Below are 44027 nucleotides of genomic sequence, written 5' to 3' on the forward strand. Positions count from 1 at the left end.
AAGCTGAAAATCACGTCTTCGGCGTTCAGGTCACGTGTCGGGGTGAAGTACTCGGTGCGATGGAATTTCACCTGCGGGTGCAACTTGAAGACGTAGGTCAGGCCGTCGGGGCTGACTTCCCAGCTGTCGGCGAGGCTGGCGACCACTTTGCCACTGGCCGTGTCGAAGTCCACCAGGCTGTTCATCAGCACATCGGCCGAGGCGTTGGTGGTGGTCAGCGAGTTGTACTGCACCACGTCGAACCCTTCAGGGCTGGCCTCGGTGCAGACGCTCAGGGCGGCGGCAAAGGCCTGTGGGCTCAGCAGAAGCGGGGCGAACAACAGCGGTAGGGCAGCAAGGCGCATGGTCGGCTTCCTTTTCAGGTCGAAGGCCCATCTGCAAGTGCAGTCTGGAAAAGGCTTACCCTAGTGGGCTCTTTTGCAAATGACTATCCCCTTTTTCATTTTAAGGGGACTATAGGCGACTGAATTTGCTGTGCCACGGCTGAGCAAACTCTCTGGTTGGCTCGGTTAGCGATACTCTGCGACGAGCGGTCGCCATCGACGATAGCCTTTGTCCAAGGCGCTCGGAGTCCGAAAAACGGGGTTTTTGTGAATTCAACGCACACCGAATGTTGTTGCTCTCCAGTCTTTCTGGTATAAAGCAGYGCTCTTTTCTAGGGGCCCGGTTCCTTCACTGTAGGTGTAGCCGGTAAGACCTCTAAAGAAACGCGGCGCCTGGCGCCAAATGACTGAGAGATTAAGCGGCCAACCCATGCCGGGTTGGGCATGTGGTTTTAGAGGGCTGAGGCATGTCTAGAGTATGTCAAGTTACCGGTAAGGGTCCGGTAACCGGGAATAACATTTCCCACGCAAACAACAAAACCCGTCGTCGTTTCCTGCCGAACCTGCAGCATCACCGCTTCTGGGTTGAAGAAGAGAAACGTTTTGTGCGTCTGCGCGTATCTGCCAAAGGCATGCGTATCATCGACAAGCGTGGCATCACTGTCGTGCTGGCCGAACTTCGCCGCGATGGCAAGGTTTAAGGGAGCTAATCATGCGTGAATTGATTCGTTTGATTTCGAGCGCCGGTACTGGTCACTTCTACACTACCGACAAGAACAAGCGTACTACCCCGGACAAAATCGAGATCAAGAAATATGATCCGGTTGTTCGCAAGCACGTGATCTACAAAGAAGGCAAAATCAAGTAATTGATTTTTCCCTCTTACAAAAAAGGCCCGTATCGCGAGATACGGGCCTTTTTTGTTGCCTGAGGGTTTTTGTGTCGGCTTTCAGGGGCTCTTCGCCGGCTCAAACACCTGAAATCTTCAAGCCTTCTGTTCAAACGCCACATAGATCTTGCGGCATGGCTCCAGCACTTCCCAGGTGCCTTTGAACCCGGCCGGAATGACGAAGCGGTCTCCGGCGCGCAAGGTCTTGGCGTTGCCGTCGCTGTCGCGCAGCACCGAAACACCCTGAACGATTTCGCAGTATTCGTGTTCGGTGAAGTTCACCGTCCACTGGCCGACGGCACCTTCCCACACACCGGCGTTCAACTGACCACAAGGGCTATTGTAGTGGTTGTAAACCGCTTGCTCCGGGTCGCCCTTGAGCACTTTGGTCGGGTCCGGACGGTAGCGTTCGGCGGCGGTGGTAGCCTGGCTGAAGTCGACGACGTTCTGGATGTTCATTGTTGTTATCCCTCCGTGATTACGGCGCGAGTGGTTGGTCAGCCCAAAGTCTATGTTTATTAAAATGAACATCGCAAGGCCATTTGCCGGCGTTATGTCAAATATATTGAAACTTTATGGGCGGCTGGTTTAGGGTGGTGGATGCCTTGGGCCGATAAGCAGGCTGGCCGGGCAGAATTCCTGACAGCGCCCGCGAAGAACGCGGGTGTCGTATCAATAAGAGGAGGACACTCGCATGACCACCCTGACCCGTGCCGACTGGGAACAACGTGCCCGCGACCTGAAAATCGAAGGCCGCGCCTATATCAATGGCGAATACACCGACGCCGTCTCCGGCGAGACTTTCGAGTGCATCAGCCCGGTCGATGGCCGTCTGCTGGGCAAGATTGCCAGCTGTGACGCCGCCGWCGCCCAGCGCGCCGTGGAAAACGCCCGCGCCACCTTCAATTCCGGTGTCTGGTCGCGCCTGGCGCCGACCAAGCGCAAATCCACCATGATCCGTTTCGCCGGCCTGCTCAAGCAGCACGCCGAAGAGCTGGCCCTGCTTGAAACCCTGGACATGGGCAAGCCGATCAGCGACTCCCTGTACATCGACGTTCCCGGCGCGGCGCAAGCCCTGAGCTGGAGCGGCGAAGCCATCGACAAGATCTACGACGAAGTCGCTGCAACCCCGCACGATCAACTGGGCCTGGTGACTCGTGAGCCCGTTGGCGTGGTCGGCGCCATCGTGCCGTGGAACTTCCCGCTGATGATGGCGTGCTGGAAACTGGGCCCGGCGCTGTCCACCGGTAACTCGGTGATCCTCAAGCCGTCGGAAAAATCGCCGCTGACGGCGATTCGCATCGCTGAGCTGGCTGTCGAAGCCGGCATCCCGAAAGGCGTTCTGAACGTGTTGCCGGGTTACGGTCACACCGTCGGCAAGGCCCTGGCCCTGCACAACGACGTCGACACCCTGGTGTTCACCGGTTCGACCAAGATCGCCAAGCAGCTGTTGATCTACTCCGGCGAGTCGAACATGAAGCGCGTCTGGCTCGAAGCAGGCGGCAAGAGCCCGAACATCGTGTTCGCCGATGCGCCGAACCTGCAAGACGCTGCCGAAGCGGCTGCCGGTGCCATCGCCTTTAACCAGGGCGAAGTTTGCACCGCCGGTTCGCGCCTGCTGGTGGAGCGTTCGATCAAGGATAAATTCCTGCCGCTGGTGATCGAAGCGCTGAAAACCTGGAAGCCGGGCAACCCGCTGGACCCGGCGACCAACGTTGGTGCGCTGGTTGATACCCAGCAGATGAACACCGTGCTGTCTTACATCGAGTCCGGTCATGCCGACGGCGCCAAGCTGGTGGCCGGTGGCAAGCGTACGCTCCAGGAAACGGGCGGCACTTACGTTGAGCCGACGATTTTCGACGGTGTGAGCAACGCGATGAAAATCGCCCAGGAAGAAATCTTCGGCCCGGTACTGTCGGTCATCGCATTCGACAGCGCAGAAGAAGCCATCGCCATTGCCAACGACACACCATATGGCCTGGCCGCTGCGGTCTGGACGGCCGACATTTCCAAGGCTCACCTCACCGCCCGCGCACTGCGTGCCGGTAGCGTGTGGGTCAACCAGTACGATGGCGGCGACATGACCGCTCCGTTCGGTGGCTTCAAGCAGTCCGGCAATGGTCGCGACAAGTCCCTGCACGCGTTCGACAAGTACACCGAGCTGAAGGCGACCTGGATCAAGTTGTAAGTCAGTGAGGGAGCTCGATGGTTAAGTCGGGCGTCCTGAGCGACGCAGATCCCCTGTGGGAGCGAGCTTGCTCGCGATAGCGGTGTAACAGTCGACTTCAATGTTGAATGTTGTACCGCTATCGCGAGCAAGCTCGCTCCCACAGTGTTTTGTGTTGTACATAAAAATATCCACAGGAGCGTGGAACATGCGTTGGGCGACGTATTTCGCCGTTTTGGCATCTGTCCTGAGTGTCGGCCTGGCCCTGGGGGTCAGCATGCCGCTGGTGTCGTTTCGCCTGGAAAGCTGGGGCTACGGCTCGTTTGCCATTGGTGTGATGGCGGCGATGCCGGCCATCGGTGTCCTGTTGGGGGCGAAAATCTCCAGCCATCTGGCGGCGCGTTTCGGCACGGCCAATCTGATGCGCCTGTGCCTGTGGGCCGGGGCGGTTTCGATCGGTTTGCTGGCGCTGTTGCCGAGCTATCCGATCTGGTTGGTGTTGCGCCTGATGATCGGGGTGATCCTGACCCTCGTATTCATCATCGGTGAAAGCTGGATCAACCAACTGGTGGTCGAGCAATGGCGCGGGCGGTTGGTGGCGCTGTATGGCAGCAGCTACGCACTGAGTCAGCTGGCCGGGCCGGTGTTGTTGGGCTTCCTTGGCACCGAGCACAATTATGGTTTTTGGGTCGGCGTCGGTTTGCTGATGGCGGCTCCATTTCTGTTGCTGGGGCGCAGTGGTGCGCCGAGCAGCGAGGCCAGCAGCGTGACCTTGCGTGATTTGCTTGAGTTCTGCCGTGGCCTGCCGGCGATTGCCTGGGCGGTGTCGCTGTTCGCCGCGTTCGAGGCGATGATTCTGACGCTGTTGCCGGTCTATTGCCTGCGCCAGGGCTTCACCACGGAGATCGCCCTGGCGATGGTCAGTACGGTGGTGGTCGGCGATGCAGTGCTGCAATTGCCGATTGGTGCGTTGGCCGATCGCTTGTCACGCCGTGCATTGTTTACCGGCTGCGCAGTCGTCTTGCTGCTGTCGAGTCTGGCGATTCCGATGCTGATCGACACGCTGCTGATCTGGCCACTGTGGGTGTTGTTCGGCGCCAGCGCTGGCGGGTTATTCACCTTGTCGTTGATCCTGATCGGCGAACGTTATCGCGACGATGCACTGGTGCGGGCTAACGCCCATATCGCCCAGCTGTGGGGGATTGGTTGTCTGATCGGGCCGCTGCTGGCGGGCGCCGGCAGCCAGTGGATCAGCGGTCATGCGTTGCCGTTGCTGATGGCGGTGGGGGCCTTGGGCGTATTGATCGTGGTGTCGCGGCAAGGGGCGTTTGGTACCGCGCAACCGGCATAGCTCAAAAGATCTTTTGAGGGTTCTACAACATCTTCTCCAGCCCAACCGTATTGCTCAGCCACGCATTGAATCGCCGCCACCAACTCCCTGGCTCCTTGGTCAGGGTGTGCATTTTTCCGTCGTCTTCGGTGGTCCAGACGATCTGACCGTTTTCCAGCTCCACCTGATAACTCAGGGCCGGCGCCATACCCTGCAGTGCCAGTTCGTGGACCCGTGCGGCCAACTCCGGACTGTCCACCAGCACGCCGACTTCGGTGTTCCACAGTACCGAGCGCGGATCGAAATTGAACGAGCCGATAAAGGACTTCTGCTGGTCGAAGATCATCGCCTTGCTGTGCAGGCTGGATTCAGAGCCGTGATAGGCGTTGCTGGAAAAAAGATACCGCCCGCTACCGCTGTCGCCTCCCTCGCCGGGTTGGCGACGCAATTCGTACAGCTTCACGCCGTGCTCCAGCAGTGCCCTGCGATAGGGCGCGTAACCACCGTGTACAGCGGGAACGTCCGTGGCTTCCAGTGAATTGGTCAGCAAGCTCACGGAAACGCCGGCATCGGCGCGCCCGGTCAGGTACACCAGTCCCGGCTGGCCGGGCACAAAGTAGGCCGAGATCATGATCAGCTCTTTGCTGACGTTATTGAGTTCAGGTGCGAGTTGCGTGGTCAGCAGCAACTGCGGATCGGGTTCGCCCTTGGCCAGTACCTTGCTCGGCGCATCCCACAATGCCTGGTTCCAGGCCCAGATCAGTTCGCGGCGCCAGATGTCCAGGCGTGGGTGGGTGGTGAAGGTCATCAGGTGTTTGTAGAGCGTGTGATTCTGTTTGCGCGTTTCCGCCAGGGACTCTTCCAGTCGGGCGCGAGTGTTTTCCAGGTCATGGGGTGTGGGTTTGCTCGACAGGAATTCGTCGATCGGTTTACTCAGGGCGCTGTTCCAGTACTGGTCGAAACTGTGCCCGAGTTGCTCGGCGACGGGGCCGACACCGAGCATGTCGATGTCAGTGAAATTCATGTTGGGCTTGGCATCGTAATACTCATCCCCCAGATTGCGTCCGCCGACGATGGCCATGCTGTTGTCCGCCAGCAACAGCTTGTTGTGCATGCGTCGATGTTGTTGCGACAGATTGAACAGCCGGCCCACGGTACGGGTCACGCCGGTGCTGCGGCCAAGATTCAGCGGATTGAACACGCGGATCTGGATTTTCGGATGCGCGGCGAGGGTGGCGATGACGCGGTCCAGGCCGTCGCTGGCGGTGTCGTCGAGCAGTACCCGCACCCGCACGCCCCGGTCGGCGGCCTTGAGCAACTCCTCGATCAACATGCGCGTGCTGATGCCGTCATGCACGATGTAGTACTGCAAGTCGAGGCTGCTTTGGGCGTTACGGATCAGTTCGGCGCGGGCGGTGAAGGCCTCGGTGCTGTCTGACAGCAGGCGAAAGCCCGATTGCCCCTTGTAAGGTGCAGCCTGTGCCTGGACCGAGCGACCGAATGCGGAGTCTGAAGCCGGCAACGCCTGGCTCGGCACACGCTGAGCGTCGAAGCTGGAGCAACCGCCCAGGAACGTGGCGAGCAGCAAAAGAGCAAGCAGGGGTTGTCTGGCTCTCACGTAGGATCGTTCCGTTTGGCGGCGCACATAGGCATATGGACGCTGATTCCCGAAGAAAAGTCAGTCACTGAGCTGATCGGTTTCCGCCAGCAGTTTGATCGCTGTCGCACCGACCTTGCGCACCGCGTCTTCGATCTGCGGTGTTGGTTTGGCAGCGTAGTTCATGCGCAGGCAATTGCGGTACTTGCCCGAGGCGGAAAAGATGCTGCCCACGGCAATCTGTACGCCCTGGTCGTGCAATGCACGATTCAGTTTCAGGGTGTCGAAGCTGTCCGGTAGCTCCACCCACAGCATGAAGCTGCCTTGCGGACGACTGGCACGGGTGCCGGCCGGGAAGTAGCGGCTTACCCAATCGATCATCAGGTCGCGATTGCGATGGTATTGCGTGCGCATCCGCCGCAAATGCGGTTCGAAATGGCCATCTTTAAGGAATTCGGCGATGGCGATCTGCGGTTGTGGGGCAGTGGAACCGGTGCTGATGTATTTCATGTGCAGCACCCGTTCCAGATAGCGGCCGGGCGCGACCCAACCGATGCGCAGGCCCGGGGCCAGGGTCTTGGAAAACGAACTGCACAACAGGACCCGACCGTCCTCGTCGAAGGACTTGATCGTGCGTGGACGCGGGTAGGTGTAGGCCAGTTCGCCATACACATCGTCCTCGATGATCGCCACGTCATAGCGCTGGGCAAGCGTCAGTAACGCGCGTTTACGCGACTCCGGCATGATGTAGCCCAACGGGTTGTTGCAGTTGGGGGTCAACTGTATGACCTTGATCGGCCACTGCTCCAGGGCCAGTTCCAGCGCTTCGAGACTGATGCCGGTCAGCGGATCGGTGGGGATTTCCAGGGCTTTCATGCCCAGGCCCTTGAGGGTCTGCATCGCGCCGTGAAAGCTCGGCGAGTCCACCGCGACAATGTCGCCGGGTTCGCAGATCGCCCGAATGCTGGTGGACAGCGCTTCGTGGCAACCCGTGGTGACCACCAGATCACTGGCGCTCAACTGGCAGCCGGAATCGAGCATCAGGCGAGCGATCTGTTCGCGCAGTTCGAGGTTGCCGTGGATGTTGTCGTAATACAGGCCAGGCATGTCCTGCCGCCGGCTGATTCGCGCCAGGTCGCGCAGCAGCGGTTTCATGGTCGGAGTGGTGATGTCCGGCATGCCGCGGCCCAGTTGCACCACGTCTTTGCGCGGCACGGCGCGGATCAATTCCAGCACCTGATCCCATTGAGAGATGTCCACCGGGCGCTGGGCCGGGCGACCGACCGCTGGCAAATCCGGCAATTCGCGACTGGCAGGAACGAAGTACCCGGACTTGGGCCGTGGCATGGCCAGCCCGCTGTCTTCCAGCACCCGGTAGGCCTGCTGCACCGTGCTCAGGCTGACGCCGTGCTCGACGCTCAGCGCCCGTACCGAGGGCAGCCGGTCACCGGGGCGATAGAAGCCCTGTTCGATACGTGTGCCGAGCAACTCGGCGAGGTTGACGTAAAGGGTCATGGTGCAGCCTCGATAGGGGTGATTTGGTTAACCAGCACAGATCGAGCGAAAAATCGGGATTCAGTGGTGGAATCGGCAAAACTGTATGGAGTTAATACAGCTGTTTTGAATCTGTAATGCTTTTGCGCGCCCACGCATCATGGAGCCTCTGGCTACCCAAGTAAACAGGAGCATCCAAGATGAACGGTTTGAGCGATGTGCGGCTGACGTTACACAGTCAGGAACTGGTGACCGGGCAGAACAACGGCACGCGGGAGGCGGGCATGCACAATGTGTTGTCCGACCAGAGTCGTTGGGATCAGTTCTGGCGTCGGCTGCACACGCGCAAGGCGTTGCTGGCCCTGACGGCTGACCAGCTCAAGGATATCGGGCTGACGCGGGAGCAGGCGCGGGAGGAGGGGCTGAAGCCTTTCTGGAGGATCTGAGTTTTGCAGTGTTCTTCAGGGCCTCATCGCGAGCAAGCTCGCTCCCACAAGGAGCGGTGTTGAACACAAATCTTGTGAACACCGCCAAACACTGTGGGAGCGAGCTTGCTCGCGATGGCGCCGGTACAGGCCCAGCAAAACCTTCAGACCAACTCTTTAAGCCGATGCCACAACATCCCCAGCGCTAACAACGGCGAACGCAAATGCTTGCCGCCGGGGAAGGTGATGTGTGGCACCTTGGCAAACAGATCGAAGCCGCCGCTGTGCTGGCCGCTGATAGCTTCGGCCAGCAGCTTGCCGGCCAGGTGCGTGGCATTCACGCCATGACCGGAATAGGCCTGGGCGTAGTACACGTTCGGCTGGTCCTTGAGTCGTCCGATCTGCGGCAGGCGATTGGCACCGATGCCGATCATGCCGCCCCATTGGTAATCGATCTTCACTGCGCTCAGTTGCGCAAAGACCTCCAGCATTTTCGGGCGCATATACGCGGCGATGTCTTTCGGGTCGCGGCCCGAGTAATGGCAGGCGCCGCCAAACAGCAGGCGCCGGTCCGCCGAGAGCCGGTAATAATCCAGCGCCACTCGCTGGTCACAGACCGCCATGTTCTGCGGCAGCAGGGCGTGGGCCAGTTCTTCGCTCAATGGTTCGGTGGCGATGATGTAACTGCCGGCGGGCAGGACTTTTCCGCTGAGTTCCGGATTGAGGTTGTTGAGGTAGGCGTTGCAGCCCAGCACCAGGGTTTTGGCGCGCACCGAGCCCTCGGCGGTATGGACCTTGACCTCGGGGCCATAGTCGATGCGGGTCACGGCCGAGTGCTCGAACAACTGGACCCCCAGATGTTGTGCCGCGGCTGCTTCGCCCAAGGCCAGGTTCAGTGGATGCAGGTGCCCCGAGCCCATGTCGATCAGGCCGCCGACGTAACGCGTGGAGCCGACCACGGTGTGCATCTCATTGGCTTGCAGCAATCGGGTCTCGTAGCGATAACCGAGGCTGCGCAATTCTTCGGCATCCTCGGCGAATCCTTCAAGGTCACGGGGCTTGTTGGCGAGGTCGCAGTAACCCCAGGTCAGGTCGCAGGGGATCTGGAAGCGCTCGACCCGTTGCCGGACGATTTCCACGGCTTCCAGGCCCATGAGTTTCATCTGCCGTACGCCTTCGACGCCGATGATGTTAGCGAATTGATCGAGGCCGTGGCCGACGCCGCGAATCAGCTGCCCGCCGTTGCGTCCACTGGCGCCCCAACCAATTTTATGGGCTTCAAGCAACACCACGCTGAGGCCACGCTCGGCCAGCTCAAGCGCCGTGTTCAACCCCGAAAACCCGCCGCCCACCACACAGACATCGGCCAGCACTTCGCCTTTGAGCGCCGCAAGTTCGGGCTGCGGCAGGCTGCTGGCGGCGTAGTAGGAAGCGGTGTGGTTCAGAGCAGGCTGTTGAGCACGGGCATTCATGTGCGTGATCCTGGTTCTTGCTTTTAGAAAACTTGACGGAGCATAAGCCGGACCTTTCCGGGCGGGCAACATTGGTCGGCTGGTACTGTCTGGATCGGAGCTTTTGCGTCAGAATCCCGCTCTATTCCGCTATTGGTCACCGCTGCAATGAGCTGCAACAGCCAGACAATCCGCACATTGCGACAACAGATTCCCTCGTTCGAGTGCGTTCCCGGCTGCCATGACTGCTGCGGGCCGGTGACCACCTCGCCGGAAGAAATGTCGCGCCTGCCGCGCAAGACCCGCGCCGAGCAGGATGCCGCCATGGAAGAACTCAACTGCGTGCATCTGGGGCCGAATGGTTGCACGGTGTATGACGAGCGGCCGCTGATCTGCCGGTTGTTCGGCACCACCAAGACCTTGCCGTGCCCGAATGGGCGCGGGCCGGTGGAGCTGATTCATCCGCGGGTGGAGACGCAGGTGTTTGAGTACATGGCCAACACTCGGCAGGTGTTGGTTTAAAAGATCGCAGCCTGCGGCAGCTCCTACAAAAAGCGTGTGTACACACGTAGGAGCTGCCGCAGGCTGCGATCTTTTGATCTTCAATCCGGAATCGGCAAGGTCAGGCTCTCCTTCACCTCTTCCATCACGATATAGCTCTTGGACTCGCGCACATGGGGCAACTTGAGCAGGATGTCGCCCAGCAACTTGCGGTACGACGCCATCTCGGAAATCCGCGCCTTCACCAGGTAGTCGAAATCCCCTGACACCAGATGACACTCCAGCACGTGGGGCAATTTCAGCACCGCACGTCGGAACTCTTCGAAAGTATCGCCGGATTTGTAGTCCAGGCTGATCTCGACGAACACCAGCAGACTACCCTTCAGGTGCTGCGGATTGAGCCTGGCGTTGTAGCCCATGATGATCCCTTCGCGCTCCAGACGCCGGACCCGCTCAGTACAGGGCGTGGTCGAGAGCCCGACCTTTTCTCCAAGCTCCGTAAAGGAAATCCGCCCGTCCGCTTGCAGGATCCGCAGGATGTTGCGGTCGATCTTGTCCAGCTCACGTTTGGTCTGAGTGTTGGTACGCATAGGGGATGCGCCTCCGTGAAAAGGGTTTTTGCCGAGAATTGTCGCCAAATATAGGCGCTTATATAGTGAAAAGCACTGGTAAATCTTTTTTACACTGCGCGCATCTGAAGCTCTGAATAACAAACGTCAGCGGTTATCCGCGATGAGGGATATGAAAATGCGCGTCATGGTCTTGGGTAGCGGCGTCATCGGTACCACCAGTGCTTATTATCTGGCCCGTGCCGGGTTCGAAGTGGTGGTGGTCGACCGGCAGCCGGCTGCTGCCATGGAGACCAGTTTCGCCAACGCCGGGCAGGTCTCGCCGGGTTATGCCTCGCCGTGGGCCGCGCCGGGCGTGCCGCTCAAGGCCATCAAGTGGCTGTTGCAGCGCCACGCGCCGCTGGCGATCAAGGCCACTGCCGACATCGACCAGTACCTGTGGATGGCACAGATGCTGCGCAACTGCACCGCCAGCCGTTACGCGGTGAACAAGGAGCGCATGGTCCGCCTGTCCGAGTACAGCCGTGACTGCCTCGACGAACTGCGTGCCGAAACCGGCATCGCCTACGAAGGCCGCAGCCTCGGTACTACCCAGTTGTTCCGCACCCAGGCCCAGCTCGACGGCGCGGCGAAAGACATCGCCGTGCTGAAAGAGTCCGGCGTGCCGTTCGAACTGCTCGACCGCGAAGGCATTGCCCGCGTTGAGCCGGCGCTGGCCAGCGTCACGGACATCCTCGCCGGTGCCCTGCGCCTGCCGAACGACCAGACTGGCGACTGCCAGATGTTCACCACCAAGCTTGCAGAAATGGCCGCAAACCTCGGTGTGCAATTCCGTTTCGGCCAGGACATTCAGCGCCTCGACTTCGCCGGTGACCGCATCAACGGTGTGTGGATTGACGGCAAGCTGGAAACCGCCGACCGCTACGTGCTGGCCCTCGGCAGCTATTCGCCGCAGCTGCTCAAGCCGCTGGGGATCAAGGCACCGGTGTATCCGCTCAAGGGCTACTCCCTGACCGTGCCGATCACCAACCCGGCGATGGCCCCGACTTCGACCATTCTCGATGAGACCTATAAGGTCGCGATCACCCGTTTCGACAACCGCATCCGCGTCGGCGGCATGGCTGAAATTGCCGGTTTTGACTTGTCGCTGAACCCGCGCCGGCGCGAAACCCTGGAGATGATCGTCAACGACCTTTATCCTCAGGGCGGCAATCTGGCCGAGGCCAGCTTCTGGACGGGCCTGCGTCCGACCACTCCGGACGGCACCCCGATTGTCGGCGGAACAAAGTTCAAGAACCTGTTCCTGAACACCGGTCACGGCACGCTCGGCTGGACCATGGCCTGTGGCTCCGGTCGCTTGCTGGCTGACCTGATGGCGAAGAAAAAGCCACAGATCAGCGCCGAAGGCCTCGATATTTCCCGTTATGACAACAAAACCCAGGAGCCTGCAAAGCATGTCAGTCCAGCGCCAGCTCACCAATGAGCGCATGAGTCAGATCGTCACCCATAACGGCACGGTTTACCTGGCCGGACAGGTCGGCGATGACATGAACGCCGGGATTGAGCAGCAGACCCGTGAAACCCTCACCAACATCGAGCGGTTGCTCGATCTGGCGGGCACCGACAAGCACAATCTGTTGTCGGTGACGATTTACCTGAAAGACATCGACGCGCATTTCGAAGGCATGAACGCGGTGTGGGACAAGTGGCTGCCAAAAGGCGTCGCCCCGGCCCGCGCCACGGTTGAATCGAAATTGTGCGAACCGCAAATCCTGGTCGAGCTGTCGGTTGTCGCCGCTCTGCCATAAGCTTTCAGACAGATCCCTCTCCCGGTGCTGCTGGCGGTTCACGCCGTCAGCCAGCGCCGGTTTTTCTTCCCGATAACCCGACCAGAAGTCTGCCGCCATGCGTCCTGCCCGTGCCCTGATCGACCTTCAAGCCCTGCGCAATAACTACCAAATCGCCCGTGAGCTCACGGGGGCCAAAGCCCTCGCGGTGATCAAGGCCGATGCCTATGGCCATGGCGCTGTGYGATGCGCACAAGCGCTGGAAGCCGAGGCGGACGGGTTTGCCGTGGCCTGCATCGAAGAGGCGTTGGAGCTGCGGGCGGCGGGTATTCGTGCGCCGATCCTGCTGCTGGAAGGTTTTTTCGAAGCCGACGAGCTGGCACTGATCGTCGAGCATGATTTCTGGTGCGTGGTGCATTCGCTGTGGCAACTCGAAGCCATCGAGAAAGCGGCGTTGAGCAAGCCGATCACGGTGTGGCTCAAGCTCGACTCGGGCATGCACCGGGTTGGCCTGCATCCGGCGGATTATCAGGCGGCCTACCAACGACTGCTGGCCAGCGGCAAGGCCGCGAAAGTGGTGCTGATGAGCCACTTTGCGCGCGCCGATGAGTTGCACGAACAGGCCAGCGCCGACCAGGTGGCGGTGTTTGAAGCGGCGCGTAAGGGTTTGTCCGCCGAAGTGAGTTTGCGTAACTCGCCGGCAGTGCTCGGTTGGCCACAGATTCCGAGCGATTGGGTGCGTCCGGGCATCATGCTCTATGGCGCCACGCCGTTCGAAGAAGCCAATGAAGTGGCTGCGCGCCTGCAACCGGTGATGACGCTGGAATCGAAAGTGATCAGTGTGCGTGAACTGCCGGCCGGCGAGCCTGTCGGTTACGGCGCCAGATTCATCACCTCCAAACCGATGCGCATTGGCGTCGTGGCCATGGGGTACGCCGATGGCTACCCGCGTTCGGCACCGACCGGCACGCCGGTGTTGGTGGCTGGTCAGCGTAGTCAGCTGATTGGCCGGGTATCGATGGACATGCTCTGCATCGACCTGACCGATGTGCCGCAGGCCGGCCTCGGTTCGACCGTCGAATTGTGGGGCAAAAACATCCTCGCCAGCGATGTCGCCATGGCTGCCGGCACGATTCCATACCAGATATTCTGCAACCTGCGCCGAGTGCCACTGCTCTATTCCGGGGCTTAGTGCCCGAAGCTCCAGACCGGAAGTCGCCTCGCTGAACAGGATTCAGGTCAAAGTGTTGTAAATACTGAACGCTGTCGCCATGATAACGCTCACTATTCCAACAATTTTGAATCCTGGAGGCGCAAGCTTTGGACGTCGGTGAACGACTGCAATCCATCCGTAGGCTCAAAGGCCTTTCCCAGCGTGAGCTCGCCAAACGGGCGGGGGTCACCAACAGCACGATTTCGATGATCGAAAAGAACAGCGTGAGCCCTTCGATCAGTTCGCTGCGCAAGGTGTTGGGCGGGATTCCCATGTCCATGGTCGAGTTCTTTTCCGAAGAAATCCTGCAGGAAAAACCGACTCAGATCGTCTACAAGGCCAACGAGCTGATCGATATTTCCGATGGCGCGGTGACCATGAAACTGGTCGGGCGTGCCCATCCGAGCCGGGCGATCGCATTCCTCAATGAAATCTATCCGCCAGGCGCCGACACCGGTGACGAGATGCTCACCCATGAGGGTGAGGAAACCGGCATCCTGGTCGAAGGAAAACTGGAACTGGTGGTCGGTCTCGAAACTTTTGTCCTCGAAGCCGGCGATAGCTACTACTTTGAAAGTACCAAGCCACACCGTTTCCGTAATCCGTTCGATGTACCGGCGCGACTAATCAGCGCAGCCACGCCGGCGAACTTCTAAGAAAAGAGGCGTCCTGCCAGCATCGCAGAGGCGCCCGGGCTGTGTTTCCGCCGCAGCCTATGACCCCTCCGACTTTGGGGTTGTTTCAGTGCGACGGGCTTACCGCTATACTTGCGCCCGCCTGCGAACCGTGGCCGTAGGCGTGACTAGCCACCATTGAGGGTGAACGCGTGAACCTAATTATGAAAATGCTGGCTGCACCAGCAACCGTATTGGCCCTATGGGCTGTCAGTGTCAGCGCTCAAGCTGTAACCAACGACGAAATCGCCAAACGCCTTGAGCCAGTCGGCCAGGTTTGTGTTCAGGGTAAAGAGTGCAAGGGCATGGAAGTGGCCGCTTCCGCTGGCGGCGGTGGCGGTGCAAAAACCCCGGATGAAGTGATTGCAAAACATTGCAACGCTTGCCACGGTTCAGGCCTGTTGGGCGCGCCGAAAATCGGTGATGCCGCCGCTTGGGGCGAGCGTGCCAAGAAAGAAGGTGGTGTTGACGGCCTGCTCGCCAAGGCGATCTCCGGCCTCAACTCGATGCCGCCAAAAGGCACCTGCGCCGATTGTGCAGACGCCGAGCTCAAAGGCGCCATCCAGAAGATGTCCGGCCTGAAATAAGCCTGAGTCTTGCTGCTGAAAAGCCGCTTTCGAGCGGCTTTTTTGTGCCTGTGATTTCGAAAAACGCCGCTGATCTCTGTAGGAGCGAGCTTGCTCGCGAAGCGTTCGAAGGCGCCGCAGGGTGTCAGGCTCGCCGCGTTATCGTTGACGACCATCGCGAGCGAGCTCGCTCCTACAAGGTTTTTGTGCTCGCGATTAGACCCTTAGCCTGTTCATTGCGGCAAAGACCCGGCAAGCTCGGAGCAACCCCAATCCATGGAACGTGAGGGAGGATCCGATGGTTCAGCTGTGCTCTATCGAACAGGCGGTCGATGACGTACTGGCGCGGTTGCCGGTCCACATTCACATGGGCCTGCCCCTGGGCCTGGGCAAACCCAACCATTTCGTCAACGCGTTGTATCGACGTATCGCGCAGTCTCCCGAGCGGCGGCTGACGATCTACACCGCGTTGTGTCTGGGGCGCCCGCCCTTGGGCGATGGTTTGCAAAAGCGTTTTCTCGAACCCTTTGTCGAAAGGGTCTTCGGCGATTATCCGGAGCTGGAATTTCTCGCCGACCTGCGTCGCGACCAACTGCCGGGCAACATCCACATCCAGCAATTCTTCATGCAGCCCGGCAGCCTGCTCAACAGTGCCACGGCGCAACAGGATTACGTCAGCAGCAACTACAGCCATGCGGCGCGGGACATCAACGCCGCCGGGTTGAACCTGGTGGCGCAATTGGTGGCCAGCGATGCCGAACATCCCGACCGCTTGAGCCTGAGCTGCAACCCGGACATCACCCTCGACCTGCTGCCGATGATTGCCAAGCGCCGCGCCGCCGGAGAAACCATCCTGATGGTCGGCCAGGTGCACAACGATCTGCCTTACATGCCTGGCGATGCGGAGCTCGGCATCGACACCTTCGACTTGCTGATCGACCAGAAGGACAACACCACGCTGTTCTCCACGCCGAACATGCCGGTGGGGTGTCAGGACCATTTCATCGGCCTGCACGCCAGCACCCTGGTGCGTGACGGCGGCACCTTGCAGATCGGCATCGGTTCCATGGGCGATGCGCTGACGGCGGCGCTGCTGGCGCGGCAAGCCGACAACGACGGATACAGCGCTTTGCTGGCAGACGTAAACCTCAGCCACTGGGCGCAACTGGTCGAGCGCGAGGGCGGTATCGAACCCTTCGCCAAAGGCCTGTATGGCTGCAGCGAAATGTTCGTCAACGGCTTGCTGGTGCTGGCCGATGCCGGGATCGTGCGGCGCAAGGTTTATCCCGATGTGGCGACCCAGCAGCAGGCGAATGCCGGCACCCTCGACGAGACTGCTCAAACCGATGGCATCTCGGTGCACGGCGGATTTTTCCTCGGTCCGCGCAGCTACTACGAGCGCTTACGCGAGTTGCCGCAAAGCAAGCGGCTTGCATTCAATATGACCCGCATCAGCTACATCAACGAGCTCTACGGCCAGGAAGAACTCAAGCGCTTGCAACGCCTGGATGCGCGGTTCATCAACACCGCGTTCACCGTGACCTTGCTCGGTGCGGCGGTGGCGGATCAGCTCGAAGACGGACGTGTGCTCAGCGGCGTAGGCGGGCAATACAACTTCGTGGTTCAGGGCCATGCGCTGGCAGGCGCGCGCTCGGTGTTGCTGCTGCGCAGCTGGCGCGAGTCCGGCGGCGACGTCAGCTCGAACATCGTCTGGGAGTATGGTCACTGCACGATTCCGCGGCATCTGCGGGACATCGTGGTCACCGAGTACGGCATCGCCGATCTTCGCGGCAAAACCGATGCGGCAGTGATTGAGGCCTTGCTCAATATCAGCGACTCGCGTTTTCAATCGGGATTGATCGAGCAGGCGCAGAAAGTCGGCAAACTGCCCAAGGACTTCCGTCTAGATCCGCGCTTTACCGATAACAGTCCGCAGCGTTTGCAGGCGATTCAGGCGCGGCATCCGCAGCTGTTTCCAGAGTATCCGCTGGGCTGTGATTTCACCGAGGTGGAGCAGGATCTATTGCGGGCGCTGAATTGGCTCAAGAGCAAGTTCAAGCTGAGCGAGGTGCTGGAGTTGGGCAAGGCAGCGCTGGATGCGCCGGAGGCGGCAGCATTTCCGGAACATCTGGAACGCATGCAACTGGCTAACCCGGAGGGGATGAAGGAGGATTTGTATCAGCGGTTGCTGCTCACAGGCCTCAAGGCCACCGCGCAGTAACCGACCACCGAAAACAACTGTGGGAGCGAGCTTGCTCGCGATAGCGGTGTATCAGTCAACGAAGATGTCGACTGACACTATGCAATCGCGAGCAAGCTCGCTCCCACAGGGTATTGCAGTGTTCGGGCGTTATTCGATGAAGGTCACAACACCATCGGCCAGCGACTTCACGCGGGCCAGCGACTCTACGCGATAACCCTGGGAGTCCAGTTCCGCACGGCCGCCTTGGAACGACTTCTCGATCACGATGCCCAGGCCCGCCACGGTGGCGCCGGCCTGTTTGATGATCGAAATCAGCGCCTGGGACGCCTTACCGTTGGCCAGGAAGTCATCGATGATCAGCACACGGTCGCTGCTGGTCAGGTGGCGCGGGGAGATCGCGACGGTGCTTTCGGTCTGCTTGGTGAACGAGTACACGGTCGCCGACAGCAGGTTTTCGGTCAGGGTCAGGGACTGGTGCTTGCGGGCGAAAATCACCGGCACGCCGAGGTTCAGGCCGGTCATGATCGCCGGGGCGATGCCCGAGGCTTCGATGGTGACGATCTTGGTGATGCCCGAATCCTTGAACAGCGTGGCGAATTCGTCGCCGATCAGCTTCATCAGGGCCGGGTCGATCTGGTGGTTCAGAAAGGCGTCGACTTTCAGGACCTGGTCGGAAAGCACGATGCCTTCTTCGCGAATTTTCTTGTGCAGGGCTTCCATGAAGCTGTCCTCTTTTGGCGCCTGTGCGCCGAAGGTCATGTAAAAGTGGTCAATTCTAGCGCTTTAACATCGCGCGTATATCCGCCAATGCGTTGTTGCCTCGCACGGCTTTGACTTCGGTCGGTGTGTCGTCGTTACCTTCCCAGGCCAGATCGTCCGGCGGCAGCTCATCGAGGAAACGGCTCGGCGCGCAATCGATGATCTCGCCGTACTGCTTGCGCTTGGCGGCGAAGGTGAAGGCCAGGGTCTGGCGCGCGCGGGTAATGCCCACGTAGGCCAGGCGACGTTCTTCTTCGATGGTGTCGGCTTCGATGCTGGAGCGGTGCGGGAGGATTTCCTCTTCCATGCCCATGATGAACACGTAGGGGAATTCCAGGCCCTTGGAGGCATGCAAGGTCATCATCTGCACGCCTTCGGCGCCGTCTTCCTCTTCCTGCTGACGCTCCAGCATGTCGCGCAGCACGAGTTTGCCGATGGCGTCCTCGACGGTCATCTCGCCTTCTTCGTCTTTCTCCAGGGTGTTCTTCAGCGCCTCGATCAGGAACCAGACGTTACCCATGCGGTAGTCGGCGGCCTTGTCGCTGGAGCTGTTGGTGCGCAGCCAGTTCTCATAGTCGATGTCCATGACCATGCTGCGCAGGGCCGAGATCGGGTCTTCGCCGGCGCACTGCTCGCGCACCCTGTCCATGAAGCGCTTGAAGCGCGACAGGCGATCGGTGAAGCGGCTGTCCAGATGCTCGCCCAAACCCATCTCGTCGGTGGCGGCGTACATCGAGATCTTGCGCTCGGTCGCATAGTTGCCCAGCTTCTCCAGCGTGGTCGAGCCGATCTCGCGGCGCGGCACGTTGATCACCCGCAGGAAGGCGTTATCGTCATCCGGGTTCACGATCAGGCGGAAGTAGGCCATCAGGTCCTTCACTTCCTGACGTCCGAAAAAGCTGTTGCCGCCAGACAGGCGATACGGCACCTGGTGATGCTGCAACTTCAGCTCGATCAGCTTGGCCTGGTAGTTGCCGCGATAGAGGATCGCGAAATCACTGTATGGGCGGTCGGTGCGCAAGTGCAGGCTGAGGATTTCCATGGCCACGCGCTCGGCCTCGGCGTCCTCGTTGCGGCAGCGGATCACGCGGATCTCGTCGCCGTGGCCCATTTCACTCCACAGCTGCTTTTCGAATTCGTGGGGGTTGTTCGAGATCAGCACGTTGGCGCAACGCAGGATGCGGCTGGTGGAGCGGTAATTCTGCTCCAGCATCACCACTTTCAAGGACGGGTAGTCTTCCTTGAGCAGCATCAGGTTTTCCGGGCGGGCACCACGCCAGGCATAGATCGACTGGTCGTCGTCACCTACCACGGTGAACTGGTTGCGTTTGCCGATGAGCATTTTTACCAGCAGGTACTGGCTGGCGTTGGTGTCCTGGTATTCATCGACCAGCAGGTAGCGCACCTTGTTCTGCCACTTTTCCAGGATGTCGGCGTGCTCTTCGAACAGCTTCACCGGCAGCAGGATCAGGTCGTCGAAGTCCACCGCGTTGAACGCCTTGAGCGTGCGCTGATAGTGGGTGTAGACGATGGCGGCAGTCTGTTCCTTGGGGTTGCGCGCGTTTTCCAGGGCCTGGGCCGGCAGGATCAGGTCGTTTTTCCAGGCGCCAATCATGTTCTTGATCTCGTCGACGCCGTCGTCGCCCGAGTATTCCTTCTGCATGATGTCGGTCATCAGGGCTTTGACGTCAGTCTCGTCGAAGATCGAGAAGCCCGGTTTGTAGCCCAGCCGCACGTGTTCCTTGCGGATGATGTTCAGGCCCAGGTTGTGGAACGTGCAGACCGTCAGCCCACGACCTTCACCGGCACGCAGCAGAGTGCCAACCCGTTCCTTCATCTCGCGGGCGGCCTTGTTGGTAAAGGTCATGGCGACGATGTACTGGGCGCGAATGCCGCAGTTCTGGATCAGGTGCGCGATTTTGCGCGTGATCACGCTGGTCTTGCCGGAGCCGGCGCCGGCGAGCACCAAAAGAGGGCCGCCGACGTAGCTCACGGCTTCTTGCTGCCGGGGATTGAGTCGGGACATAGGTAAATTCAGGAGTCAGTCACAAAATGGGCCGGCATTTTAACAGGCTCAGCGAATTGTGCTGCTCTGTCCGACTTGTGACGTACCACGCTATCTGTAATTGCCGGTTTTGTTACTTTCACGCAGGATGCGCAATGAATTTGCGGCTAATGTTCGTAATTCCAGATGCAAAGGGCTCGATTTGATAACTGATGTCATTGTCATTAGTTATCGGAACGGCATAATGCCCGTCGCCTACATCTTTGCAGAGTCTAGGGAGCTAGCTTGTCTACGCCTGTCGAACCCTTGCGTTTGCTGCTACTGGCCGAAGAGCCAGCGTGGGCAGCGTTGTTGCGCGAGTGTCTGGTTCCTATGGGGAGCTCGGCCGTTCTCATCAGCGCGCCGAGTTGGGAGTCGGTCAGCAGCCTGTTCGATGACAACCGCAGCGCGGTGTTATTGACCATCCCGCAACTTCAACCGGCGCCGGGCCGTTGCGGCCTGCCGACGGTGTTGCTGCTCGACCATGAGCCGCTGACCCCGCCCGACGGTGTGAGTGACTGGCTGGTGCGCGATCTGCTCGATACCGGCATGTTGCGCCGCTGCCTGCGTCATGTGCGCGAGCGTGGCGTCCTGGAAAACACTCTGCAACGCCTGGCCGAGCAAGATCCGCTCACTGGCATCGCCAATCGCCAGGGCTTCCAGACCCTGCTGACCGCGCGGCTGGCGGAAAACGACGGGCGCGGCCTGGCCCTCGGTCATCTCGACCTCGACAACTTTCGTTATGCCAACGATGCCCTTGGCCATCAGGCCGGTGACCRTTTGATCCTGCAAGTGGTGGCGCGGCTCAAGAGCCAGCTCGAGACCGGCGATCAACTGGCACGCCTGGGCAGCGATGAATTCGCTTTGCTGATCGACACCCGTCGCGCTCCCCAGCGTGCCGAGTGGATGGCCGAACGCATCAGCGAAGCATTGGCCGAGCCTTATTGGGTCGACGGCGAAAGCCTGCTGATCGGTTCCAGCCTGGGCATCGCCTACGCCCGGGCCCAGACCGATGCGGATCCGCTGATGTGGCATGCACATATCGCCATGCAGCAGGCCAAAAGCACCCAGGGCTGCACCTTTCACATTTTCAACGAACGCATCAACCGCAATGCCCGCAGCATCGCCGACCTCGAAACCGAGCTGCGCCGGGCGCTGCGCCGCGATGAGCTGGAGCTGCACTACCAGCCACGGCTGAACCTCGCAGACGGGCAAATCGTCGGCCTCGAAGCCCTGGTGCGCTGGCGCCATGCCGAGCGCGGCTTGTTGCCGCCGAGTGAGTTCGTGCCGCTGGCTGAGCAAAGCGGTCTGATCGTGCCGCTGGGCTACTGGGTGATTTCCCGGGCCTTGCGCGACATGCAGGCGCTGCTTGAGCTGGGTTTGCCACCGTTGCACATGGCAATCAACCTGTCGTTCCGGCAATTCCAGGACAGTCAGTTGCTTTCGACCTTGAGTCGCCTGATTGCCGAGCGTGGCGTCGAGGCGCAGTGGCTGGAATTCGAGCTGACCGAAACCGCCGTGATGCGCCGCAGCGATCTGGTCAAGCAGACCATGGACGCTCTCGGGCGTCTCGGTGTGCGCTTCTCCCTCGACGACTTCGGCACCGGTTTCTCGTCCTTCGTGCACCTCAACAGTCTGCCGATCACCTTGCTGAAGATCGACAAGAGCTTTGTCGGCGGCATGGAACAGCGTGAGGAAAACCGCAAGCTGGTCCACGCGATGATCAACCTGGCGCACAACCTCAACCTTGAGGTGGTCGCAGAAGGTGTGGAAACGCCGGAGCAACTGGATCTGCTGCGCGGATTTGAATGCGATCAGGTGCAGGGATATTTGATCAGCAAGCCTTTGCCGTTGGCTGAGCTGGTGGAGTATCTGATGTTTGGCAGCAATCAGCAGTCGATGCTGGAAATCGTGAATTAAAAACCCCACGACCCCCTGTAGGAGTGAGCCTGCTCGCGATGAGGCCAGGTCAGTCAACATTCATGTCGGCTGATAGTTCGCTATCGCGAGCAGGCTCACTCCTACAAGGGATATCAGTCTGTCTGAGCGACCTCGAAGCGCTGCTCTGACGTCGTGTCCCGCTTGATCATCCGTTTCATCTTCCATTCAAATCCCAGCGTCAGGCTCACCGCCGCGCACGCCAGCCCCAGCGCCAGGCCCCACCAGACACCCGTTGGCCCCCACTGCAAATGGAACGCCATCCACCACGCCGCCGGTGCGCCGATCAGCCAATAGCAACCCAGGCCGACGAGGAAAGTGGTCTTGGCATCCTTGAGTCCGCGAATGCAGCCCATGGCAATGGTTTGCACGCCGTCGAACAGCTCGAACCAGGCCGCCACCGCCAACAGGCTCACGGCAAGGTTGATGACATCGCGAAACGCCGGGTCATTGTGGTCGAGAAACAAACCGACCAACTGGTTTGGCAGCAACCAGAAGACCATGGCGAAACACAGCATCGCCGCCGCCCCGAATGCAATACCGACCCGCCCGGCCAGCCGTGCATCCAACAGTTGCCCGGCACCGTAGTGCTGACCGATACGCATGGTGATCGCGTAGGAAATACCCGCCGGGACCATGAATGCCACCGAGACGATTTGCAGGGCGATCTGGTGCGCGCCCAGTTGTGTGCTGCCCATGGTGCCCATGCACAGCGCAGCGAAGGCAAACAGCCCGACCTCCACGGCATAGGTACCGCCAATCGGCAGGCCCAGACGCCACAGCTCCTTCAGGTACTGGCGGTTCAGCCGAGACAGGCCCTGACGCAGCGGATAGGCCTCATAAGCCGGATGCCGCCGAATGTGCCACGCCAGTGCGAGTGCCATCAGGTTGGCGACAATCGCCGTGACCAGCCCGATGCCCATCAATCCCGGTTTCGGCAGGCCGAACATCCCGGTAATCAGCGCATAGTTGAGCAGGAAATTGGCCACGGTTCCGCCCAGGCTGATGACCATCACCGGTGTCGCACGGCCAATGGCACTGGTGAACCCGCGCAGGGCCATGAAGCTCAGGTAGCCGGGCAGGGCGAACGGCAGGAAGATCAAAAACTGCCCGGCCATCTGGACGTTGCTTTCGGTCTGGCCGAATAACAACAGTACCGGTTTGAGGTTCCAAAGCAGCAAACCGGCGGCCAGCGCCATCAGCCATGCCAGCCACAACCCGGCCTGGGTCAGCCGGGTAGCCCCGACAATATCGCCGGCACCCTGACGGATCGCCACCAGTGTGCCGACCGCCGCGATCACGCCGATGCAGAAAATCGACACGAACGAATAGGTCGCTGCACCGAGCCCGCCACCGGCCAGTGCTTCGGGACTCAGGCGCGCCATCATCAGGGTGTCGGTGAGGACCATCAGCATGTGCGCCAACTGCGAGGCAATCAGCGGCCCCGCCAGCCGCAGGATGGCCCGGAGTTCAGTACGTGCTGGATGCTGCATGATCATCACGCTCGATTGTCAGAGAAAACAGGAAGCGTCGATTCTCGGCGCTCTGCGGGGTTTGCACAAAGGGATAAAAAGGATGGGTGGCATGATTAAAACTCATGTGAGAGAGTTTCCGATAAGTTGAAGCAATCGTGCTGTAGGAGCTTTCCTGATGTCCCGTCGTCTTCCTCCCTTGTATGCCCTTCGAGCATTCGAAGCGGCGGCGCGGCATAGCTCGTTTACTCGCGCCGCCGAAGAACTGTCGATTACCCAGAGTGCGGTCAGCCGACATATTCGTACGCTCGAAGAGCATTTTGCCTGCCGCTTGTTTCACCGCAGTGGCCGCAACCTGCAACTGACCGAGTCGGCCCGTTTGCTGTTGCCGGGCATCCGCGAAGGCTTCACCGCCCTGGAGCGCGCCTGCAATACCTTGCGCGCCGAGGACGACATCCTGCGCATGAAAGCCCCGTCGACCTTGACCATGCGTTGGCTGTTGGCGCGGCTCAGTCGTTTCCGGCACCTGCGACCGGGGAACGAAGTGCAATTGACCAGCGCCTGGATGGACATCGATACGGTGGACTTCAACCACGAACCCTTTGACTGCGCTGTCATCCTCAGCAACGGGCATTTTCCCCCGGACTGGGAGGCGACTTTCCTGTTCCCCGAAGAGCTGATTCCGGTGGGCGCGCCGAATCTTCTGAAGGATCAACCGTGGGACGTTACGCGTCTGGCCAGTACCGAGCTGCTGCATCCGACACCGGACCGCCGTGACTGGCGCAACTGGCTGGAGCGCATGGGCCTGACCGATCGAATCTCGCTCAAGGGCGGGCAAGTGTTCGATACGCTGGAGCTGGGCATGATCGCTGCCGCTCGAGGTTACGGCGTATCCATGGGCGATTTGCTGATGGTGGCGGAGGATGTTGCGCAGGGACGTCTGAGTTTGCCGTGGCCGACCGCCGTCGCCAGTGGTGAGAATTATTACCTGGTCTGGCCGAAAACCCGGCCCGGTGGCGAGCGTTTGCGTCGCCTCAGCGATTTCCTGCAAGGCGAGGTCCGGGCCATGGAGTTACCGGATGTCGAGCGCCTGGACTGAATCGATGGCATCGACTCAATTTCCGTTTGTCGCACATCTGCGGATCAATTGTCTTTCTTGGCATTTGCTACCGATGTCTCCACTTTTATGCTTGCTGAAACGTTTCTTCAGGTCTATAAAAATGGCACAACTCCAAGAAAGGCTATTGCCATGACCCCACTCAAACTCTTCGTTGCCCTCAGCGCACTGTCCGCTGCCTCCCAAGCCCTAGCCTGGGATTACGTCCTGCTCGACACCGACAAAGCCGCCCAGAACTGGCAAATCACCAGCCAGCAACTCGGCGTAAAAACCGACAAACCTTTCAGCGTGACCCTGCGCACCTTGCACGGCGGTCGGCAGGAAGGCGTCAGCATCGTCGACATCGATAACGGCACGATGAAACTTTCGGTAGTTCCAACTCGCGGCATGAACGTCCTGCAGGCCTCGGTCGGTAACGTGCGCATGGGTTGGGATTCGCCAGTCAAGGAAGTGGTCAATCCGTCCTTCATCGAGCTCAACGGCCGTGGTGGCCTGGGCTGGCTGGAAGGCTTCAATGAATTGGTCACCCGCTGCGGCTACGAATGGGTCGGCCACCCCGGCATCGACAACGGCGAACTGCTGACCCTGCACGGTCGCGCTGCCAATATCCCGGCCAACAAAGTCACTCTGCACATCGATGAAAAACCGCCGTACGCCATCAGCCTGCGCGGCGAGCTGAAAGAACAGGCTTTCAAGAAAGTCGACTTCTCGGTCGCGACCGAACTGGTCACCGAGCCCGGCAGCGTAGCGTTCGCCCTCAACGACACCCTGACCAACAACGGCGACTATCCGAAGGAATACCAGGCGCTGTATCACAGCAACTTCAGCACCCCATTCCTGGAGCAGGGCGCCCGCTTCGCCGCGCCGGTGAAACAGGTGTCGCCGTTCAACGATAAAGCCAAAAGCGATTTGCCGGACTGGCAAACCTATCGTGCACCGACCAAGGACTACGACGAAACGGTTTACAACGTAGTGCCGTACGCCGATGCCAAGGGCGATACATTGACCGTCCTGCATAACAAGGCCGGCAGCCTGGGCGTCTCGGTCGGTTTCAACACTCAAACACTGCCCGTGTTCTCCCTGTGGAAAAACACCGATACCCAAGGGCAGGGCTATGTCACGGGGCTGGAGCCAGGCACAAGTTTTTCCTACAACCGCCGGTATCAGCGGCCACTGAACCTGGTGCCAATGATTGGGCCGAAGGAGCAGAAGCAGTTCCGCATCAGCTACGGCTTGCTCGCGGATAAGACCGCTGTGGATAAGGCGCTGAAGCAGGTGAGCGAGATTCAGGGTGGGCGGGAGACTGAGGTGCGGCAGACGCCGTTGGTTGATCTCAGCAAGGGGTGATGCTGACTAGAGTGTTGTTGGCCGATATTGCAGCGCTTCGGCCAAGTGCTCGCGTCTGATCTCATCGACTTGTTCAAGGTCCGCCAGAGTGCGCGCTACTTTGAGCAGTCGATGGGCCGCTCGCAGCGACAAGGTCAGCCGTTCACACGCCGTTTCCAGCCAGGTTTCGTCGACTGTGGATAACTTGCAGTGTCTGCGCAGGCCCGGCAAATCGAGAAATGCATTGGCACAGCCCTGGCGTTTTTGTTGCCGTTCTCGTGCATTGGCAACCAACTCGGCGGCGGTGGCAGTGTCGTCACCGGGTTTTAACGCAGGATTTAACGCCGTGGCTTCGCGTGCGACGGTTAGATGCAGATCAATGCGGTCCAGCAGCGGCCCCGACAGTTTGTTGCGATAGCGCTGCACCATGTCCGGCGTACAGGAACAGCGGCCGCTCGGTTCGCCAAGATATCCACAGGGGCAGGGATTCATCGCAGCGACCAGTTGAAAGCGAGCCGGGAAGCGCACGCGGTCCTTGGCGCGGGAAATCACGATGTGGCCGGATTCCAGCGGTTCTCTCAGTACCTCCAGTACCTTGCGATCAAATTCCGGGAGTTCATCAAGGAACAGCACACCGTGGTGGGCGAGGGTGATTTCGCCGGGTTGCGGTTTCGAGCCGCCACCGACCAGTGCAGGACCTGATGCAGAGTGATGTGGCTGGCGAAACGGTCGCTGCGGCCAGTGGCTCAGCGGCACACAGCTGGCGACTGACTGAATCGCCGCGACCTCCAGTGCTTCGTTTTCGGCCAAGGGTGGCAACAGCCCTGGTAATCGGCTCGCCAGAAGTGTCTTGCCCGTACCTGGTGGCCCGCTGAACAGCAGGTTATGCGCACCCGCTGCCGCAATCAGCAGCGCGCGTTTGGCTGCCATTTGCCCCTGAACTTCATTCAAGTCGGGATAGGGTTTACTGGCGTAGAGCAAACCATTGGAAACGTAAGGCTCGATGGGCGTGTGCCCATTGAAATGTGCCACTGCCTGCAGCAGATGGTCCACTGCAATGACCTTCAACCCCGACGCCAGGCAAGCCTCCTCGGCATTCGCCTGCGGCACCATCAACCAGCGCCCGGCCTTGCGCGCCGCCAATGCCGCCGGCAGCACCCCACGGACGGGCCGCACTGCACCGGAAAGCGCCAGCTCCCCCAGGCACTCCACGTCATCCAGTGTCAGCGTCGGCACCTGCACGCTGGCCGAGAGAATCCCCAGGGCAATCGCCAGATCGAACCGCCCGCCATCCTTGGGCAAATCCGCGGGCGCCAGATTCAACGTGATCCGTCGCGCCGGAAATTGCAGCCCCGAATTGATGATCGCGCTGCGCACCCGATCCTTGCTTTCCTTCACCGCCGCCTCGGGCAGGCCGACCATGGTCAGCGACGGCAAACCATTGGCCAGATGGACTTCAACAGTAACGGCTGGCGCCTCCACGCCGACCTGGGCGCGGCTGTGGACGATGGAGAGGGACATGGTCGTTCCTTGAGCTAAACGGGGGCCGCTTCCTGCGGGTTGTTCAAGGGTAGTCAGAAGATGGGAATTTTGCGTGGCGGGAGGGAAGGTGAACTTTCGCAGGATGTTGCCAGCCATCGTCGGATGATTGGCAGACAAAAAAACCGCCAGTCAGGCGGTTTTTTTGGGGGGCAGATTCAAGCTCTTTTACCGGCAAGCAGGCCTGGAGGTTCAAGTTCTCTGCCGTGCGCGATGGCAACTTCAATAAAGCGTTGTTGATTGGCTGATAAACTTCCAGCCAAGCGAAGCGCTTCCGCGTGCAACTCAGCAATTTGTAGCAGCTTCGCCTTTCGCTTTTTGGGGCTCATACACACCTCGTGCGATTGGATGTTTGTTTTGATGTTATTGGTCGCTCAAGTAGATGACAAGGCGGTTGGTCTGGTCAAAGTCGAACCCGAGCTCTCGATAGTAAAAAACAACGTTCGGATCAGGATCCTGGATTTCGATCTCTCTGCACCCAAGCATACGCGCATAGAAATCTGCGGCCAGTAATGCGATTGGAGCAATCAAGCCACGAAGCGGATGGGATTTATCTGGATTCCCCTGCAAAAGAACCACCTTCAAACAAATAGTGCTCCTTCGCGGGGTTGCATAGCACAAGCCACAAAGACTCTGCTCACACCAAATTGCCAAATCCAAACCCTTGGCATCTTTGCGCTTCCAGTCTGGGATGTAATCCCACGGGTAGATTGCTACTCCTTCCCAAAAATGACTTTTTTCTATCGCTGCTGCAGTAATGGGCTCAAACCTGACAGCGGATACGTCAATTTTTAATGCACGAGGCGCGATTTTCTTAATGAATGTTTTGTAGGCGAGCTTCCGCGCGTTTGATTTAAGAGTTTGGTTACGAAGGTCCGTGCCTTTCCCTTTTCTTCTCATTGCTTACGTCTATCGAATATCAAGGCGAAAAGCGTAAACGAACGGGTGCGGAGTGATAAATCAGGCCGGAGAGCTGGTTTTTGTAGGACCGTGCCTAGAAAGATGAAGGACGTCGGTGAAAGAGCGTGGATGGTCTTGCCTGAGGAAGGTTGCTGCTTATGATCTCGCTGAATGCAACCGTAGGAGGCGTGAATGAACAAGAATGGAATGCGGCCGATTCATCCTGGTGAAGTTCTAAGTGAGGAGTTTCTGAAGCGTCTGGGCATTACAACCAATGCTCTGGCTCGCTCGCTGAACGAACCAGGGGCGGAAATAAGCGATGTTGTGAATCAGCGGAGCGGTGTCAGTGTTGGTCTGGCGCAAAAGCTATCCATCCACCTGAATACCACACCCGATTTCTGGCTGAATCTGCAATCGACCTACGAACTGCGCTCAGCCTGGATCGAGCGTGGTTGAACGTTAAATATTCAAAGCGACTGCAAGACCCGTGAAGCCCGCTTCCACCACGGTTTTACCGGGCGTCTTGCCTGCTCCCGCTCTGTCATCATCTGCGGCACATCCTGCAGCCGAATCCACGGCTGGTTGTTCCAGTGCAGCAAGCTCAACGACATTTCCGGCCAATTGAGCAGGCTCAGTTGTGGGCGCTCGATTGCAGCAGGGTGTTGGGCGTCTCGCAGGGCGGGAACGACTTCGTGGGTGAGCCATTCGCGTAAGGCTCGGTATTCGGGGCAGTAGTGATAGACCAGTAATGCGTAAACGCCGGATTCGCTGATCAGAAGGGTGTTTTCGATGCTGCCGTGGATGAGCATTTTTACGGTTTGACGCTGGTCGGGATCGAGTTTCCGGACGGCGCGTTCGTCGAGGTAGAGGCGCAGGAGGCGGCCGAGGTCGCGGGCGCTGAACCAGGGTTGGTTTTGCAGGAGAAGTGCATGGAGGTGGAGTTTGTGGCGGGTGAAGACGTGAGGGATCAGGTAAGCGTCATCGCTATTCATTGATACAGCTCCTTTTGCTTAAGGGCTGCCAGTAATTGTCGCCAAACAATTGGGTGGCAGTTGTACGCGGGTTGGCGAACCGGAGCAAAAGGAACCCGGCAGATCCGAAGATCTCCCACGCACAACCGCCATGACTCGATGTGGCGGAGTATTTCCCGCCTTCGGATGGTCGTCGTGCGCCTTAAGCTTCCAGGTCGCCAAACCCAGTGCTGAATGTTCAGCCGGGATGAGCTTAGGAATCGGCGCTTAGCGACGCAATCGGACGGCGGTGTGATGTTTGTAGGACGTTGCCGGGATTTTTGCGGGGCTTAGGATCAAAAGATCGCAGCCTTCGGCAGCTCCTACAGGGGCTGTATTTCAAATCAGGATTGATGAGTTACTCGGTCGGCGGACTCAGCTTCGCTTCCAACTCCGCCACCTTCGCCTCTAGGCTTTCCAACCGTGCCCGGGTGCGTGCCAATACAACCATCTGGCTATCGAATTCTTCCCGGCTCACCAGATCCAGTTTGCTGAAGCCGCTCTGCAGCAACATTTTGAATTGGCTTTCGATTTCTGCTTTCGGCAGAGGCGTGTCGCCGCTGAAGAGGCGGGAGGCGGTGCCGGTGAGGGCGTCGAGGAAGTCTTTGGGCGCGAGCATGGGCAATGTCCTGGAAACAATGGCGGGCAGTGTATCACGCAGTGTCTATAGTTCTTTGCGCAGGCGAAGGGCGCACACTTTTCGCGCATGGGGACGGACGGCGTCGCACCGTTATTGTGCGTAACCCGGCGAGTGTTGTTGCGATATGGCGGACATCTGCCGGCAAAAGATTGAAAACTATGAGTTTTGTGGAGATGGCAAGGTTTCTGCTTAGATGCTGGTGACCCATGCACTGATGCAGTCGCTGTGACGAATGCAGTGCGCCAAGCGAAACACGGGGGAGTGCTTCGTGAGGAGCGGTTAGCTGGCGTCGAACGGGCAGGTAAGGCCGACGATGCGTTACAAAGCCAGGCACTGCGCTTAGACTTGAGACGGGTTTGTTTTCCTGGGGCAAGTTCACCAATTCGGGAGAGAGTTTTCATGAAGCTAGTCACTGCCATCATCAAGCCGTTCAAGCTGGACGACGTACGCGAGTCGCTGTCCGAGATCGGCGTGCAGGGCATTACCGTCACTGAAGTCAAAGGCTTTGGTCGGCAGAAGGGTCACACCGAGCTGTATCGCGGCGCGGAATACGTGGTCGATTTCCTGCCCAAGGTGAAGATCGACGTCGCCATCGACGACAAGGATCTGGACCGGGTAATCGAGGCCATCACCAAGGCTGCCAACACCGGCAAGATCGGTGACGGCAAGATCTTCGTGGTCAATCTGGAACAGGCGATTCGCATCCGTACCGGCGAAACCGATACCGACGCTATCTAAGCCGCCACAAACCCAACGCCCCAGGAGAAAACAATATGACTCTGCGTAAATTCGCAGGGCTAGGAGCCCTGTTGTCCATCGTAATGCCCAGCCTTGCCTTGGCGGCAGACGAAGTGGCGGCACCCGTCCTCAACTCCGGCGATACCGCCTGGATGATGACCTCTACAGCCTTGGTGCTGTTCATGACCATTCCCGGCCTTGCGCTGTTCTACGGCGGTATGGTCCGGTCGAAAAACATTCTTTCCGTGATGATGCAGTGCTTCGCCATTACTGGTCTGATCAGCGTCCTGTGGGTCATTTATGGCTACAGCATCGCGTTCGACACCACGGGCATGGAGCAGGGCGTCATCAACTTCAACTCGTTCTTCGGCGGCATGGGCAAGGCATTCCTCGCCGGCATCACGCCTGCCAGCCTGACCGGTCCTGCGGCGCTGTTCCCCGAGGCGGTGTTCGTCACCTTCCAGATGACCTTCGCGATCATCACCCCGGCGTTGATCGTCGGCGCCTTCGCCGAGCGGATGAAGTTCTCCGCGATGCTGGTTTTCATGGGCGTGTGGTTCACCCTGGTTTACGCGCCGATTGCGCACATGGTCTGGTCCGGTAACGGCGGCCTGTTGTGGGACTGGGGTGTTCTGGACTTCGCCGGTGGCACGGTGGTGCACATCAACGCCGGTGTGGCCGGTCTGGTTGCCTGCCTGGTGCTGGGCAAGCGTAAGGGCTTCCCGACCACGCCGATGGCGCCGCACAACCTCGGTTACACCTTGATGGGCGCGGCCATGCTGTGGGTCGGCTGGTTCGGTTTCAACGCCGGTTCCGCCGCTGCGGCCAACGGCACCGCCGGTATGGCGATGCTGGTGACGCAAATCGCTACCGCCGCTGCGGCGCTGGGCTGGATGTTTGCCGAGTGGATCACCCATGGCAAACCTAGCGCACTGGGTATCGCTTCGGGCGTGGTTGCCGGTCTGGTGGCAATCACCCCGGCTGCCGGCACCGTTGGCCCGATGGGCGCGCTGGTAATCGGTCTGGCGGCTGGTGTGGTGTGCTTCTTCTGCGCCACCACCCTGAAGCGCAAGCTTGGCTATGACGACTCCCTGGACGCCTTCGGCGTGCACGGTATCGGCGGTATCCTCGGCGCAATCCTGACCGGTGTGTTCGCAGCGCCGTCCCTGGGTGGCTTCGGCACCGTCACCGACATCGCCGCACAAGTGTGGATTCAGTGCAAAGGCGTGGGCTTCACGGTGATCTACACCGCGATCGCCACATTCATCATCCTCAAGGTGCTGGATGCGGTCATGGGCCTGCGCATTAACGAAGAAGAAGAAGCGGTCGRCATCGATCTGGCGCTTCACAACGAACGCGGCTACAACTTGTAAGCACGCGCATAAAAAACTTGCCCGGCTTGCCGGGCATTTTTTTGTCTGAAATTTGTCGTTGGAGGAACAGCTGAATGGTTTTTTCCTACAGGTTTTGCGATGTTTGCGCCGGGTGTTTTTGTGCGGTCGAAGGCTTACAGGATTGAAGGAATATTAGGGCCTTTGTTTTTTCCCAGAGCGCGCTAGAATGCGCCCCGAACGTGCGGAGAACTGTATGTGGCAACAGACTCTGATTACCTTGCGGGCGAGGCCTCGGGGCTTTCATCTGGTAACGGACGAGTTACTCGCCGGCCTGCCTGAACTCAAGGCGTGTCGGGTCGGTCTGTTGCATTTGTGGCTGCAGCATACCTCGGCGTCGTTGACCATCAACGAGAACGCCGATCCGGCGGTACGTCGCGACTTCGAACGATTTTTCAATCGTCTGATCCCACAAGGAACAGACGGCTATGAGCATAACGACGAAGGCCTGGACGACCTCCCGGCGCACTTCAAGGCCAGCGTGCTTGGCTGTCAGCTCAGTTTGCCGATTTCGGCAGGCCGGCTGGCGTTGGGGACCTGGCAAGGCGTTTACCTGGGCGAGCACCGTGATCATGGCGGTGCCCGCAAAGTCCTCGCCACCGTGCACGGTGAAGAGGCATAACCGCTGGTCAGCAGCGGCTGTTGATTTTTTTCCGGCAGCCTTCGACAGAGGGCAAAGCTGGGCTATAACTAATCTGCTTTTCGCAAGTCATGAGGTAGAACATGAGCGACGATGATCTGGAAAACGACGACCTCGAAGTAGGCGACGACGAAACTGAAGAAGGTCTGGAAGCAGCGGCGGAAGACGTCGCTGAAGACGACGGCGGTGATGCGCCGGTTCCGACCGCCAAAGGCAAGGCCAAGGCAGCGGTATCGGTCGATGAGCTGCCGAGTGTCGAAGCCAAGAACAAGGAACGCGATGCTCTCGCGCGGGCCATGGAGGAGTTTTTGGCCAAGGGTGGCAAGGTGCAGGAAGTGGAGGCCAATGTGGTCGCCGATCCGCCCAAGAAGCCGGACAACAAGTACGGCAGCCGGCCTATCTGAGCCTGCTACCCGCTTGCTGAAAAAGCCCGCCGTCGCTGCGGGCTTTTTCGTGCCTCATGGAAAAGCAAAAGATCGCAGCCTTCGGCAGCTCCTACAGGTATACGCAAATTTCTGTAGGAGCTGCCGAAGGCTGCGATCTTTGTGAAATCACCCTCGAAACTAAACGGTATTCCACCGCGCCAGCAACGCCGGCAGCTCGGTCAGGCTGCGAATCTCCGCATCCGGCAGTCGTTCTGCTTCCCAGACCTTGCCTGCCGGGTTGAACCAGATTGCCCGCAACCCGGCCTGTTGCGCCCCGGCAATGTCATCACCCGGATGATCGCCGATGTGCACCGCCGTTTGAGCGGTCGCACCACCCCGTTGCAACGCCTCATGAAACAGTCGCGCATCGGGTTTGGCGATGCCGATGTCTTCGGCACACAACGCAAACTTGAAGTAGTCCGCCAGCCCCAGCCGACGCACATCGGCATTGCCATTGGTGACCACGCCGAGGGCGTAATGATTGGCGAGGATTTCCAGGGTCGGTTCGACCTCCGGAAACACATCGATCTGATGGCGAGCGTGCAGAAACACTTCAAAACTCTTGTCCGCCAGATCCGACGCCTCGTGATGTCCGTAACCGGACTCTTCCAGCGCATGGAACAGCACTCGCCGACGCAGGGCGCTGATGCGGTGCTTGAGGCTTGGCTCGTTGCTCAATACACGCTCGCGAATAGCCCACAGGTGCTCCACCGGCACTGCCCCAAGGTTGGGCGCGTGCTCGGTCAGCCATTCACGCAAAACGGCTTCGGCGCTGACGATCACGGGGGCGGTGTCCCACAGGGTGTCGTCGAGGTCGAAGGTGATCAACTGAATACTCATGAATCGTCGCCTTTCATGCGTTTGGCCCGTGGGTGGGCGCTGTCGTAGACCGCTGCCAGATGCTGGAAGTCCAGGTGGGTGTAGATCTGCGTGGTCTTGATGTCCGAGTGGCCGAGCAGTTCCTGCACCGCGCGCAGGTCCTGGGAGGACTCCAGCAAATGGCTGGCGAAGGAGTGCCGCAGCATGTGCGGGTGCAGGTTCTGCCCCAGTTCGCGCTCACCCGCAGCCTTGACCCGCACCTGGATCGCCCGCGGGCCGAGACGCCGGCCTTGCTGGCTGACAAACACCGCATCGTCTGCCGGGTTGGTCATGGCCCGCAGAGGCAGCCACTGTTCCAGCGCCTCGCGGGCCTTTTTGCCTACCGGCAGCAGGCGAGTCTTGCTGCCTTTGCCAAGCACCTGGACCATGCCGTCGGCCAGGTCGAGCTGATCGAGATTGAGCCCCGTCAACTCCGACAGCCGCAGGCCGGAGGAATAGAACAGCTCGAGAATCGCCTGGTCCCGACGCGCCAGAAAGTCATCTTCAATCCCGCCTTCAAGCAGTTGCAGAGCGCGGTCGGTGTCGAGAGTTTTCGGCAGGCGGCGTTCGCCTTTCGGCGGCGCAAGGCCATTGGCCGGATCGTGGTCGCACAGACCTTCGCGGTTCAGGTAGTGATAGAGCCCGCGAACGGCCGACAGCAATCGCGCCAGGCTGCGGGACGATTGGCCCTGGGCGTGCAAACGGGCAATCAGGCTGCGCAGGCGCTGGATGTCCAGCGCCGCCCAACTGCCGATGCTCTGTTTGACGCACCAGCCCAGCACTTTATCGAGGTCGCGGCGGTAGGCCGACAGCGTGTGCGGCGACACTTGCCGCTCACTGCGCAGGTGTTCGCAGTAAGCGTCCAGTTGCCGTTCCATGTTCAGCGTACCGAGCGCAGGGAGTTGTTGACCCGTGGCAGCACGCGACCCATGACTTCAGCGATGTAGCTCAGGAACAGGGTGCCCACCGAGCTTTTGTAGTGCTGCGGATCACGGCTGGCGATGGCCAGGATGCCGTGGATGCCTTGGTGGCTGATGACAACGACCGCGGTGGAGCCAATCTGCTTGCGCTGTTCTTCACCGAACAGGAAGTCCAGTTCGTGCTCGCGCAGGCTGCCGCTGACGCTTTTGTCTTCCGAGAGCAAGCCGCCGATGGCCACTTGTGCTTCGGCGTGAGTGGCCCAGCGGCCGACCGGCATGGCGTTGTCGCCGAGCAGGATGAGGCTGACGAAGGGCACCTGGAACTCTTGGCGCAGACTGTCTTCGACGCACATCACCACGTCTTCCAGGCTGGCGGCATCCATCAACGCCAGGATCAGGCGACGGGTCTTGTCGAACAGTCGGTCGTTGTCCCGGGCCACGTCCATCAAATGCGAAAGGCGATGACGCAGTTCAATGTTGCGGTCGCGCAGGATCGTCATCTGTCGTTCCACCAGCGACACGGTATCGCCGCGTCGATGGGGAATACGCAGGGACGGGAGCAGTTCTTCGTGCTCGACGAAGAAGTCCGGATGAGCCTCCAGGTAGGCGGCAACAGCCGCCGCCTCCAGGCTTTCGGACGGTGATTCGTCAGCTTGTCGTGCGGGTACCTGAGGCTTGTCGGTCATGGATTTCGCTCACTCAAAGACGCACTTGTCCTTCATATACGCGCACTGCCGGGCCGGTCATCATCACCGGTTGGCCAGGGCCTGCCCATTCGATGGACAGACGCCCGCCTGGCAGGTCGATCAATAGCGGCGAATCCATCCACCCCTGGCTGATCGCGGCCACTGCGGCGGCACAGGCGCCGGTTCCGCAGGCCTGGGTTTCCCCGGCTCCACGCTCCCAGACGCGCAACTGCGCGCGGCTCCGGTCGATGACCTGGAGAAAACCGACATTGACCCGTGCCGGGAAGCGCGGGTGATGTTCGATTTTCGGCCCCAGTTCATGCACCGGCGCATTGTTGATATCGCTGACCCGCAGCACGGCATGGGGGTTGCCCATGGACACGGCAGCCAGATCGACCGGGGTGCCGTCGACGTCGACCTGATAACTCTTGGCCTGCTCCGGCGCCTGGAACGGAATATCCGCAGGCACCAGACGCGGGGCGCCCATGTTGACGCCGATCTGGCCGTCGTTTCGCACGTCCAGTTCGATGACGCCGCTTTTGGTCTCGACGCGGATCTGCCGTTTTGCGGTCAGGCGCTTGTCCAGTACGAAGCGGGCGAAGCAGCGCGCACCGTTACCGCACTGTTCCACTTCGGAACCGTCGGAGTTGAAGATCCGATAGCGGAAGTCCACGTCCGGGTTACTCGGCGCCTCGACGATCAGCAACTGGTCGAAACCGATGCCGGTGTGCCGGTCACCCCATTGCTTGGCGTGCTTGGGCAGAATATGTGCGTGCTGGCTGACCAGGTCGAGGACCATGAAGTCATTGCCCAGGCCGTGCATCTTGGTAAAACGCAGCAGCATGTTTTTACTCCGGCAGCAGGCTTTCGCCAGCAAACAACTCGGCTACCGTCTCACGGCGACGCACTTCAAATGCCTGATCACCGTCCACCAACACTTCAGCGGTACGGCCGCGGGTGTTGTAGTTGGAGCTCATGACAAACCCATAGGCACCGGCCGAATGCACGGCCAGCAGGTCGCCTTCTTCCAGTGCCAACTGACGATCCTTGGCCAGGAAGTCGCCGGTTTCGCAGATCGGGCCGACGATGTCGTAGGCGCGAGCAGCGGTATTGCGCGGGCGCACGGCAGTGACGTCCATCCAGGCTTGATACAGCGCCGGGCGGATCAGGTCGTTCATCGCGGCGTCGACGATGGCGAAGTCTTTGTGCTCGGTGTGCTTGAGGTACTCGACCTGGGTCAGCAATACACCGGCATTGGCCACGATGAAGCGGCCCGGCTCGAACACCAGCGCCAGGTCGCGGCCGTCGAGGCGTTCACGCACGGCTTTGATGTAGTCGGCAGCCAGTGGCGGCTCCTCGTCCTTGTATCGCACGCCCAGGCCACCACCGAGATCGATGTGGCGCAGGTAGATGCCACAATCGCCGAGGCGGTCGACCAGGCCCAGCAGGCGGTCGAGAGCGTCGATGAACGGCGGCAGGGTGGTCAGTTGCGAGCCGATGTGGCAATCGACGCCGACCACTTCCAGGTTCGGCAGCTGCGCGGCACGCACGTACACGTCTTCGGCGTCGGCGATGGCGATGCCGAACTTGTTCTCTTTGAGACCGGTGGAAATGTACGGGTGGGTGCCGGCATCGACATCCGGGTTCACGCGCAGCGAAATCGGCGCGCTAACGCCCAGTTCGGCGGCGACCACTTGCAGGCGTTCCAGCTCGTCGGTGGATTCGACATTGAAGCAATGCACGCCGACTTCCAGGGCGCGACGCATGTCGTCACGGGTCTTGCCGACGCCGGAAAACACAATCTTGTCGGCGCTGCCGCCAGCGGCCAGTACGCGTTCCAGTTCGCCACGGGAGACGATGTCGAAACCGGCGCCCAAACGCGCCAGGACATTCAGGACACCCAGGTTGGAGTTGGCCTTGACCGCGAAGCACACCAGGTGCGGCGTGCCGGCCAGTGCATCGGCGTAAGCCAGGTATTGGGCTTCGATGTGTGCACGGGAGTAAACGTAAGTCGGTGTGCCAAAGCGCTCGGCGATTGCAGAGAGGGCAACACCTTCCGCGAACAGTTCACCGTCACGGTAGTTAAAAGCGTCCATGAGGTTCCCTTATTGGTAGACGTCGTGCTTGTGTGCTTTGGAGGCAGGCTGCTGCTGTGACGATTTGGCCTGCTCGGCAGGGTCCTGATTTTCGTCAGGCAGGTACAGCGGGCCTTTTTGACCGCAGGCAGACAGCAGGCAGGCAACCGCGAGGAGCGCAGCAAGGGAGGAGATCAGGCGCTTCATGGCGAAATCCTTGAAAATGCATTAATTGCGCCGGAGTATACCGGCCACCCGGCAGCTTGCCTATGCAGCGGACCGCCCGTCTGGCGGGGCTTGGCCGCAAGCACATCGAACCCTGTGGGAGCGGGCTTGCCCGCGATGAGGCCATAACAGGCGCATTGATGTTGAATGTGAGGCCGCCATCGCGAGCAAGCTCGCTCCCACAGTTAGGCAACTGGGCGTTATCCTTTGCAATCGACGGGGCTCGGTCGTATCTTGCGGCGCTTGAGCCTGATCAGACACTTTTTGAGGTTGCCGTAATGAGTTTGTCCGAAGCGCGTTTCCATGACCTGGTCGATGCCACCCAGCAAACCCTGGAGGACATCTTTGACGACAGCGATCTGGATATCGATCTGGAGAGCTCGGCCGGTGTGCTGACCGTCAAGTTCGAGAACGGCAGCCAGTTGATCTTCAGTCGCCAGGAGCCGCTGCGTCAGCTGTGGCTGGCAGCGGTTTCCGGCGGTTTCCACTTCGACTACGACGAAGAAAGCGAGCGCTGGATGTGCGACAAGAGCGAAGAGCAGTTGGGTGAAATGCTCGAGCGTATCGTCCAGCAACAGGCTGGCGTCGAGCTCGATTTCGAAGGCCTGTGAGATCGTGACTCAGCCTGCGCCTGTCCGTGCGCCCAAGCCGCTCTACAGCAATGTCAGCCTGGCGGTGCCGTCGCCCTGCAGCGGTGTCTGTCGGCTGGACGAACAGAAAGTCTGCCTGGGGTGCTTTCGTCATGTCGAAGATATTCGTGAGTGGCGTTCGGCCGATGACGAACGTCGGCGGGTGATTTGCGCGCAGGCTTCGAATCGCAAGGCTGGCGCTCTGTAGGAGCTGCCGAAGGCTGCGATCTTTTGGCAGCTCTGAAGATTGCCGAAGAACAAGATCAAAAGATCGCAGCCTGCGGCAGCTCCTACGCCGCCGCGTGGCGGCTTGTATATTTTTTGAGCTGTGATAGTGTCCGGAAACGCCTCAACCCACCGAGGCTTATGAAAACCCCGCCTTTTTCTGGCGGGGTTTTGCTTTTTTCGTGCAGAAGAAAGGAGTCTGCCCAGATCATGACCGCACCTTCCATCACCCTTACCCGTCTGGACGTCCAGCGTCTGGAGCGTCTGATCGACAGCCTGGACGAGACGCTGCCGGGCGTTATTGCGCTGCAAACCGAACTGGATCGCGCTGATACCGTGGTCGGCCACGATGAAGTGCCGGCGGATGTCGTGACCATGAATTCCCGTGTGCATTGTCGAGAAGAAGGCAGTGGCAAGGACTACCACCTGACCCTGGTGTACCCCAAGGATGCGAATGCCGACGAAGGCAAGGTCTCGATCCTGGCGCCGGTGGGCAGCGCGCTGCTTGGCCTGAAGGTTGGTCAGCATATCGATTGGCCGGCTCCGGGCGGCAAGACCCTGAAGCTGACGCTGCTGGAAGTCGAATCGCAGCCGGCCAATGGCGGCGCGTTCCCCGAGTGACACCCCCTCAGACCTGATCGAGCGCCTCGTTCAACGCGTGCTCCAGGTCGGCTTTGTAGCGCAGGTACAGATGGGTGGAACTCTGACCTTCGCCGACCAGGCCTGACAGGTCGAGGTCGGTGATGTAGCAGCGGTAGCGTTCGGTTTCCCGGCGCTGCCCGACGATTTCCCGGGCGACCACGCTGAACAGCTGGTCGCCATGCTCCAACTCGGAAAACTCCCGTTGATTGCAATACAGCGTGACCTGCACCTGACCCGGTGCGGCTTTGCCGACGATCGCCTGCACGTCGTAGAGCGGCTTGTTCACCGGTGTCTGCGGTACCGGTCGGGCTTCGATGCGGCGCGCCCGGCCAGGGCCTGACGGCAGCAACTGGCAATACAGGGTGTCGAGGTTCAAGGGGTGGGCAGCATCCATTGGCAACAGGGTATCGCGACGGTGCTGGATCGATTGCAGGAAACGTTGCAGCGGCACCAGCAGGCTTTGCTCGTCGTGCCAGGGCAGGCGTTGCTGCCACAGGGCATTGAACTCATCGAGCACGTACAGATCGGCCTGATTTTCGTTGACCCGATAGAACACTTGTATGCAGTCCGGCTGGCCCGTCGGCAGGAGCAGCGCGAGGTCGTGGTCTTCCAGTGCCTTCGGATCCAGGTGCAACGGGCTGTAGCTGGCCATTTCCTCGCCCAGGTAATCGATCAGCGCCGGTAGAGTGGCCAGCGCGATGTGCTGGACCTGGCCGGGCACCAACTCCAACACGTGGTAGTGCTGCTGGACCTGGATCAGGTAGCGATGATTGAGCCGGCTCAACAGCAGGTTCTGCGCAGTATCGAGGATTTCCTCCACCCGTTGGGCAATGAACTGCGCGCGGTTATGGCAGAAGCAACGTACCCGCAGCTTCGGCTGATGTGGCCCGGCCGGCAGGTTGTTGAGGTAATCGCGGATGCAGTCGAGCAGGGCGTGGGGGCCGTCGTAGCGACCGACCAGCACTTCATTCCAGCTGTTGAGTGTGACCTGGTCCAGGGTCAGCACCAGGTTTTCCCGGACACCGGCGTAGCTCAGGGAATCGGTGCGCTCGGTGGTCATCAGGATGTTCAGGTCGCGATGGTGCTTGAGCGGATCGATGCCGACATTCACCAGAATCAGCACTTCACTCGGCACGCTGGCGCGCAGCAGCGGTTCTTCGGCGACGGTGGGCAAGGGCAGGGCGATGGTCTGTTGCAGGCTGCGGAGCAAGTTGAACAGTTCGAATTCGCTCAAGTCGCTGGTGCCGGGGTGTAAGGCCAGGCGGGTACTGCTGTCGATCACGCCATTGCGGTGGCACCAGGTCAACAGTTCCAGCAAGTGGCGGCTGCGTTTGATCGGCGCGAAATGTTCCCACTCCAGCGCCGTCAGGTTGCCGTTGTACAAGCCCCACTGGCTTTGCCCCGGTTCTTTCCTGTTCGGTGCCTGCACCAGCGTCAGGGTGTCTTCAGCCAGGTCCGGGGCGATACCGGGGTTGATGAACTCGACTTTGCCGGCCTTGCGCTCGAACGCGGCGTACAGGCGACGGCCGAGGACACTCAGGTCGCGCTTGTTGATGCGGCTGACCGTTTGTTCGTGACGGGCAAACTGTGTGAGAAAGCGGTAGCTGTAGTTCAGTTCATTGACCAGCGCCCGCCGCTCGGAGCTGACCTGGCGGATTTTCCACTGACTGCGGCTATCGAGCAGGGCCAGTTGGCGCTGGTCCCAGTGCCATTCGCGGGCCAGGCGCTCGAGCAAAGAGCGTTGCCAGCTCTGGGTGCGGCTGCTGCCGGTCAGTTTGCGATTGACCTTCAGGTACAGCGCGCGACGCACCAGCTCCAGCCTTTCCGGTTCGTTGCGGGCGACCAGGTATTCCTCGATGCGCCGGTACACCACGACATACGGGTCCAGCTCGTCGAGGTCGAGCCGGTTGGCGAATACCGCTTGTTTGAAGCGCAGGCTCAGGCAATGGACCCTTGGGTGTTCACTGGCGTAAACCTCGGTCAGCAACAGCTTGAGTACCGATTTGTAGGGTGACTCGATGCCCTTGAACAACTGCCAGAGCCCGGCGCCGATAAATTCACCGGGCGGGATGAAGGCCAGGTTGCCGAGGTCGAGGGTTTCATCTGCGCGGATGAAGCGTTTGGAGATCAAGGTATGGGTGTATCGGTCGTAGCTCGACTCTTCGTAGACCGGCACCAGCCACCAGATCGGTGTACGTCCGGCCAGCCAGATCGCGGTGCGGTAAAACTCGTCCAGCAACAGGTAGTGCTGGGTGGTGCCGCAATCTTCCGAACTCAGCTGGGTATCGCGCTCGCCCCGGACGAAACGGGTCGGGTCGATCAGAAAGAAGTGCGCCTCGGCACCCTGGCTGGCGGCCCAGACTTCCAGCAACTGGCATTTTTTGTGCAGTTCGGCGAGTTCGTTCTCGGTCAGGTCCGGCCCATGGCAGACCCACACATCCATGTCGCTCTGGTCGGCCTGAGCCAGGGTGCCGAGGCTGCCCATCAGGAACAGTCCGTGAATCGGCCGGGGCGGGTTGCTGCCGTGGCGCGGTTTGTAGGAAAACGATCGGGTCAGGCGCTGGGCTTCAGCGAGGACATTGGCATCCGGTTCGAAATTCGACAGCCCGGCCGGCGTACTGCCGCAAACGTAGCCGGGCAACAGCGGATGGTTCACGTGGAAAAACAGCGGCAGCAAGGTCAGGACCTCTTGCTGGCGGGTCGACAACCCTTCCATGGCGCGAGCCATGCGTCCTTCGTTGAGTTTCAGAAAGCGTGCGCGCAACTGGCTGAGAACCTTGCGGTCGATTCCCTCGTCCAGATCGGGGCGGATTTCATGGTTGCGGGTCATGTCAGCTCAAACCGGCTCGCAGGGCTCGGACGTGGGGCTCTTCGGATGAGGGGCAGTTTAGCGTCTTGAGGCGAGGACCTTTAAGCTGATTTTTTCTGGCGTCAGAATTCTATCGGCTGGAGACGGAAATCAGGGGAATGTGCCCGCGGAAATCCCTGGCTCGGGGTCTCCGTGGGCGATGCGGCAGAATTCAGGCTGTTACTTCGGCGTTAAGAATGGTCAGCACGGATTGCACATTTTGCGCGGCGTCACGACCCAGGCTGGTCAGGTAACCGCCATCAGGCTGGTCGGTCAGTTCTTTTTCAAAGAGGCGTTTGGCGGCGGCAATGTGTTTCGGGGCAGCGGTCTGATGAATTTTCAGACCTTCCTGGGAACTGTCCAGGTTGAAGAGTGCGAGGACTTCCAGTTCGGCAACCAACTCAGGGGTAAGCGACATAAGGACTCCAGACTTTCTAGGAATTGGACGACAGCGCCCCTAAGGTGAACCCGCTTGTCCGGCATGTCCAGTGCCCGCGACAGGGTTTTTTTCTCTGTAGGAGCGAGCTTGCTCGCGAAGGTCATCAACGATGACGCTGGAAACCTGACGCCCCGCGGCGCTCTCGGGTTTTTCGCGAGCGAGCTCGCTCCTACAGGGAGCGGGTAGGGCTTACTGCTTTTCCGGCGGCAGCTCGGGCAATGCACGCAGTGCAGCTTCGTACCATTCGGTGTTGAACGCGCGGTCTTCTTCGAGGATCGCGTCGATTTCTACCGCCAAAACGTGAGCCATCAAGTTGAGGATTTCTTCCCGCTCGTAACCCACCAGCGTCAGCTTGTTGAACGTCGCCTTGGCCGCTGGCGGGTTGTCGCTTTCGATCTGGTTTTCGATGGCCTGGATCAGGGTACTTTCGGCGAACTCTTCTTCGTCGTTGTCGATATCGTTCAGCTCGCTCATGGCAGGCTCCTCAGGGAAAGGTGGTCAGTTTACCCGCATTCAACCGCGTGATGCTGCTGGCAAGAATCCCGGCAGCGTTCTATAAACAGGCACTGCCCACCCCGCATGGTCTGGAGGCTTTGTGATGATCAAGCTTTATGGATTCTCCGTCAGTAACTACTACAACATGGTCAAGCTGGCGCTGCTGGAAAAAGGTCTGCCTTTCGAAGAAGTACCGTTTTACGCCGGCACCAGCCCCGAGGCACTGGCCATCAGCCCCCGCGGAAAGGTCCCGGTGTTGCACGTAGAACAGGGCTTCATCAATGAAACCAGCGTGATCCTCGAATACATCGAGCAAAGTCAGAACGGCACGCCGCTGCTACCGAGCGATCCGTTCGAACGCGCGCAGGTGCTGGCACTGGCCAAAGAGATCGAGCTGTATATCGAATTGCCGGGGCGGGCCTGTTACGGCGAAGCATTCTTCGGCATGACCGTACCGGAAGCGATCAAGGAAAAAACCAAGGCCGAACTGTTGTTGGGGATGGCAGCCCTGGGCCGGCACGGCAAATTCAGCCCTTACGTGGCTGGCGACAGCTTGAGCGTGGCGGATCTGTATTTCCTGTTCAGCGTGCCGCTGGCGTGTGGGGTCGCCAAGAAGTTGTTTGACATCGATCTGTTGGCCGAGCTGCCGGCGGCCAAGGCGCTGTTGCAGCGGTTGGGGGAAAACCCGAACGTTCAGCGAGTGGCGGCGGACAGGGAAGCGGCGATGCCGGCGTTCATGGCGATGATTGCTGCCAAGAAGTAGTTCTGCGGGGTTTTGAGGTCAGTCATCGTCGGAACGCCGCCCGGAGCCGGCTCGCTCCCACACTGGATAGTGTTCGCACATCCAACCCTGTGGG

The 44027-nt window shown here is 59.9% G+C and carries 47 protein-coding genes (1 of these 47 cut by a window edge); 24 read left to right on the forward strand and 23 right to left on the reverse strand.

Annotated elements, in window-relative coordinates:
* A protein-coding gene (locus AC1DVH_RS01000; protein ID WP_477752267.1) for an ABC transporter substrate-binding protein crosses the window boundary here: on the reverse strand, window positions 1-344 show its 5' end (the start). The gene continues 1243 nt to the left of window position 1, outside the view; the window shows 344 of its 1587 coding nt (coding positions 1-344); it begins with the start codon at window positions 342-344; its stop codon lies off the left edge, out of view.
* A 446-nt stretch (window positions 345-790) separates the two neighbouring features.
* On the opposite strand from AC1DVH_RS01000, the gene rpmB reads away from it, so the two are divergent.
* Both rpmB and rpmG read left to right on the forward strand, forming a co-directional pair.
* The gene (rpmB, locus tag AC1DVH_RS01005) at window positions 791-1024 is read left to right on the forward strand and encodes a 50S ribosomal protein L28 (protein ID WP_007975166.1); all 234 of its coding nucleotides are present in this window, start codon (window positions 791-793) and stop codon (window positions 1022-1024) included.
* Window positions 1025-1035: 11 nt separating this feature from the next.
* Window positions 1036-1191, forward strand: a complete 156-nt coding sequence (gene rpmG / locus AC1DVH_RS01010; protein ID WP_003177274.1) for a 50S ribosomal protein L33 — start codon at window positions 1036-1038, stop codon at window positions 1189-1191.
* 117 nt (window positions 1192-1308) lie between these two features.
* On the opposite strand, the gene AC1DVH_RS01015 is transcribed toward rpmG, so the two are convergent.
* Window positions 1309-1671, reverse strand: a complete 363-nt coding sequence (locus AC1DVH_RS01015; RefSeq protein ID WP_108217231.1) for a cupin domain-containing protein — start codon at window positions 1669-1671, stop codon at window positions 1309-1311.
* A 235-nt stretch (window positions 1672-1906) separates the two neighbouring features.
* On the opposite strand from AC1DVH_RS01015, the gene AC1DVH_RS01020 reads away from it, so the two are divergent.
* Both AC1DVH_RS01020 and AC1DVH_RS01025 read left to right on the forward strand, forming a co-directional pair.
* Window positions 1907-3400, forward strand: a complete 1494-nt coding sequence (locus AC1DVH_RS01020; RefSeq protein WP_477752268.1) for an aldehyde dehydrogenase — start codon at window positions 1907-1909, stop codon at window positions 3398-3400.
* Between the two features lie 187 nt (window positions 3401-3587).
* On the forward strand, window positions 3588-4730 hold the full coding sequence (locus AC1DVH_RS01025) for an MFS transporter (RefSeq protein ID WP_477752269.1): 1143 nt from the start codon (window positions 3588-3590) through the stop codon (window positions 4728-4730).
* A gap of 22 nt (window positions 4731-4752) precedes the next feature.
* Here AC1DVH_RS01025 and AC1DVH_RS01030 read toward each other — a convergent pair whose 3' ends face one another.
* On the reverse strand, window positions 4753-6327 hold the full coding sequence (locus AC1DVH_RS01030) for a phospholipase D-like domain-containing protein (RefSeq protein WP_477752270.1): 1575 nt from the start codon (window positions 6325-6327) through the stop codon (window positions 4753-4755).
* Window positions 6328-6387: 60 nt separating this feature from the next.
* Window positions 6388-7821, reverse strand: a complete 1434-nt coding sequence (locus tag AC1DVH_RS01035; RefSeq protein ID WP_477752271.1) for an aminotransferase-like domain-containing protein — start codon at window positions 7819-7821, stop codon at window positions 6388-6390.
* A 179-nt stretch (window positions 7822-8000) separates the two neighbouring features.
* Between AC1DVH_RS01035 and AC1DVH_RS01040 the strand changes: the two genes are divergently transcribed.
* Window positions 8001-8246 carry a DUF1127 domain-containing protein gene (locus AC1DVH_RS01040; protein WP_477752272.1) on the forward strand — a complete coding sequence of 82 codons (246 nt, stop codon included), beginning with the start codon at window positions 8001-8003 and terminating at the stop codon, window positions 8244-8246.
* Between the two features lie 143 nt (window positions 8247-8389).
* Here the strand turns inward: AC1DVH_RS01040 and AC1DVH_RS01045 are convergent, their stop codons facing one another.
* Window positions 8390-9697: an NAD(P)/FAD-dependent oxidoreductase gene (locus tag AC1DVH_RS01045; protein ID WP_477752273.1), complete on the reverse strand. Its 1308-nt coding sequence runs from the start codon at window positions 9695-9697 to the stop codon at window positions 8390-8392.
* 147 nt (window positions 9698-9844) lie between these two features.
* On the opposite strand from AC1DVH_RS01045, the gene AC1DVH_RS01050 reads away from it, so the two are divergent.
* The gene (locus tag AC1DVH_RS01050) at window positions 9845-10198 is read left to right on the forward strand and encodes a YkgJ family cysteine cluster protein (protein WP_477752274.1); all 354 of its coding nucleotides are present in this window, start codon (window positions 9845-9847) and stop codon (window positions 10196-10198) included.
* 80 nt (window positions 10199-10278) lie between these two features.
* Here the strand turns inward: AC1DVH_RS01050 and AC1DVH_RS01055 are convergent, their stop codons facing one another.
* Window positions 10279-10767, reverse strand: a complete 489-nt coding sequence (locus AC1DVH_RS01055; RefSeq protein WP_007975155.1) for an Lrp/AsnC ligand binding domain-containing protein — start codon at window positions 10765-10767, stop codon at window positions 10279-10281.
* Window positions 10768-10924: 157 nt separating this feature from the next.
* Between AC1DVH_RS01055 and dadA the strand changes: the two genes are divergently transcribed.
* The 6 genes from dadA to AC1DVH_RS01085 all read left to right on the forward strand — a co-directional run bounded on the left by dadA (window position 10925) and on the right by AC1DVH_RS01085 (window position 17207).
* Window positions 10925-12229: a D-amino acid dehydrogenase gene (gene dadA / locus AC1DVH_RS01060; protein ID WP_477752275.1), complete on the forward strand. Its 1305-nt coding sequence runs from the start codon at window positions 10925-10927 to the stop codon at window positions 12227-12229.
* Window positions 12201-12554, forward strand: a complete 354-nt coding sequence (locus AC1DVH_RS01065) for a RidA family protein (RefSeq protein ID WP_477752276.1) — start codon at window positions 12201-12203, stop codon at window positions 12552-12554. The genes dadA and AC1DVH_RS01065 overlap by 29 nt, the downstream gene beginning before the upstream one ends.
* Window positions 12555-12651: 97 nt before the next feature.
* Window positions 12652-13725 carry an alanine racemase gene (gene alr / locus AC1DVH_RS01070; protein ID WP_477752277.1) on the forward strand — a complete coding sequence of 358 codons (1074 nt, stop codon included), beginning with the start codon at window positions 12652-12654 and terminating at the stop codon, window positions 13723-13725.
* A gap of 128 nt (window positions 13726-13853) precedes the next feature.
* A complete protein-coding gene (locus tag AC1DVH_RS01075; protein WP_008023455.1) occupies window positions 13854-14402 on the forward strand; it encodes a cupin domain-containing protein in 549 nt (182 codons plus the stop codon).
* A gap of 182 nt (window positions 14403-14584) precedes the next feature.
* Window positions 14585-15007, forward strand: coding sequence for a c-type cytochrome (locus AC1DVH_RS01080; protein ID WP_477752300.1), 423 nt, complete (start codon window positions 14585-14587; stop codon window positions 15005-15007).
* Window positions 15008-15284: 277 nt separating this feature from the next.
* Window positions 15285-17207, forward strand: coding sequence for an acetyl-CoA hydrolase/transferase C-terminal domain-containing protein (locus AC1DVH_RS01085; RefSeq protein ID WP_477752278.1), 1923 nt, complete (start codon window positions 15285-15287; stop codon window positions 17205-17207).
* A 129-nt stretch (window positions 17208-17336) separates the two neighbouring features.
* On the opposite strand, the gene AC1DVH_RS01090 is transcribed toward AC1DVH_RS01085, so the two are convergent.
* Both AC1DVH_RS01090 and rep read right to left on the reverse strand, forming a co-directional pair.
* Window positions 17337-17909 (reverse strand): xanthine phosphoribosyltransferase, encoded by a 573-nt coding sequence (locus tag AC1DVH_RS01090; RefSeq protein ID WP_046038985.1) that lies wholly within the window; start codon window positions 17907-17909, stop codon window positions 17337-17339.
* 55 nt (window positions 17910-17964) lie between these two features.
* On the reverse strand, window positions 17965-19974 hold the full coding sequence (gene rep, locus AC1DVH_RS01095) for a DNA helicase Rep (RefSeq protein ID WP_108217218.1): 2010 nt from the start codon (window positions 19972-19974) through the stop codon (window positions 17965-17967).
* Between the two features lie 264 nt (window positions 19975-20238).
* Between rep and AC1DVH_RS01100 the strand changes: the two genes are divergently transcribed.
* On the forward strand, window positions 20239-21912 hold the full coding sequence (locus AC1DVH_RS01100) for a putative bifunctional diguanylate cyclase/phosphodiesterase (RefSeq protein ID WP_477752279.1): 1674 nt from the start codon (window positions 20239-20241) through the stop codon (window positions 21910-21912).
* A 113-nt stretch (window positions 21913-22025) separates the two neighbouring features.
* Here AC1DVH_RS01100 and AC1DVH_RS01105 read toward each other — a convergent pair whose 3' ends face one another.
* Window positions 22026-23423, reverse strand: a complete 1398-nt coding sequence (locus tag AC1DVH_RS01105; protein WP_477752280.1) for a NorM family multidrug efflux MATE transporter — start codon at window positions 23421-23423, stop codon at window positions 22026-22028.
* Window positions 23424-23580: 157 nt separating this feature from the next.
* Here AC1DVH_RS01105 and AC1DVH_RS01110 point away from each other — a divergent pair, with 157 nt between their 5' ends.
* Complete coding sequence (locus AC1DVH_RS01110; RefSeq protein WP_477752281.1) at window positions 23581-24501, forward strand: LysR substrate-binding domain-containing protein; 921 nt, start codon at window positions 23581-23583, stop codon at window positions 24499-24501.
* 150 nt (window positions 24502-24651) lie between these two features.
* Window positions 24652-25866: an aldose 1-epimerase family protein gene (locus tag AC1DVH_RS01115; RefSeq protein ID WP_477752282.1), complete on the forward strand. Its 1215-nt coding sequence runs from the start codon at window positions 24652-24654 to the stop codon at window positions 25864-25866.
* A gap of 6 nt (window positions 25867-25872) precedes the next feature.
* Here the strand turns inward: AC1DVH_RS01115 and AC1DVH_RS01120 are convergent, their stop codons facing one another.
* From AC1DVH_RS01120 to AC1DVH_RS01130, 3 genes are all read right to left on the reverse strand, one after another.
* Entirely contained in the window at window positions 25873-27366 is a 1494-nt protein-coding gene (locus AC1DVH_RS01120) for a YifB family Mg chelatase-like AAA ATPase (RefSeq protein ID WP_477752283.1), read from the reverse strand.
* Window positions 27367-27542: 176 nt separating this feature from the next.
* Complete coding sequence (locus AC1DVH_RS01125; RefSeq protein ID WP_477752284.1) at window positions 27543-27713, reverse strand: hypothetical protein; 171 nt, start codon at window positions 27711-27713, stop codon at window positions 27543-27545.
* A gap of 34 nt (window positions 27714-27747) precedes the next feature.
* Window positions 27748-28284, reverse strand: coding sequence for an N-acetyltransferase (locus AC1DVH_RS01130; RefSeq protein ID WP_477752285.1), 537 nt, complete (start codon window positions 28282-28284; stop codon window positions 27748-27750).
* Window positions 28285-28476: 192 nt separating this feature from the next.
* On the opposite strand from AC1DVH_RS01130, the gene AC1DVH_RS01135 reads away from it, so the two are divergent.
* Window positions 28477-28740, forward strand: coding sequence for a HigA family addiction module antitoxin (locus tag AC1DVH_RS01135; protein WP_477752286.1), 264 nt, complete (start codon window positions 28477-28479; stop codon window positions 28738-28740).
* 11 nt (window positions 28741-28751) lie between these two features.
* Here AC1DVH_RS01135 and AC1DVH_RS01140 read toward each other — a convergent pair whose 3' ends face one another.
* Entirely contained in the window at window positions 28752-29276 is a 525-nt protein-coding gene (locus AC1DVH_RS01140) for a BRO-N domain-containing protein (protein WP_477752287.1), read from the reverse strand.
* 376 nt (window positions 29277-29652) lie between these two features.
* The gene (locus AC1DVH_RS01145) at window positions 29653-29913 is read right to left on the reverse strand and encodes an accessory factor UbiK family protein (protein WP_477752288.1); all 261 of its coding nucleotides are present in this window, start codon (window positions 29911-29913) and stop codon (window positions 29653-29655) included.
* 420 nt (window positions 29914-30333) lie between these two features.
* On the opposite strand from AC1DVH_RS01145, the gene glnK reads away from it, so the two are divergent.
* The 4 genes from glnK (at window position 30334) to sutA (ending at window position 33107) form a co-directional block, all read left to right on the forward strand.
* Complete coding sequence (gene glnK / locus AC1DVH_RS01150; RefSeq protein ID WP_002555808.1) at window positions 30334-30672, forward strand: P-II family nitrogen regulator; 339 nt, start codon at window positions 30334-30336, stop codon at window positions 30670-30672.
* Window positions 30673-30707: 35 nt separating this feature from the next.
* A complete protein-coding gene (locus AC1DVH_RS01155) occupies window positions 30708-32045 on the forward strand; it encodes an ammonium transporter (RefSeq protein WP_477752289.1) in 1338 nt (445 codons plus the stop codon).
* A gap of 214 nt (window positions 32046-32259) precedes the next feature.
* Window positions 32260-32685: a secondary thiamine-phosphate synthase enzyme YjbQ gene (locus tag AC1DVH_RS01160; protein WP_008015517.1), complete on the forward strand. Its 426-nt coding sequence runs from the start codon at window positions 32260-32262 to the stop codon at window positions 32683-32685.
* A gap of 101 nt (window positions 32686-32786) precedes the next feature.
* On the forward strand, window positions 32787-33107 hold the full coding sequence (sutA, locus tag AC1DVH_RS01165) for a transcriptional regulator SutA (RefSeq protein WP_108217207.1): 321 nt from the start codon (window positions 32787-32789) through the stop codon (window positions 33105-33107).
* A gap of 159 nt (window positions 33108-33266) precedes the next feature.
* Here the strand turns inward: sutA and AC1DVH_RS01170 are convergent, their stop codons facing one another.
* From AC1DVH_RS01170 to lptM, 6 genes are read right to left on the reverse strand one after another with little or no spacing between them, the layout of a single operon-like run.
* Window positions 33267-33968: an HAD family hydrolase gene (locus AC1DVH_RS01170; RefSeq protein ID WP_477752290.1), complete on the reverse strand. Its 702-nt coding sequence runs from the start codon at window positions 33966-33968 to the stop codon at window positions 33267-33269.
* Window positions 33965-34864 (reverse strand): tyrosine recombinase XerC, encoded by a 900-nt coding sequence (gene xerC / locus AC1DVH_RS01175; protein ID WP_477752291.1) that lies wholly within the window; start codon window positions 34862-34864, stop codon window positions 33965-33967. Before xerC ends, AC1DVH_RS01170 begins: the two co-directional genes overlap by 4 nt.
* Window positions 34865-34866: 2 nt before the next feature.
* Window positions 34867-35592, reverse strand: a complete 726-nt coding sequence (locus AC1DVH_RS01180; RefSeq protein WP_477752292.1) for a DUF484 family protein — start codon at window positions 35590-35592, stop codon at window positions 34867-34869.
* 13 nt (window positions 35593-35605) lie between these two features.
* Window positions 35606-36436, reverse strand: a complete 831-nt coding sequence (gene dapF, locus AC1DVH_RS01185) for a diaminopimelate epimerase (RefSeq protein WP_150671962.1) — start codon at window positions 36434-36436, stop codon at window positions 35606-35608.
* 4 nt (window positions 36437-36440) lie between these two features.
* Window positions 36441-37688: a diaminopimelate decarboxylase gene (gene lysA, locus AC1DVH_RS01190; protein ID WP_477752293.1), complete on the reverse strand. Its 1248-nt coding sequence runs from the start codon at window positions 37686-37688 to the stop codon at window positions 36441-36443.
* 9 nt (window positions 37689-37697) lie between these two features.
* Window positions 37698-37874 (reverse strand): LPS translocon maturation chaperone LptM, encoded by a 177-nt coding sequence (gene lptM, locus AC1DVH_RS01195; RefSeq protein ID WP_477752294.1) that lies wholly within the window; start codon window positions 37872-37874, stop codon window positions 37698-37700.
* A 296-nt stretch (window positions 37875-38170) separates the two neighbouring features.
* Between lptM and cyaY the strand changes: the two genes are divergently transcribed.
* From cyaY to rnk, 3 genes are all read left to right on the forward strand, one after another.
* Window positions 38171-38503, forward strand: a complete 333-nt coding sequence (cyaY, locus tag AC1DVH_RS01200; RefSeq protein ID WP_007980802.1) for an iron donor protein CyaY — start codon at window positions 38171-38173, stop codon at window positions 38501-38503.
* Between the two features lie 4 nt (window positions 38504-38507).
* The gene (locus AC1DVH_RS01205) at window positions 38508-38729 is read left to right on the forward strand and encodes a DUF1289 domain-containing protein (protein ID WP_477752295.1); all 222 of its coding nucleotides are present in this window, start codon (window positions 38508-38510) and stop codon (window positions 38727-38729) included.
* 227 nt (window positions 38730-38956) lie between these two features.
* Window positions 38957-39367, forward strand: coding sequence for a nucleoside diphosphate kinase regulator (gene rnk / locus AC1DVH_RS01210; RefSeq protein WP_007992229.1), 411 nt, complete (start codon window positions 38957-38959; stop codon window positions 39365-39367).
* A 7-nt stretch (window positions 39368-39374) separates the two neighbouring features.
* On the opposite strand, the gene AC1DVH_RS01215 is transcribed toward rnk, so the two are convergent.
* The 3 genes from AC1DVH_RS01215 to AC1DVH_RS01225 all read right to left on the reverse strand — a co-directional run bounded on the left by AC1DVH_RS01215 (window position 39375) and on the right by AC1DVH_RS01225 (window position 43149).
* Window positions 39375-42218 (reverse strand): class I adenylate cyclase, encoded by a 2844-nt coding sequence (locus AC1DVH_RS01215; protein WP_477752296.1) that lies wholly within the window; start codon window positions 42216-42218, stop codon window positions 39375-39377.
* A 190-nt stretch (window positions 42219-42408) separates the two neighbouring features.
* On the reverse strand, window positions 42409-42654 hold the full coding sequence (locus AC1DVH_RS01220) for a TIGR02647 family protein (RefSeq protein ID WP_007980796.1): 246 nt from the start codon (window positions 42652-42654) through the stop codon (window positions 42409-42411).
* Window positions 42655-42864: 210 nt separating this feature from the next.
* On the reverse strand, window positions 42865-43149 hold the full coding sequence (locus AC1DVH_RS01225) for a hypothetical protein (RefSeq protein ID WP_007992234.1): 285 nt from the start codon (window positions 43147-43149) through the stop codon (window positions 42865-42867).
* A 124-nt stretch (window positions 43150-43273) separates the two neighbouring features.
* On the opposite strand from AC1DVH_RS01225, the gene AC1DVH_RS01230 reads away from it, so the two are divergent.
* Window positions 43274-43933, forward strand: coding sequence for a glutathione S-transferase family protein (locus tag AC1DVH_RS01230; protein WP_477752297.1), 660 nt, complete (start codon window positions 43274-43276; stop codon window positions 43931-43933).
* Window positions 43934-44027 lie beyond the last annotated feature (94 nt).

Source organism: Pseudomonas sp. P4_C3, assembly GCF_056402075.1.

Excerpts from the sequence above, each read along its gene's own strand:
- rpmB (WP_007975166.1), top strand. The coding sequence starts at position 791 with ATGTCTAGAGTATGTCAAGTTACCGGTAAGGGTCCGGTAACCGGGAAT.
- rpmG (WP_003177274.1), top strand. The coding sequence starts at position 1,036 with ATGCGTGAATTGATTCGTTTGATTTCGAGCGCCGGTACTGGTCACTTC.
- AC1DVH_RS01015 (WP_108217231.1), bottom strand. The coding sequence starts at position 1,671 with ATGAACATCCAGAACGTCGTCGACTTCAGCCAGGCTACCACCGCCGCC.
- AC1DVH_RS01025 (WP_477752269.1), top strand. The coding sequence starts at position 3,588 with ATGCGTTGGGCGACGTATTTCGCCGTTTTGGCATCTGTCCTGAGTGTC.
- AC1DVH_RS01035 (WP_477752271.1), bottom strand. The coding sequence starts at position 7,821 with ATGACCCTTTACGTCAACCTCGCCGAGTTGCTCGGCACACGTATCGAA.
- AC1DVH_RS01040 (WP_477752272.1), top strand. The coding sequence starts at position 8,001 with ATGAACGGTTTGAGCGATGTGCGGCTGACGTTACACAGTCAGGAACTG.
- AC1DVH_RS01045 (WP_477752273.1), bottom strand. The coding sequence starts at position 9,697 with ATGAATGCCCGTGCTCAACAGCCTGCTCTGAACCACACCGCTTCCTAC.
- AC1DVH_RS01050 (WP_477752274.1), top strand. The coding sequence starts at position 9,845 with ATGAGCTGCAACAGCCAGACAATCCGCACATTGCGACAACAGATTCCC.
- AC1DVH_RS01055 (WP_007975155.1), bottom strand. The coding sequence starts at position 10,767 with ATGCGTACCAACACTCAGACCAAACGTGAGCTGGACAAGATCGACCGC.
- dadA (WP_477752275.1), top strand. The coding sequence starts at position 10,925 with ATGCGCGTCATGGTCTTGGGTAGCGGCGTCATCGGTACCACCAGTGCT.
- AC1DVH_RS01065 (WP_477752276.1), top strand. The coding sequence starts at position 12,201 with ATGTCAGTCCAGCGCCAGCTCACCAATGAGCGCATGAGTCAGATCGTC.
- AC1DVH_RS01080 (WP_477752300.1), top strand. The coding sequence starts at position 14,585 with ATGAAAATGCTGGCTGCACCAGCAACCGTATTGGCCCTATGGGCTGTC.
- AC1DVH_RS01085 (WP_477752278.1), top strand. The coding sequence starts at position 15,285 with ATGGTTCAGCTGTGCTCTATCGAACAGGCGGTCGATGACGTACTGGCG.
- AC1DVH_RS01090 (WP_046038985.1), bottom strand. The coding sequence starts at position 17,909 with ATGGAAGCCCTGCACAAGAAAATTCGCGAAGAAGGCATCGTGCTTTCC.
- rep (WP_108217218.1), bottom strand. The coding sequence starts at position 19,974 with ATGTCCCGACTCAATCCCCGGCAGCAAGAAGCCGTGAGCTACGTCGGC.
- AC1DVH_RS01105 (WP_477752280.1), bottom strand. The coding sequence starts at position 23,423 with ATGCAGCATCCAGCACGTACTGAACTCCGGGCCATCCTGCGGCTGGCG.
- AC1DVH_RS01110 (WP_477752281.1), top strand. The coding sequence starts at position 23,581 with ATGTCCCGTCGTCTTCCTCCCTTGTATGCCCTTCGAGCATTCGAAGCG.
- AC1DVH_RS01115 (WP_477752282.1), top strand. The coding sequence starts at position 24,652 with ATGACCCCACTCAAACTCTTCGTTGCCCTCAGCGCACTGTCCGCTGCC.
- AC1DVH_RS01120 (WP_477752283.1), bottom strand. The coding sequence starts at position 27,366 with ATGTCCCTCTCCATCGTCCACAGCCGCGCCCAGGTCGGCGTGGAGGCG.
- AC1DVH_RS01125 (WP_477752284.1), bottom strand. The coding sequence starts at position 27,713 with ATGAGCCCCAAAAAGCGAAAGGCGAAGCTGCTACAAATTGCTGAGTTG.
- AC1DVH_RS01130 (WP_477752285.1), bottom strand. The coding sequence starts at position 28,284 with ATGAGAAGAAAAGGGAAAGGCACGGACCTTCGTAACCAAACTCTTAAA.
- AC1DVH_RS01135 (WP_477752286.1), top strand. The coding sequence starts at position 28,477 with ATGAACAAGAATGGAATGCGGCCGATTCATCCTGGTGAAGTTCTAAGT.
- AC1DVH_RS01140 (WP_477752287.1), bottom strand. The coding sequence starts at position 29,276 with ATGAATAGCGATGACGCTTACCTGATCCCTCACGTCTTCACCCGCCAC.
- AC1DVH_RS01145 (WP_477752288.1), bottom strand. The coding sequence starts at position 29,913 with ATGCTCGCGCCCAAAGACTTCCTCGACGCCCTCACCGGCACCGCCTCC.
- glnK (WP_002555808.1), top strand. The coding sequence starts at position 30,334 with ATGAAGCTAGTCACTGCCATCATCAAGCCGTTCAAGCTGGACGACGTA.
- AC1DVH_RS01160 (WP_008015517.1), top strand. The coding sequence starts at position 32,260 with ATGTGGCAACAGACTCTGATTACCTTGCGGGCGAGGCCTCGGGGCTTT.
- sutA (WP_108217207.1), top strand. The coding sequence starts at position 32,787 with ATGAGCGACGATGATCTGGAAAACGACGACCTCGAAGTAGGCGACGAC.
- AC1DVH_RS01170 (WP_477752290.1), bottom strand. The coding sequence starts at position 33,968 with ATGAGTATTCAGTTGATCACCTTCGACCTCGACGACACCCTGTGGGAC.
- xerC (WP_477752291.1), bottom strand. The coding sequence starts at position 34,864 with ATGGAACGGCAACTGGACGCTTACTGCGAACACCTGCGCAGTGAGCGG.
- AC1DVH_RS01180 (WP_477752292.1), bottom strand. The coding sequence starts at position 35,592 with ATGACCGACAAGCCTCAGGTACCCGCACGACAAGCTGACGAATCACCG.
- dapF (WP_150671962.1), bottom strand. The coding sequence starts at position 36,436 with ATGCTGCTGCGTTTTACCAAGATGCACGGCCTGGGCAATGACTTCATG.
- lysA (WP_477752293.1), bottom strand. The coding sequence starts at position 37,688 with ATGGACGCTTTTAACTACCGTGACGGTGAACTGTTCGCGGAAGGTGTT.
- lptM (WP_477752294.1), bottom strand. The coding sequence starts at position 37,874 with ATGAAGCGCCTGATCTCCTCCCTTGCTGCGCTCCTCGCGGTTGCCTGC.
- cyaY (WP_007980802.1), top strand. The coding sequence starts at position 38,171 with ATGAGTTTGTCCGAAGCGCGTTTCCATGACCTGGTCGATGCCACCCAG.
- rnk (WP_007992229.1), top strand. The coding sequence starts at position 38,957 with ATGACCGCACCTTCCATCACCCTTACCCGTCTGGACGTCCAGCGTCTG.
- AC1DVH_RS01215 (WP_477752296.1), bottom strand. The coding sequence starts at position 42,218 with ATGACCCGCAACCATGAAATCCGCCCCGATCTGGACGAGGGAATCGAC.
- AC1DVH_RS01220 (WP_007980796.1), bottom strand. The coding sequence starts at position 42,654 with ATGTCGCTTACCCCTGAGTTGGTTGCCGAACTGGAAGTCCTCGCACTC.
- AC1DVH_RS01225 (WP_007992234.1), bottom strand. The coding sequence starts at position 43,149 with ATGAGCGAGCTGAACGATATCGACAACGACGAAGAAGAGTTCGCCGAA.
- AC1DVH_RS01230 (WP_477752297.1), top strand. The coding sequence starts at position 43,274 with ATGATCAAGCTTTATGGATTCTCCGTCAGTAACTACTACAACATGGTC.